This window comes from Aromatoleum tolulyticum, assembly GCF_900156155.1.
In the GTDB taxonomy this organism is placed as follows: domain Bacteria; phylum Pseudomonadota; class Gammaproteobacteria; order Burkholderiales; family Rhodocyclaceae; genus Aromatoleum; species Aromatoleum tolulyticum.
In genome coordinates this window covers 1-57,671 of the sequence record NZ_FTMD01000020.1, presented here as the reverse complement: position 1 = coordinate 57,671, position 57,671 = coordinate 1, and the positions used below count along the sequence as shown (strand labels likewise).

The 57,671-nt window shown below is 69.0% G+C and carries 43 protein-coding genes (1 of these 43 running past the window's edge); 35 read left to right on the top strand and 8 right to left on the bottom strand.

Annotation, left to right across the window (positions count from 1 at the left end; translation table 11 throughout):
• Positions 1-135: the start of a calcium-binding protein gene (locus BW991_RS21410; protein WP_076604144.1), read on the bottom strand. It extends 1,446 nt beyond the left edge of the window; the window shows 135 of its 1,581 coding nt (coding positions 1-135); its start codon is at positions 133-135; its stop codon lies beyond the left edge, outside the window.
• 139 nt (positions 136-274) lie between these two features.
• Positions 275-1,252, bottom strand: coding sequence for an SdiA-regulated domain-containing protein (locus BW991_RS21405; protein WP_244551780.1), 978 nt, complete (start codon positions 1,250-1,252; stop codon positions 275-277).
• Between the two features lie 184 nt (positions 1,253-1,436).
• Between BW991_RS21405 and recC the strand changes: the two genes are divergently transcribed.
• Genes recC through recD form a run of 3 tightly spaced genes read left to right on the top strand, consistent with a single transcriptional unit; the run spans position 1,437 to position 11,121 of the window.
• Positions 1,437-5,009: an exodeoxyribonuclease V subunit gamma gene (recC, locus tag BW991_RS21400; RefSeq protein ID WP_076604142.1), complete on the top strand. Its 3,573-nt coding sequence runs from the start codon at positions 1,437-1,439 to the stop codon at positions 5,007-5,009.
• Positions 5,006-8,767, top strand: coding sequence for an exodeoxyribonuclease V subunit beta (gene recB / locus BW991_RS21395; protein ID WP_076604141.1), 3,762 nt, complete (start codon positions 5,006-5,008; stop codon positions 8,765-8,767). The genes recC and recB overlap by 4 nt, the downstream gene beginning before the upstream one ends.
• Positions 8,764-11,121, top strand: a complete 2,358-nt coding sequence (gene recD / locus BW991_RS21390) for an exodeoxyribonuclease V subunit alpha (RefSeq protein WP_139335978.1) — start codon at positions 8,764-8,766, stop codon at positions 11,119-11,121. Before recB ends, recD begins: the two co-directional genes overlap by 4 nt.
• A 42-nt stretch (positions 11,122-11,163) precedes the next feature.
• Here the strand turns inward: recD and BW991_RS21385 are convergent, their stop codons facing one another.
• Positions 11,164-12,708: an Ig-like domain-containing protein gene (locus BW991_RS21385; RefSeq protein ID WP_076604140.1), complete on the bottom strand. Its 1,545-nt coding sequence runs from the start codon at positions 12,706-12,708 to the stop codon at positions 11,164-11,166.
• Between the two features lie 332 nt (positions 12,709-13,040).
• Between BW991_RS21385 and BW991_RS21380 the strand changes: the two genes are divergently transcribed.
• The gene (locus BW991_RS21380) at positions 13,041-14,456 is read left to right on the top strand and encodes a sensor histidine kinase (RefSeq protein WP_076604139.1); all 1,416 of its coding nucleotides are present in this window, start codon (positions 13,041-13,043) and stop codon (positions 14,454-14,456) included.
• Positions 14,457-14,460: 4 nt separating this feature from the next.
• A complete protein-coding gene (locus BW991_RS21375) occupies positions 14,461-15,870 on the top strand; it encodes a sigma-54-dependent transcriptional regulator (RefSeq protein ID WP_076604138.1) in 1,410 nt (469 codons plus the stop codon).
• A 342-nt stretch (positions 15,871-16,212) separates the two neighbouring features.
• Here BW991_RS21375 and BW991_RS21370 read toward each other — a convergent pair whose 3' ends face one another.
• Both BW991_RS21370 and gspG read right to left on the bottom strand, forming a co-directional pair.
• Complete coding sequence (locus tag BW991_RS21370; RefSeq protein ID WP_076604137.1) at positions 16,213-17,403, bottom strand: type II secretion system F family protein; 1,191 nt, start codon at positions 17,401-17,403, stop codon at positions 16,213-16,215.
• Positions 17,404-17,433: 30 nt separating this feature from the next.
• Complete coding sequence (gene gspG / locus BW991_RS21365) at positions 17,434-17,880, bottom strand: type II secretion system major pseudopilin GspG (RefSeq protein ID WP_170879150.1); 447 nt, start codon at positions 17,878-17,880, stop codon at positions 17,434-17,436.
• A 196-nt stretch (positions 17,881-18,076) separates the two neighbouring features.
• Between gspG and BW991_RS21360 the strand changes: the two genes are divergently transcribed.
• From BW991_RS21360 to BW991_RS21230, 27 genes are all read left to right on the top strand, one after another.
• Positions 18,077-18,703, top strand: a complete 627-nt coding sequence (locus tag BW991_RS21360; RefSeq protein ID WP_076604135.1) for a lytic transglycosylase domain-containing protein — start codon at positions 18,077-18,079, stop codon at positions 18,701-18,703.
• Positions 18,704-19,084: 381 nt separating this feature from the next.
• Positions 19,085-19,450 carry a hypothetical protein gene (locus BW991_RS21355; RefSeq protein WP_076604134.1) on the top strand — a complete coding sequence of 122 codons (366 nt, stop codon included), beginning with the start codon at positions 19,085-19,087 and terminating at the stop codon, positions 19,448-19,450.
• A 385-nt stretch (positions 19,451-19,835) separates the two neighbouring features.
• Positions 19,836-20,324: a hypothetical protein gene (locus tag BW991_RS21350; RefSeq protein ID WP_076604133.1), complete on the top strand. Its 489-nt coding sequence runs from the start codon at positions 19,836-19,838 to the stop codon at positions 20,322-20,324.
• A gap of 172 nt (positions 20,325-20,496) precedes the next feature.
• Positions 20,497-20,898, top strand: coding sequence for a DUF2946 family protein (locus tag BW991_RS21345; protein ID WP_076604132.1), 402 nt, complete (start codon positions 20,497-20,499; stop codon positions 20,896-20,898).
• Between the two features lie 77 nt (positions 20,899-20,975).
• Entirely contained in the window at positions 20,976-21,941 is a 966-nt protein-coding gene (locus BW991_RS21340) for a transporter (protein WP_084205184.1), read from the top strand.
• Between the two features lie 795 nt (positions 21,942-22,736).
• Entirely contained in the window at positions 22,737-28,574 is a 5,838-nt protein-coding gene (mnxG, locus tag BW991_RS21335; protein WP_076604131.1) for a manganese-oxidizing multicopper oxidase MnxG, read from the top strand.
• A 239-nt stretch (positions 28,575-28,813) separates the two neighbouring features.
• Complete coding sequence (locus BW991_RS21330) at positions 28,814-30,766, top strand: cytochrome D1 domain-containing protein (RefSeq protein ID WP_244551779.1); 1,953 nt, start codon at positions 28,814-28,816, stop codon at positions 30,764-30,766.
• A gap of 191 nt (positions 30,767-30,957) precedes the next feature.
• Positions 30,958-31,659 (top strand): SCO family protein, encoded by a 702-nt coding sequence (locus tag BW991_RS21325; RefSeq protein WP_244551778.1) that lies wholly within the window; start codon positions 30,958-30,960, stop codon positions 31,657-31,659.
• Positions 31,660-31,663: 4 nt separating this feature from the next.
• Positions 31,664-32,350 carry an SCO family protein gene (locus tag BW991_RS21320; RefSeq protein ID WP_076604129.1) on the top strand — a complete coding sequence of 229 codons (687 nt, stop codon included), beginning with the start codon at positions 31,664-31,666 and terminating at the stop codon, positions 32,348-32,350.
• Positions 32,351-32,355: 5 nt separating this feature from the next.
• On the top strand, positions 32,356-33,942 hold the full coding sequence (locus tag BW991_RS21315; protein ID WP_244551777.1) for an ABC transporter substrate-binding protein: 1,587 nt from the start codon (positions 32,356-32,358) through the stop codon (positions 33,940-33,942).
• 31 nt (positions 33,943-33,973) lie between these two features.
• Positions 33,974-34,693, top strand: coding sequence for a SurA N-terminal domain-containing protein (locus tag BW991_RS21310; RefSeq protein ID WP_170879149.1), 720 nt, complete (start codon positions 33,974-33,976; stop codon positions 34,691-34,693).
• A gap of 216 nt (positions 34,694-34,909) precedes the next feature.
• Entirely contained in the window at positions 34,910-35,464 is a 555-nt protein-coding gene (locus BW991_RS21305) for a response regulator (RefSeq protein ID WP_076604127.1), read from the top strand.
• Positions 35,465-35,576: 112 nt separating this feature from the next.
• Positions 35,577-37,301: a GspE/PulE family protein gene (locus BW991_RS21300; protein ID WP_076604126.1), complete on the top strand. Its 1,725-nt coding sequence runs from the start codon at positions 35,577-35,579 to the stop codon at positions 37,299-37,301.
• Positions 37,282-38,076 carry a hypothetical protein gene (locus BW991_RS21295; protein ID WP_076604125.1) on the top strand — a complete coding sequence of 265 codons (795 nt, stop codon included), beginning with the start codon at positions 37,282-37,284 and terminating at the stop codon, positions 38,074-38,076. The genes BW991_RS21300 and BW991_RS21295 overlap by 20 nt, the downstream gene beginning before the upstream one ends.
• A complete protein-coding gene (locus BW991_RS21290; RefSeq protein ID WP_076604124.1) occupies positions 38,076-38,630 on the top strand; it encodes a PilN domain-containing protein in 555 nt (184 codons plus the stop codon). Before BW991_RS21295 ends, BW991_RS21290 begins: the two co-directional genes overlap by 1 nt.
• The gene (locus BW991_RS21285; RefSeq protein ID WP_076604123.1) at positions 38,617-39,165 is read left to right on the top strand and encodes a GspMb/PilO family protein; all 549 of its coding nucleotides are present in this window, start codon (positions 38,617-38,619) and stop codon (positions 39,163-39,165) included. Before BW991_RS21290 ends, BW991_RS21285 begins: the two co-directional genes overlap by 14 nt.
• Positions 39,165-39,791: a secretion system X translation initiation factor gene (locus BW991_RS21280; protein WP_076604122.1), complete on the top strand. Its 627-nt coding sequence runs from the start codon at positions 39,165-39,167 to the stop codon at positions 39,789-39,791. The genes BW991_RS21285 and BW991_RS21280 overlap by 1 nt, the downstream gene beginning before the upstream one ends.
• A complete protein-coding gene (locus tag BW991_RS23540; protein WP_139335977.1) occupies positions 39,788-42,154 on the top strand; it encodes a secretin and TonB N-terminal domain-containing protein in 2,367 nt (788 codons plus the stop codon). Before BW991_RS21280 ends, BW991_RS23540 begins: the two co-directional genes overlap by 4 nt.
• Positions 42,155-42,163: 9 nt before the next feature.
• Positions 42,164-42,634, top strand: coding sequence for a type IV pilin protein (locus tag BW991_RS21270; RefSeq protein WP_076604121.1), 471 nt, complete (start codon positions 42,164-42,166; stop codon positions 42,632-42,634).
• A gap of 8 nt (positions 42,635-42,642) precedes the next feature.
• Positions 42,643-43,029 carry a type II secretion system protein gene (locus BW991_RS21265; RefSeq protein ID WP_076604120.1) on the top strand — a complete coding sequence of 129 codons (387 nt, stop codon included), beginning with the start codon at positions 42,643-42,645 and terminating at the stop codon, positions 43,027-43,029.
• Between the two features lie 2 nt (positions 43,030-43,031).
• Positions 43,032-43,649 carry a type II secretory pathway, pseudopilin PulG gene (locus tag BW991_RS21260; RefSeq protein ID WP_076604119.1) on the top strand — a complete coding sequence of 206 codons (618 nt, stop codon included), beginning with the start codon at positions 43,032-43,034 and terminating at the stop codon, positions 43,647-43,649.
• 242 nt (positions 43,650-43,891) lie between these two features.
• The gene (locus BW991_RS21255) at positions 43,892-45,097 is read left to right on the top strand and encodes an ATP-grasp domain-containing protein (protein WP_076604118.1); all 1,206 of its coding nucleotides are present in this window, start codon (positions 43,892-43,894) and stop codon (positions 45,095-45,097) included.
• The gene (locus BW991_RS21250; protein ID WP_076604117.1) at positions 45,094-46,908 is read left to right on the top strand and encodes an IucA/IucC family protein; all 1,815 of its coding nucleotides are present in this window, start codon (positions 45,094-45,096) and stop codon (positions 46,906-46,908) included. Before BW991_RS21255 ends, BW991_RS21250 begins: the two co-directional genes overlap by 4 nt.
• On the top strand, positions 46,905-48,080 hold the full coding sequence (locus BW991_RS21245; protein ID WP_076604116.1) for an MFS transporter: 1,176 nt from the start codon (positions 46,905-46,907) through the stop codon (positions 48,078-48,080). The genes BW991_RS21250 and BW991_RS21245 overlap by 4 nt, the downstream gene beginning before the upstream one ends.
• Positions 48,081-48,094: 14 nt before the next feature.
• Positions 48,095-49,924, top strand: coding sequence for an IucA/IucC family protein (locus BW991_RS21240; protein ID WP_076604115.1), 1,830 nt, complete (start codon positions 48,095-48,097; stop codon positions 49,922-49,924).
• On the top strand, positions 49,921-51,156 hold the full coding sequence (locus BW991_RS21235; RefSeq protein ID WP_076604114.1) for a type III PLP-dependent enzyme: 1,236 nt from the start codon (positions 49,921-49,923) through the stop codon (positions 51,154-51,156). Before BW991_RS21240 ends, BW991_RS21235 begins: the two co-directional genes overlap by 4 nt.
• Positions 51,140-51,931, top strand: a complete 792-nt coding sequence (locus BW991_RS21230; RefSeq protein WP_076604113.1) for an HpcH/HpaI aldolase family protein — start codon at positions 51,140-51,142, stop codon at positions 51,929-51,931. Before BW991_RS21235 ends, BW991_RS21230 begins: the two co-directional genes overlap by 17 nt.
• A gap of 82 nt (positions 51,932-52,013) precedes the next feature.
• Here the strand turns inward: BW991_RS21230 and BW991_RS21225 are convergent, their stop codons facing one another.
• The gene (locus BW991_RS21225; RefSeq protein ID WP_018989403.1) at positions 52,014-52,217 is read right to left on the bottom strand and encodes a cold-shock protein; all 204 of its coding nucleotides are present in this window, start codon (positions 52,215-52,217) and stop codon (positions 52,014-52,016) included.
• Between the two features lie 287 nt (positions 52,218-52,504).
• On the opposite strand from BW991_RS21225, the gene BW991_RS21220 reads away from it, so the two are divergent.
• The 3 genes from BW991_RS21220 (at position 52,505) to BW991_RS21210 (ending at position 54,821) form a co-directional block, all read left to right on the top strand.
• The gene (locus tag BW991_RS21220) at positions 52,505-52,948 is read left to right on the top strand and encodes an NfeD family protein (protein ID WP_076604112.1); all 444 of its coding nucleotides are present in this window, start codon (positions 52,505-52,507) and stop codon (positions 52,946-52,948) included.
• 9 nt (positions 52,949-52,957) lie between these two features.
• A complete protein-coding gene (locus BW991_RS21215) occupies positions 52,958-53,821 on the top strand; it encodes an SPFH domain-containing protein (protein ID WP_076604111.1) in 864 nt (287 codons plus the stop codon).
• Between the two features lie 418 nt (positions 53,822-54,239).
• On the top strand, positions 54,240-54,821 hold the full coding sequence (locus BW991_RS21210; protein WP_076604110.1) for a PRC-barrel domain-containing protein: 582 nt from the start codon (positions 54,240-54,242) through the stop codon (positions 54,819-54,821).
• 84 nt (positions 54,822-54,905) lie between these two features.
• On the opposite strand, the gene BW991_RS21205 is transcribed toward BW991_RS21210, so the two are convergent.
• Both BW991_RS21205 and BW991_RS21200 read right to left on the bottom strand, forming a co-directional pair.
• Entirely contained in the window at positions 54,906-55,424 is a 519-nt protein-coding gene (locus BW991_RS21205) for a retropepsin-like aspartic protease (RefSeq protein ID WP_076604109.1), read from the bottom strand.
• 551 nt (positions 55,425-55,975) lie between these two features.
• On the bottom strand, positions 55,976-57,671 hold a 1,696-nt coding region (locus BW991_RS21200), incomplete at its 5' end, for a calcium-binding protein (RefSeq protein ID WP_139335976.1).

Here is a 57,671-nt window from a genome sequence, read left to right as displayed (position 1 = left end):
GTCGCTGAACGCGATCGTGTTCGCCGCATTGTCGATCGAGTTCGCCGCCGTGCTCATTTCCGCTGAATATGCGGAAAACGTGAAGCCCGGATCGAGCACCGCCGCGGTGCTGTGTACATCAACGAATTTCGTCATTTTCCTTCCCCTTGCGTCTTGGATTGCCGGAAGTTTTCGAAGCCATTCAAGTATAGGCTGTGTAAGACAATCCTAATTTGCAGAGCGGGCAAGTTTGATCTGACGCAAATCCGCGGCGGGGATGAGGAAGATGCCCCGCTTACTCGGGGCGGAAGGCGTAGAAGAGGTCGGGTTCGCTGACGACATACAGGTTGCCGCGCTCGTCGAGCGTGAGCCCTTCGGCCTGCGGGATGCTGGCGGCGAGGCCGGCGAATCCGGCGGCGAAGCCCTGGTAGCCGACGTAGCGGCCGTCGGCGTCGAGTTCGAGCGCGAGCTTGGAGCCGTCGCTGAGCAGGATCAGGTGGCCGGTGCGCGGGTCGAACTCGACCGACGAGAAGTCGCGCGCGACGAGCTTGTGGCGGATCCAGTCCTCGCGGTCGATCACCTCGACGTCGAGGCGGCCGGCGAGGCTCGCGCGCAGGCCGCGGATCTCGTAGAGCTTGCGCGGCGAGTGTTCCTTGACGACGAACAGGCGGTCGCCGGCTTCGTCGTAGGCAAGGCCCTCGAAGCCGGCGTTGTCGCCCGCCCCCAGCGCCAGCGTGAGCGCGGGCAGCCCGGCGCGCGCGAGGACGGCATCCGGCGCGGCCGGGATGGGCGCGACGACGAGGGACTGGCGGCGCTCCTCGGCGAGCAGCAGCCGGCCGTCGCCCAGCACCGCGATGCCTTCGACGTCGTTGAAGCCGTCGAGCCGATGGCGCGCGAGCACGTCGCCGTCGGTGTCTAGCGCGAGCAGTTGCGGCGGTTCATTGACGACGGCCCACAGGTGGCCGCGGCGGGCGTCCCATGCGAGGCCCGACAGGTTGCGTCCGACTCCCGCGACGGCGTGGCCCTCGACGCTCACCTGGTAGCCGGACAGCGTGGCGGGCGAGCCTTCGGCGCGGGCGGGCTGCAGCGCGGAGACGGCCGCGGCGAAGGCGCGGTCGAGCCGTCCGCCGTCCGCCTGCAGGGCGAGCCCCAGCGCCGTTGCGGCGAGAATGCCGCCCCACCACGCGGTCGTCCGCGTCAGCGGGAAGGGGGTGGGGAGGGGGCGGGTGAGAAGTCTTGAAGCGGAGATCATCGTGCTGCCTTGTGTGGTCACGCGTAGCACGGAGTCTCGCAGGGCAATGTTTCAGGCGCTTGTCGACGGGCGCGGGGTGCATGCTACTGTAGCCGGCTGCGCGCGGCCGCGGCGAAGGGATGCGACGCGTTCTGTCGCATGCGCGCGGTACTGTGCGCAGCGCGGGCATCCGGCGCGGCAAGGGTAAGGGGAGACGGGAACAGGCATGGAGCATGAGGTCCGGGGGGCGAGCGATCTGGCGGGCGGGCTGATGGTGATCCACGGCAACCACCCGGAGGCGCTGCGCGACGTGCTGGTCGCGTGGATGAAGCGCCATCCGCTGGCGCCGCTGGAAAACGAGCTGATCCTCGTGCAGAGCAACGGCATCGCGCAGTGGCTGAAGATGGCGCTCGCGGCGGACGAGGCGGCAGGCGGCTGCGGCATCGCCGCGGCGCTGGACGCCTTCCTGCCCTCGCGCTTCGTGTGGCAGGCCTACCGCGCCGTGCTGGGCGGCGAGGCAGTGCCGGAGGTGTCGCCCTTCGACAAACCCCTGCTGGTCTGGCGGCTGATGCGCCTATTGCCGCAACTCCTCGAACGCGAAGAGTTCGTGCCGCTCGCGCGCTTCCTCGCCGACGACGAGGATCTGCGCAAGCGCCACCAGCTCGCCGAGCGCCTCGCCGACCTCTTCGACCAGTACCAGATGTACCGCGCCGACTGGCTCGCGGCGTGGGCGGGGGGCGAGGACGTGCTGCTCACCGCGCGCGGCGCGCGCGAGCCCTTGCCGGCCGCACAAGCCTGGCAGCCGGCGCTGTGGCGCGCGCTGCTGGATGACGTCGGCGCGGCGCTCGCCGGTAGCGGCCGCGCGGCCGTGCATACGCGCTTCCTCGCGGCGGTTGGCGCGCTGCGGGACGCGCCGCGCCCGCCCGCGCTGCCGCGGCGCGTGATGGTGTTCGGCATCTCCTCGCTGCCGGCGCAGACGCTGGAAGTGCTGGCGGCGATCGCGCAGTGGAGCCAGGTGCTGCTGTGCGTGCATAACCCGTGCGAGCACTACTGGGCCGACATCGTCGCGGACAAGGACCTGCTGCGCGCGACCGCCTCGCGCCACGCGCGCCGCGCCGGCATGCCGGACGTGCTGGTGGAAGAGGAGCTGCATCTGCACGCCCATCCGCTGCTCGCCGCATGGGGCAAGCAGGGGCGCGACTTCATCGGGCTGCTCGACGAGCACGACGCGGGCGACGCGCGCGACCGCTACGCGCGCCGCTTCGCCGAGGTCGGCACGCGCATCGACCTCTTCGAGTCGCACGGCGACGACTGCCTGCTGCACCAGCTGCAGGACGACATCCGCGACCTGCGCCCGCTCGCCGAGACGCGCGCGCGCTGGCCGGCGGTCGATCCCGCGACGGACGCCTCGATCCGTTTCCACGTCGCGCACGGCCCGCAGCGCGAGGTCGAGATCCTGCACGACCAGCTGCTCGCGGCCTTCAACGCCGACGCGAGCCTGCGCCCGCGCGACGTGATCGTGATGGTGCCGGACATCGACGCCTACGCGCCGCACATCCAGGCGGTGTTCGGCCTGCTCGACGCCGACGACCCGCGCTTCATCCCCTTCACGGTCGCCGACCAGGGCCTTCGCCACCACGATCCGCTATTGAACGCGGTCGAGAAGCTGCTGGGCCTCCCGCAGTCGCGCGTGGCGGTGTCCGACGTGCTCGACCTGCTGGAGGTGCCGGCGCTGCGCACGCGCTTCGGCATCGCTGAGGATGATCTGCCGCTGCTGCACCGTTGGGTGCGCGGCGCGAACATCCGCTGGGGCCTGCACGCCGAGCAGCGCGCGAGCCTCGGCCTGCCCGAGGGGGCGGAGCAGAACTCGTGGCTGTTCGGCCTGCGCCGCATGCTGCTGGGCTATGCGGTGGGCGGCGCGGGGGACGCCAATGAGGCCTGGCAGGGCATCGAGCCCTACGACGAGATCGGCGGGCTGGATGCGGGGCTGGTCGGCCCGCTCGCGACGCTGCTGGAGCGCCTCGACGCGGCCTGGCGCGGCCTGCGCGAGACGGCGACGGTGGCGGACTGGTGCCAGCGCCTGCGCGGCCTGCTCGCGGACTTCTTCGATCCCGCGGATGCCAGCGGCGCCTACACGCTGCAGCGCCTCGACGCGGCGCTGCAAAGATGGCAGGACGCCTGCGCGGCGGCGGGGCTCGCCGAGGCGCTGCCGCTGTCGGTGGTGCGCGAGCACTGGCTCGCGCAGATGGACGACTCGGGCCTGTCGCAGCGTTTCTTCGCCGGCGCGGTGACTTTCGCGACGCTGATGCCGATGCGCGCGATCCCCTTCCGCCACGTGTGCCTGCTGGGCATGAACGACGGCGACTACCCGCGCACGCGCGTGCCGATGGACTTCGACCTGATGGGGCGCGACTACCGTCCCGGCGACCGTTCGCGCCGCGAGGACGACCGCTACCTGTTCCTCGAGGCGCTGCTGTCGGCGCGCGAGCGCCTGCACGTGAGCTGGGTCGGGCGCAGCATCCACGACAACACCGCGCGTCCGCCCTCGGTGCTGGTCGGCCAGCTGCGCGACCACCTCGCGGCCGGCTGGCGGATCGTGGGGCAGGATGGCGCGGATGACGGAGAGAGGCTTCTCGCCGCGCTCACCGTCGAGCACCGTCTGCAGCCCTTCAGCCCGGACTATTTTCCTGCCGCCGGAACGGTCACGCCGCTGTTCACGTATGCGCGCGAGTGGCACGACGGGCACGACGGTCTCGCGGCCGATGCCGCCGTGCCCGCGCCGCTGGCGCCGCTCGACGAGAGCGAGCCGCTGACGCTGCGCGAGCTCGCCGATTTCCTCAAGGAGCCCGCGAAAGTCTTCCTGCGCCGGCGCCTGGGCGTGTATTTCGAACTGCCCGACCCGGCGAGCGAGGACCACGAACCCTTCGCGCTCGACGCGCTGCAGAACTGGCAGTTGCAGGACGAGCTGATCGCGGCCCAGCTCGACGCACTCGGCCGCGGCGAGGAGCGCGAGGCGGCGCTGGAGCGGGCGCTCGCGCGCATCGAACGGCGCGGCGAACTCGCGCCCGGCCGCTTTGCCGGACTCATGCAGGCGGCGCTCGCCGAGCCGATGGAAAGCCTCTTCGAACGCTACGCGAAGGCGCTCGCGGATTGGCCCGAGGCGGTCGAGCCGGACGAGGACGTCGCCTTCGAGCACGCGTTCGGCACCGCGCGGCTCGTCGTCGCCGATCGCCTCGGCGGCCTGCGCCGCAATGCAGATGGCGCACGCGGCCGGCTCGTGCTGGAACGCGGCAGCGTCATCGAGGACGGCAAGTACCGCCGCGACAAGCTCCTGGGCCACTGGATTGCGCACGCGGCCGGCCATCTCGGCGGCGCGCCGCTGACGAGCCGCATCGTCAGCAAGGCGGGGGACGCGCCGATCAACCCGCTCGCGCCCGAGGCGGCGCAGGAATACTTCCGCCGCCTGCTGGAAGCCTGGCACGACGGGCTCACGCGCCCGCTGCCGTTCGCGGTGAAGACGGCCTTCGCGTGGATCGGCAAGGGCGGACGCCCGGACACGCCGCGCGACAGCGACGCCGGGCGCGAGGCGCGCATCGCCTTCGACGGCGACGGCTCCAAGCGCCAGGGCGAGCGCGCGTACAGCGCCTATCTCGCGCGCACCTGGCCGGATTTCGACGCGCTGTGGGCCGGCGGCGAGTTCGCGCGCCTCGCCGATCGGCTGCTGCGCCCGCTGTACGACGCGGTCGGTTCGGCCAAGGGCGGCAAGGCCGACGCCGCCGCGCAGGGAAACGACGCATGAATCCGACGATGTCCGAACCGCAGAAACTCGACCCGCTCGCCTTCCCGCTGCACGGCAGCCGCCTCATCGAGGCGAGCGCCGGCACCGGCAAGACCTTCACGATCGCCGCGCTGTACGTGCGCCTGGTGCTCGGCCACGGCGGCGAGGCCGCCTTCGCGCGTGCGCTCACGCCGCCCGAGATCCTCGTCGTGACCTTCACCGACGCCGCGACCAAGGAGCTGCGCGACCGCATCCGCGCGCGCCTCGCGGAGGCTGCGGGCTGTTTCCGCGCCGACCCGGCGGAGGTCGAGGCAAGCGAGCGCGGCAAGGATTTCCTGCATGACCTGCGCGCGGACTATCCGCCCGAGGCCTGGCCCGGCTGCGCGCGCAAGCTGCAGCTCGCCGCCGAGTGGATGGACGAGGCCGCGGTGTCGACGATCCACGGCTGGTGCAAGCGCATGCTCAACGAGCACGCCTTCGACAGCGACAGCCTGTTCACGCAGCAGCTCGAAACCGACCAGCGCGAGCTGCTCGCCGAGGTTGTGCGCGACTTCTGGCGCAGCTTCTTCGTGCCGCTCGACGCGGACGCGGTCGCGGCGATCGCCGGCTGGTGGGCGACGCCGGACGCGCTGCAGGGTGAGCTGCGCAAGCTCGTCGAGCACGCCGAGGCGCTGGACGAAGCGCCGCCGCCGGCCGCGGCGGTCGCTGCCGCGCGCGACGCGAAGGCGCAGGCACTCGCGACGCTGAAGGCGCCGTGGCCGCAGTGGGCCGACGAGCTGGAGGAACTGCTCGACGCCGGCGTCGCGACGAAGCAGGTCGTTGGCAGCAAGATCCAGCGGCGCTATTACGAACCGTGGCTGACTGCGCTGCGCAGCTGGGCCGCCGATCCCGCGGCCGAGGCGCCCGCTCTGAAGAAGGGCTGGGGGCGCTTCACGCCCGAGGGCATGGCCGAGGCGTGGAAGGACGGCAGTCCGCCCGACCACCCCGCCTTCGTGGAGATCCCCCGCCTGAAGGCCGCGCTCGCCGACCTGCCGCAGGCGCGTGCCGAGCTGCTGCGCTTCGCCGCGCGCTGGGTCGCCCGGCGTTTTGCGGCCGAGCAGCAGCGGCGCGCGCAGATGGGCTTCAACGATCTCCTCACGCGCCTCGACGCGGCGCTGCGCCAGCCCAACGGTGAACGCCTCGCCGACGTGATCCGCCGCCAGTTCCCGGTCGCGCTGATCGACGAGTTCCAGGATACCGACCCGGTCCAGTACGACATCTTCGACCGTGTCTATCGCATCGCCGCGAACGCTGCCGACGCCGGCGTGGTGCTGATCGGCGACCCCAAGCAGGCGATCTACGCCTTCCGCGGCGCGGACATCTTCACCTACCTGCGCGCGCGCCGCGACGCGGGCGGGCGGCTGTTCACGCTGGGCACGAACTACCGCTCGACCAACGCGATGGTCGCGGCGGTGAACCGCTGCTTCGCGCAGGCCGAGGCGCGCGAAGAGGGCGAGGGCGCCTTCCTGTTCCGCAAGCAGGACGACAACCCCGTGCCCTTCCAGTCCGTCGAAGCCAAGGGACGGCGCGAGCGCCTCGTCGTCGACGGCGCGCCGGTCACGGCGCTCACCTGCTGGGCGCTCGATCCGCGCGAGGCGGGCAAGGCGGTCGGCGTCATGGACTACCGCGCGCGCATGGCCGCGAGCTGCGCCGCGGAGATTGTGCACCTGCTGAACCTCGGCCAGCGCGGGCGGGCGGGGTTCGCACGGGAAGGGGAAGCGCTCGCGGCGCTGCGTCCGGCCGACATCGCGATCCTCGTGAACAGCCGCAAGGAGGCCGACGCCGTGCGCGCCGCTCTCGCCGGGGGCGGGGTGCGCAGCGTCTATCTCTCCGACCAGGAATCGGTGTTCGCCAGCCCGCAGGCGCAGGAGCTGCAGCGCTGGCTCGCCGCCTGTGCCGAACCGGACGACGACGGCCTGCTGCGCGCCGCGCTCGCAACGCCCAGCCTCGGCCTCGACTGGGCGGCGCTCGACCGCCTGCGCCGCGACGAGCTGGAATGGGAAGGTCGCGTGCTGCAGTTCCGCGCCTACCGCCAGGTGTGGCGCCGCCAGGGCGTGCTGCCGATGCTGCGCCGCCTGCTGGGCGACTTCGGCGTGCCGCGGCGGCTCCTCGGCGGCAGCAAGGGGGCAGGCGGGGGCGCCGTGCAGGACGGCGAGCGTGCGCTCACCGACCTGCTGCATCTGGCCGAACTGCTGCAGCACGCGAGCGTCGCCCTCGAGGGCGAACACGCGCTGATCCGCCACCTCGCCGAGCAGCGTGCCGACGCCGAGAACGGAGACGACGCGAGGAAGCTGCGCCTCGAGAGCGACGCCGACCTCGTGCAGGTTGTCACCGTGCACAAGTCCAAGGGCCTCGAATACCCGCTCGTGTTCCTGCCCTTCGCGTGCACCTTTTTCGAGACCACGGCCAAGAGCCTGCCGCTGAAGCTGCACGACGACACGGGCCGGCTGCGGCTCGTTCTGGAGCCCGAAGACGGCGACGTCGCGGACGCCGACCAGGAGCGCCTCGGCGAGGATCTGCGCAAGCTCTACGTCGCGCTGACGCGTGCGCGCCACGCGACCTGGATCGGCGTCGCGCCGGTGGACAAGCTGGAGCGCAGCGCGCTGGGCTATCTCCTCGCCGGCGGCGCGTCGGTCGCGAACGACGCCTTGCCCGATGCGCTGCGTGCCCTGCGCGGCGACTGCGAACACATCGCCGTCGAATCCGCCCCGGCGCCCTCCGGCGCGCGCTTCGTGCCGCGCGTCGCCCGCAGCGAGCTCGGCGCCGCGCGCGAACCGCGCCGGCCGGTGCGCGAGTTCTGGTGGATCGCGAGCTATTCGGCGCTGCGCACCGCGGAGGCGGACGGCGCGGAAGTCGGTGCGGGGGAGTTCGCCGTAGCCGGAGCCGCGCCCGCGCTTGTTCCACCGCTCCCTGCCGCGGAAACCCCGGCCGAAGAGACCTTCGCCGAGACGCTGGCCGAACCTCCCGGCGCGCCGGCCGCGCCCGGCGGCGACCAGCGCCTGCACCGCTTCGCGCGCGGCGCCGGCCCCGGCACCTTCCTGCACGAGATCCTCGAATGGGCCGCGCGCGAAGGCTTCGGCCGCGTGCTCGCGGTGCCCGAGCGCGCCCGCGACATGATCGCGCGCCGCTGCGCCGTGCGCGGCTGGAGCCACTGGACGGAGACGCTGACGCGCTGGCTGCTCGACTTCATCGCCACGCCGCTGCCGCTGCCCGACGGCGATGCGCCGCGGCTGGCCGACCTCGCGGGCGCCCGCCCGGAAATGGAGTTCTGGTTCGAGACCCATCGCGCCGACCTCGTGCGCCTCGACGTCCTCGTGCGCACGCACACGCTCGCCGGCGCGGCACGGCCGGAACTCGCGCCGGGGCAGCTCAACGGCATGTTGAAGGGCTTCATCGACCTCGTCTTCGAACACGGCGGGCGCTACTACGTGGCCGACTACAAATCCAACTGGCTGGGGCCCGACGACGCGGCCTACACGCCCGGCGCGATGCGCGACGCGGTGCTGGCGAAGCGCTACGAGCTGCAATACGTGCTCTACCTCTTCGCGCTGCACCGTCTGTTGAAGTCGCGCCTGCCCGACTACGATTACGATCGCCACGTCGGCGGCGCGGTGTACCTCTTCCTGCGCGGCAGCCACGCGCCGACCCGCGGCGTGCATGCCGAGCGTCCGCCGCGCGTGCTGATCGACGCGCTGGATGCGGAATTCGGCATGGCCGTGGCCGGGGAGGGCGCGCGATGAAACGTACGACCCGAGGCGGCCGTCCCGGCACGGACCGCATGGATGACCTGTTCGCGACCGACGGCGCCTCGATGGCGATGCCGGACCTTCGCACCGCCGCGGGCGGGCGGGGGGCTGCGGCGCGCGGCGATGTTGCCGCGCTGCTGCGCCGCTGGGTCGAGCGCGGCTGGCTGCGCCCGCTCGACCGCGTGTTCGCGGAATTCCTGCGCGACGAGGCGCCCGACGCCGACCCTCTGTTGCTGCTCGCCGCGGCGCTCGCGAGCCACCAGCTCGGCCGCGGCCACGTGTGCCTGGATCTCGCTGCGACGCTCGACGATCCGCGCTTCGCGCTGTCGCTGCCGCCCGAAGGCGACGACGAGACGGATCTGCCGCCGCTGCCGGACGAGGTGCTTGCCGGCGTGACGCTGGCCGGTTGGCTGGCCGCAATGGAGCACCCGCTGCTCGTTGCGCACCCCGACCGTAGGGCGGATGAGGCGAAGCCGTTATCCGCCGTCATGGTCGAGAGTAACGAAGCAGCGGTGCCACAGGATGCGACATCCGGCGGAAGGCGCTGCGCTTTTGGCTCCGCCGAAACTTCGTCCTGGCCGTCGCCAGGAGTTCGTTTTCCGCCCTACGGATCGGCATCCAACAACCCGCTCGTGCTCGTCGGCACGCGCCTCTACCTGCGTCGCTACTGGCAATACGAATGCGACGTGCGCGCAGGCATCGACGCGCGCCTCGCCGCACCGCCCGCGGCGCTCGACCCCGCGGCCTTCCGCCAGGCGCTCGATGCGCTTTTCCCGCCGCGCGCTGACGGTGGCGTCGACTGGCAGAAGCTCGCCTGCGCGCTGGTCGCGCGCAGCGCCTTCGGCATCGTCACCGGCGGCCCCGGCACCGGCAAGACCACCACCGTCGTGCGCCTGCTCGCGCTGCTGCAGAGCCTCGCGCTCACCGGGCCGCAGCGGCGCCCGCTGCGCATCCGCCTCGCGGCGCCCACCGGCAAGGCCGCGGCGCGGCTCAACGAGTCGATCGCCGGCGCGGTCGCGAAGCTCGAACTCGACCGCCTGCCCGGCGGCGAAGGCGTGCGCGCAGCGATCCCGGTCGCGGTCGGCACGCTGCATCGCCTGCTCGGCAGCCGCCCGGACACGCGCCACTTCCGCCACGATGCGCGCAACCCGCTGGCGCTCGACGTGCTGGTCGTCGACGAGGCCTCGATGGTGGATCTCGAGATGATGGCCGCGGTGCTCGCGGCGCTGCCGGCGCACGCGCGCCTGGTGCTGCTCGGCGACAAGGACCAGCTCGCCTCGGTAGAGGCCGGCGCGGTGCTGGGCGAGCTGTGTGCCCGCGCGCACGCAGGCAGCTACACCCCGGCGACGCGCGACTGGCTCGCCGGCGTGACCGGCGCGCGCATCGACGACGCCCTCGTCGATCCGCAGGGCGCGCCGCTCGATCAGGCCGTGGCGATGCTGCGCGTGAGTCACCGCTTCACCGCCGACAGCGGCATCGGCCGCCTCGCCGAAGCCGTCAATGCCGGCGAGCCCACGGCGATGCACGCGGTGCTGAACGGAGCCGGCTCGCCGCGCTGCGCCGATCTCGCGCGCGTGCGTCTCACCGGCGACGCGGATCTGCGCGCGCTCGTGATCGCCGGCGGCGCGGACAATTTCCCCGGCGGCGGGAAACTCGCCGGCAGCGACACACCGCCACCCGCGGGCTTCGGCCATTACCTGCAGGTGATGCGCGACGGGCGCCCGCCGCTCGATGCAGCGCAGGCCGATTTCGACCGCTGGGCGCGCGCGGTGCTCGCTGCGCAGGGGCGCTTCCAGCTGCTGTGCGCGCTGCGCCGCGGCCCGTGGGGCGTCGCGGGGCTCAACGAGCGCGTCGCGCGCATGCTGCACGCGGCCGGCCTGATCCAGGCCGATCACGGCTGGTATCCCGGCCGGCCGGTGCTCGTCACGCGCAACGACTACGGCCTGGGCCTCATGAACGGCGACGTCGGCGTGACGCTGGAGCTGCCGCGCCCCGCGCCGGAGGGCGGACTGGAGCGGGGACTGCAATGGGGTCTGCGGGTTGCCTTCCCCGCCGGCGACGGCAGCGATGGCGTGCGCTGGGTGCTGCCGAGCCGCCTGCAGGCGGTCGACACGGTGTATGCGATGACGGTGCACAAGTCGCAGGGCTCGGAGTTCACGCACGCCGCACTGGTGCTGCCCGACACGCTGAACCCGGTGCTCACGCGCGAGCTCGTGTATACGGGCATCACCCGCGCGCGCCAGTGGCTGACGCTGGCGACCGCGGGTTCCGACCGGGTGCTGGACGAGGCGGTCGGCCGGCGCGTGCTGCGCGCGAGCGGCCTGATGGCCGCCCGCCACGCCCCCTGAGCCGGCCGGCGGTCCGGCTTGCTGGACGACTCGTTGGACGACTCATTGGACGATATTCACGACCCCTTCGTCGCGCCCGCCGCCGCTCGAGATCACGCGCACGATGTCGCCCGCGACCGCACGCACCGGCGAATTGCGCACGTCGATCTGCCACGCCCCGGTCGCGTCCGAGGTCACCGTCGCGATCGTCTCGTTCGTGCGCACCAGCGTCGCGGTGATCTGCGCGCCGGCCTGGTTCGTCGCGCCGCGCACCTCCCAGCGGCCCGAGTCCGCGCGGAAGTTGCTGCGCGTCAGATCGACCGTATCCATCGCCACCGGTTGGGCGGTGATCGTCACCGGCGTGGGCGCCGACACCAGGCCGCCGATGTCCGCGACCGTGTAGCTGAAGGTATAGGTCCCCGCCGCGGCCGCGGTGACGATCACGTCGCCGGTCTGCGGATTCTGCACGTCCAGCCCCGGCGGCAGCGGGAACTGCAGCTGCACCGTGGTGCTGTCCATATTGCCGTTGGCGTCGGTGTCGTTGGCCAGTAGATGCACCTCGGTCGCCAGGCCGACGAACACGTTCGCGGCGTCCGCGACCGCCACGGGGGCGACGTTCGTCGGCACGGTGCCGGCCGGCGGCGGGGGCGGCGGTGCGGTCACCCCGTCGACGGTCGCGACGGCCTGGCTCAGGTTGGTCAGGTTCACCGCCTTGACCTGCGACGGGCAGGCGCCGTCGGAGTCGACCTCGCCCTCGTTGACGATCACGCTGTAGCGATAGGTGCCGAACTCGGGCGCCTCGATGTCCACCGTCGTGCTCATCGAGCCGTACAGGTAGTTGGTCTTCGGGTTGCGGAATTCGATCGTCGAGGCTGCGGGCAGGTACGCCGAGCCCTGCACCTGCAGGCGCGAACCGGGGACGCAGCCGGTTTTCGTGATGCTGGTCTTGGGCACGGCCGGATCGATCAGGGCGCCGCCCGCCGCTTCCAGCGAGAAGTGGTAGAAGTTGCCGTCGTCACCGTAATAGCCTTCCAGCGCCGCGAAGGTGCCGACCGGGATCGACGCGGGATCCACGGCGAAGCCGAATTCGTTCTTGTAGCCCTTCGACAGCAGGCGCGGATCGGTGCTTTCGCGCATCGGGATGTCGAGCAGGCTCATCGCGCCCGCATCGTTCTTCGTCAGCGAGCCGAGCAGCACCGTCTCGGCGGGTTCGATCGCCACGCTGGTGATCAGCGGCGTCGCGCTGCCGTCGGCCGCGATCTTCACCTCGCCCAGCAGGATCGCCGTGGAGCCGACGAAGCCGTCGCGCAACAGGCCGGGGAAGCGTGCCGGGTCGGTCAGCTCGGCGGCGCTCAGGGTCTTGGTGGGCGTGTGGATCGTCGCGCCCGGCGGCACGAGGAAAGTGCGGCCGAACACGCCGAGTTCGACACCCGTGCCGTCGGGGCGGCTGTAGATGCTCCTGACGATGCCCTCGGTCTCGAACGGGATGGGCACGACCTGGGCCGAGGCCGCGGCGGGGGCGCCCAGCGCACACAGGAGCGCGAGCGTGCGGACCAGCGGTTTGAGCGAAACGGAGGGTGTCGGACTGCGTCTGGACGGGAGGCTCATGACGGTATTCCTCGAAAACTCGGTTGGGGATCTGGACTACGCGCACCGGTCTTCCGCAAATCACATGCCATACATCCAAGGTGATAAATTTGTATCCGGATATATGTATCCGGAGGGCAAATCCGGGGAAAATGCGGGGAAAATTGGGTGGGGGTAATCACCCAATCTGGGGAACTCAGGGCGCGGAAAAATGGCGACTGAATGCCACTGCGCGGCCTACATCCAGTAACGTTAAGCCGGTCACGGTGGCGTCCGCGGTTTGGCGTCACACTGGTGCAACGTGTGTTCGGGGTATTTCACCCGGCGCCCATTCCCTCCGGAGTCTCACGGACATGGACGGCAACCGGAAACCTTTCAACCTGCGCCGATGGTTTTCCATCGTCAGCCTGCTGGTGACGGGCGGCGCGGCCATTGTCTCGGGCGCGATCCTGTCCAACTTCTTCGTGTCGGAAGCGATCAAGCGCGACGCGATGCTCACCACCCAGTTCATCCAGTCGATCGCCGAGATCGAGCTGCGCCACGGCCGCTTCGGCCTCGTCCAGGTTTCCCTCGGTGGCATCCTCGACTCGCGCATCACGGCCGCGGAACTCCATATCGAGGAAGAGAACCTCGCGCGTGCGCGCCAGGAGTTCTTCGACCACCTGCGCCTGATGCCCGAGGCCCTGCTCGCGACCGTGTTCGCGCCGGACGGCTTCGTCATCTGGTCGGCCAATGCGACCCTGATCGGCAAGAGCTTTCCGGACAACCGCGACCTGAAGGAAGTCATCAAGCGCAAGGAAGGGATCGCGGGCGGCCACCTGAAGAGTTCCGTCGGGGGCAAGGTCGAGCAGCAGTTCGTGCGCTACCCCGAGGACATCTACATCGAAAACTACGTGCCGCTGCTCGACCGCGAAGGCAAGGTCGTCTCCATCGTCGAGATCTACAAGGAACCGCGCGATCTCATCTACTCGCTCAAGCGCGGCTACCTGCTGATCTGGCTCGCCGCGTTGCTGTCGGGTGCAGCGATCTACCTGTGCCTGCACTGGATCATCATCCGTGCCGCGCGCCAGATCGACGCCCAGCAGCGCGAGATCGTCGACAACAAGACGCTCGTCGCGCTCGGCGAAATGTCCTCCGCCGTCGCGCACGGCCTGCGCAACCCGCTCGCGTCGATCCGTTCCAGCGCCGAAGTTGCGCTCGAAGTCGGCGATCCGGCGACCGCGAAGAACCTCAACGACATCGTCACCCAGGTCGATCGGCTGTCGACTTGGGTACGGGAATTGCTTCAATTTTCGAAGCCGATCAGTGAGGAACGCGAGGCGGTGAAGATCGACATGGCCCTGGACAACGCGCTATCCACCTACGAGGTGCAGATCCGCCGCGCCGGCATCGAAGTCGACTGGACGCCCGAAGCGGCGCCGGCCGTCGAGGTGCATGCGAACGGACCGCTGCTGGAGCAGGTGCTCAACAGCGTGCTGTCCAACGCCCTCGAAGCCATGCCGCGCGGCGGGCGCCTCGGCGTGTTGGTGGAGGCAACGGAGCGCGACCGCGTCACCGTGAAGATCTCCGACACGGGCTGCGGGATGTCCGCGAAGCAGCTCGAAATGGCCTTCAAGCCCTTCCACACGACGAAACGTGGCGGCCTGGGTGTCGGTCTGGTGCTGGTAAAGCGGATAATGGAGCGATTTGGCGGGGCCGTCGTGCTGGACAGCAGGGAGCAGGCGGGAACCACCGTGAGTCTGACATTCAAGGTAGCCGAGCAGGAGTAAGGAAATGCCAAACACGATCCTGGTCGTCGAAGACGACGAGATCCTGGGCGATAACATCTGTACCAGCCTCAAGCGCAACGGCTGGGACGTCCAACTGGCGGGCTCTTCCGAAGAGGCCCTCAAGTTGCTGACCGTGCTGCACCCCGACGTCATCCTCACCGACCTCAACCTGCCGGGCATCACCGGCATCGAGCTGATCGGCAAGGTGCGCGAAGCGGAGCCGGAAACCAAGGTCATTCTCATGACTGGGGATGGCAACGTGCAGCGCGCGGTGGAGGCGATGAAGGCCGGTGCCTACGACTACCTCACCAAGCCGCTCGTGCTGGCCGAGCTCAAGCTCCTCATCGAGCGTGCCCTCGAAGCGCGGCGCATGGAAAAGACCCTGTCCTTCTACCAGGAGCGCGAGACGCGCGACGCCGGCGTGAATGCGCTGATCGGCGCTTCGGCCCCGCTGCAGGCGATGAAGAACATGATCCGCCAGCTGCTCGAGGCCGAGCAGCACATGCCCGCGAACGAGCTGCCGGTGGTCCTGATCAACGGCGAGACCGGTACCGGCAAGGAACTCGTCGCGCGCGCCCTGCACGTCGACGGCACGCGCAGCAGCGGCCCCTTCGTCGAAGTGAATTGCGCGTCGATTCCGTCCCATCTTCTGGAAGCCGAGCTGTTCGGCCACGAGAAGGGCGCCTTCACCGACGCGCGCGACCGCCGCGCCGGCCTCGTCGAAGCGGCCGACGGCGGCACGCTGTTCCTCGACGAGATCGGCGAGATCGACCTCGCGCTGCAGGCCAAGCTGCTCAAGCTGCTCGAAGAGCGCACCATCCGGCGCCTCGGCTCGGTCAAGGAGATCAAGGTCAATCTGCGCATCATCAGCGCCACCAACCGCGACCTCGAACAGATGGTGCGCGAAGGCAAGTTCCGCAGCGACCTCTACTTCCGCCTACGCATCATCACCGTCAAGGTGCCGCCGCTGCGCGAGCGCGGCGAAGACATCGTCACGCTGGCGAAGCACTACCTCGAACAGCACGCCCGCCGCTACGGCAAGCCGGGTCTGTACTTCAACGACGACGCGCTCGCGGTGCTGAAGAGCTACGCGTGGCCGGGCAACGTGCGCGAGTTGCGCAACATGCTGGAGCAGACCGTGCTGCTCGCCGCTGGCAAGGCCATCACGCCCAACCAGCTGGCGATCTGCCCCGGCCTGTACGGCACCTGCGACCGCGACTTCCACTCGCTCGACAGCTATTGCATGTCGGTGCCGCCCACGGGCGTCAGCGTCCCCGAAGTCGAGCGCGACCTCGTCATCAAGATGCTCGACAAGACCGACTGGAACGTCACCAAGTCCGCGCGCCTGCTGGGTCTCACGCGCGACATGCTGCGCTATCGCATCGAGAAGCTGGGCCTCGAGCGTCCGCGCTGACGCGGCAAGAATGCAGGGGAGGGAGAGGGGGGCGCGGCGCAAGCCGCGCCCTTTTTTCATCGGAATCGGGTTACATCAGAACCGGTTTAGCAGGTTCCTTCCCCTTCAAGGGGAAGGGACCTGCTAATAAGCCCGCGCGCGCAGTTTCCTTCACCAGGTTGAGTGCTGCACGGTGGCTACCTCCCCTTCAAGGGGGCGGAGGCGGGGCTTTGAATCGGAACGGGCGCCCAACCCTCGACGCGACACCATGAAATTGACCGCCGCGTCGTTAGAAGGTCCCTTCCCCTTCAAGGGGAAGGACAGGATGGGGATGGGTCAAGCAGACGTGGCATACGCTGCCGATCACTGAATGCTGCTCGCCAGCTCGAAGATCGGGATGTACATCAGGATCACGATGACGCCGATCACCAGGCCGATGAAGGTCATCAGCAGGGGTTCGAACAGGCGTACGAACCACTCGATGAAGCGGCTCATCTCCTCGTCGTAGAAGTCCGCGGTGCGCTCCATCATCTCGCCGAGGTTGCCGGCGTGCTCGCCCGCGCGCAGCATGCGCAGCGACACCGGCGTGGCCATGCGGTTTTCCTCCAGCGCCCACGACAGCGCGTGGCCCTCGCGGATGCGGGCGGCGACTTCGTCGAGACGGGTGCGCGTCGCCACGCCCAGCAGGCCGCGCACCATGCCGATCGCCGTCAGGATGGGGATGCCCCCCTGCAGCAGGATGCCCAGCGAACGGTAGAAGCGCGCCATCTCGTAAATGAACAGCCGCTTGCGGATCGCCGGCACCGACTCCAGCACCTTCGACAGCGCGCGCCGCACCGGCGGCTGGCGCAGCAGCAGCGTCGCGCCGGCGAGCGCCGCGAGCGCGCCGGCGCCCAGCTCCAGCTGGTGCGCGTGCAGGAACTGGCCGGACGCCAGCAGCACGCGCGACAGCCACGGCAGGTTGGTGCCGACGTCCTCGAACACCGCCGCGAAGCGCGGCACCACGTAGCCGATCAGGAACAGCAGCACACCGCAGCCAACCACGAATAGCAGCGCGGGATACACCGCCGCGCTGACGATCTTCTGGCGCACCTCGTCGACGCGGCTGCGGTAGGCGACGTAGCGGCCCAGCGCGGCGCCGACGTCGCCGGTCTTCTCGCTCGACTGGATCAGCGCCACGTACAGTTCGGGAAACACCTCCGGCGCGCGCGCCAGCGCCTGCGACAGCGACTTGCCCTCGTACAGCGCGCGCACCAGGTCGTCCAGCACCTTGCGCGCGTGGCCGTCGCTCTCCTTCTCGGCGAGGCTCTCGAGCGCGTCGATCAGCGCCAGGCCGGCCTTCAGCAGCGTCGCCAGCTCCTGGCTGAACAGCACCAGCGGGAAGACCTCCTTGCGCTGCCAGCGCAGCGCCGGCAGGCGTTGCGCCGTGCGCAGCGACATCACGCGCAGGCCCTGCTCCTCGGCCTGGCGACGGGCGTCGGCGAGGCTGGTCGCGTCAAGCGTCAGCGCGACGACGCCCGCATCCCGACCGACCCCCTTGATGTTGTAGCGCATGGCGGGTCCCGGCGCGACGCGGCAGGCGCGTCACTCCCAGCTCGTGATGTCGGCGTTCTCGCCGTCGCCGCCGGGCTGGCCGTCCTTGCCCAGCGAGTACACGTCGTACTCGCCGTGCTCGCCCGGCGCCGCGTAGGCGTAGCTGCGGCCCCACGGGTCCTGCGGAACGCTCTTCTGCAGGTAGGGGCCGCCCCACTTCGGCTCGTTGCCGGGGCGCGTCACCAGCGCCGCGAGGCCCTGCTCGGTCGACGGGTAGTGGCCGGTGTCGAGGCGGTACAGGTCCAGCGCCTTCACCAGGCCCTCGACCTGCGCGCGCGCCGCCTTCACTTCCGACTTGCCGAGCTGGCTGAAGTATTTCGGTGCCACAAGGCCCGCGAGCAGGCCCAGCACCACCAGCACGACCAGCAGTTCCAGCAGCGTGAAGCCGCGAGAGGTGGCAAGTGAGTGGCCGCGGCGGAACATTCGACGATCATCCATGGGCTTTGTCGCTCAGTTGAAGTGGGTGTCCGCCAGTGTAGGAACAGGCTTCGGGCGGCGTCAATTTGTGCGAGCAGGAAACATGCCCGTGGCGTGACGCGTGACGCGGCGCGGGAATACAAGGCATGGCGCTTGCGTAATCCCCGAGGTGGTGGGGAATTTTCCCCAGTCAGGACGCAAGAATGGGAGACGCCGAATGCCTTCGCCCGCCCCGCTGCTGCTCGCAGCCTGGCTCGCGCTGCCCTTGGCCGCGCACGCCGACGTCTATATGAAGGTCGAGCCCGACGGCTCGGTCACCCTCACCGACGAACCGCGCCGCGGCTTCGAGCGCATCGTCGCCACGCCCGGCCCCGCAAGCGGGGGCAAGTCCCCCATTGGCGGGACCGGCATGGCGGTTCCCGCCGCCGATACCGGCAGCCTGCCGTATGCGCCGCTGGTCGCCGCGGCCGCGGTCGAGCACGATCTGCCCGAGGCGCTCATCCATGCCGTGATCCGCGCCGAATCGAACTACGACCCGGGGGCCGTGTCGCCGAAGGGGGCGGTCGGGCTGATGCAGCTGATGCCCGACACGGCGCGCGAGATGGGCGTCGCCGACGCGCGCGACCCCGCCGACAACATCCGCGGCGGCGCACGCTATCTCAAGCGCCTGCTCGGCATGTTCGGCAACGACGTGGGGCTCGCGGTGGCGGCCTACAACGCCGGCCCGGGGGCCGTGGCGCGCAGCGGCGGAACCCCGCCCTTCGCCGAGACGCGCCGCTACGTGCCGCGCGTGATCGAGCACTTCGAGCGACTTGGCGGCCGCCGCGCCGGGCGCATGTCCTGAGAAGTGGGGAATCTTGCCCGTTTTTGGGGGGGTGTACCCATGCACCGTCGAGGTGCGTGACAAATCCTTTGATTCCGCGGGATACGTCCACTCTTGCGAGCTGTATAAGCCCTTCGATATATGTCGAAACTGTAAATGGAGGCCCCCGGATGTGGGGGTCCGGATTGGGGGAAAGGCCCCGCGTCAACCGTGAAAGCCTTGAAATACCTGAGTTGCGGCACGACCGGAATACCTGGCACAGCGGTTGCTGTATGTCCCGCGGGACCTTCCCGTAACGCATCCGCCGGTTCGAACTGCCAGCGTTTCATCGGCCGACGTGGTGTCAGGCGAGGGGTCTGCGGACCCCGAGCCAAATAAATCTTACCCTTCGGAGATTCTGAAATGGCCAAGAACATTCGTACTCTCGTCGCGATCGCTGCTCTTCCCTTCGCTTTCGGTGCAGGGATGGCCCAAGCCAGTAATGCAGAGACCTGCTCACTCGAAGTCGGTTACGTCAAAGATGCGATCGTCGCTGGCAAGTTCCTCGGCGGTACGGCCGACGCGAACAGGACGAACATGCTCGCGAAGGTCGATGCGGCCAGCGCCAAGCTCGCACTCAATAAGCCCTCGGATGCAATCGATATCCTCGTTGCGGTAGCTGCGAAGGCGACCGAACTTGCCGACGCGCCGAAACCCAAGCTGGAATCTGCGACGGACATCAACAACGCCGCGACGGTCGCTATCGCGTGCGTGGGCGCTTCGCAGTAAGGGGGGGAGGGCGAGGTGACTGTTCCGAGTTCGAGGCCGGCACCCGAGTTCCGGCTGCTGTAATTCCCCTGCCCCATGACGGGAGATGAGCCATGAATGCGGCCATCCCGGTTGGCAGGAGGCGGGCGTCATGCGCGCCGGTGAGGCGCAGCGCTCGCACAGGCATGCAAGGGAGTTTGTCCAGGGTGTGCGCGGGGCTGGCGAAACAGCCGCCAGCGGCGTCAACCCGATAGATGCGAATCAATGCATTCGCAGGGCGGTACCGGCACGGTATGTCCCTTGCCTGTCGTAAAGGAAGCACGCGAAGAAGTGAGTGAATAACCGAATTCCTGGGCATGCGCCCGCGGATTTGTGCCGAGATCCCTGATCCTGATGGAGGCTTGAAATGGCCAGGAAGATTCGTACCCTCATCGCCGCCGTGGCGGTTCCTATGGTGCTCTTCGCGGGTATCGCAAGCGCCGGAAAGCCCGGAACTGTCGTACCGAATATTCCCTACGATATCGGCTTCACGATCGGAGGCTGCGAAGAGTCCCTTTCCGGATTGGAGTCGGCGGTGAAGGCCATGTATGGGGCCGAACCAAAGGGCAAGCAGGTGTCGATCATCGACAATCTGGTCTCCAAGGTCTATGGCGCGGACCAGAAGATCGACCAGGGCAAGCCGCTGGAGGCCGTTGGGCTTGTTGCCCAGGTCGAGGACAAGGCGTTCTATCTCATGTCCCTGCCGACGAGCAAGGAGCTGGCGATTTCCGCCGAAGCCTATGACGGAATCATTGCTTACGCCAGTTCGGAGCCTACGGGCGACGGGACCTTGAAGGGGCTGGCCGCGCAATGCGTTTATCAGAAGTGCCTCGATAGCGGCCAGTGCACCCTGTGACGCCTGGTCCCTGACGAGAATCTTGGATCATTATCGATCCGGCGACGCCATGCCGTTCGGCAGCGCCCTTGGGCGCGCTCGGGCGGAGCGTTGGCCGGACGTTCGGAACGACGACGATGAGCACGGACGATATCCGCTGCCGGTCCGGATCGCGTAGCACGGCGAGGCGGCCGTGACGGCGTTCGGCACCTTGCCGCGCCAGCGGGGCGAACGCGTCGTCGTCGCCGTGCTGGCCTTCGTATTGTGGCTGGCGCCCATCCTCGCGCTGGGCAACACTGCGCCGCGCGCTGCGGTGCCCGGTTCGGACATCTGCCGGGCGGCGGCCAAGAACGACAAGGCGCAGGAGCAGCACCCCGCCGGCCATCGCTGCCAGGACTGCTGCTGCTCGGCCGTGCGCCTCGCCTCCGGTCCGCCGCCCGCGGCGGAGTGGTTCTTCCTCCCCGCTGCTGCGCCCGTCCTCGCGGGCGCCGACCGTGCCCTGCCACGCGCGCTGGCGTGGCGCGACCTTGCGCCGCCGCCGCGTGCGCCCCCTGCTGCTGACGGAATCCCCGCGACCGCACCCGGCATCGGCTGAACGGCCGCTGCCTGCCGATTCCGTTTTCAGCCCTCCGGCCGCCCGCTGCCCGCGGCGCCCGGGGCGAGGGAGCCATCATGTCCTGCATCCTCCGTCCGCTTGCAGCGAGCGTTCTTGCGCTGTCGCTGTCCGCACCGCTCGCCGCCGTCGCGTCCTGCGGCGCCACCTTCTGCTCCGTGAATACCAGCTCGGCGTTCATGAACGCCGGTCTTGCGGGCAATACCCGCCTCGACCTGCGCTTCGAGTTCATCGACCAGCGCCACGCGATGCATGGCGACGACAATGTCTCGGTGGGCGAGATCCGGCGCCACCACGACGAGAAACGCACCGTCAATCGCAACCTGCTGCTCACGCTGGAACGCGATCTCGCGCCGGACTGGACGCTGGGCATGACGCTGCCGCTGATCGACCGCGACCACAAGCACATCCACCACCACCGCCACGACGGCGAGGTGCACCACATCCCGGAGAGCTGGGATTTCCGCGAACTCGGCGACCTGCGCATCAAGGCGCGGCACGAGCTCCTGGGCGGCCGCGAGCAGGGCGTCGGTGTGAGCTTCGGCGTGAAGCTGCCCACCGGCCGCAGCGACGTCAAGAACGGCGACGGCGAGGAGGCGGAGCGCAGCCTGCAGCCGGGCAGCGGCACCACCGACGTGCTGCTGGGGGCGCACTGGCGCATGGAACTGGTGGGCGGTTCGACCGCCTTTGCGAGCCTGGCGGCGGAGTTCGCCACCGCCGAGCGTGACGACTATCGCCCGGGGCATCGCACGCACCTGGACTTCGGCTGGGTGAAGCCGATCAGCGAGCGCCTGAGCATTCCGGTGCAGCTCAACGTCGCCTTCAAGGCGCGCGACCGCGGCGCGGAGGCCGAGCCGGAGGATACGGGCTCGACGACCGTCGCACTGAGTCCGGGCATCAACTGGCAGATGTCGCCGCACTGGCAGCTCTACGCGTATTACCAGCGCCCGATCTACCAGCATGTGAACGGCGTGCAGCTCACGCCGCGCTGGAGCGCGGTGCTGGGGACGACGGTCGCGTTTTGATCGGCGGCTGCCCACAGGAAACCCACCCCCATCCTGTCCTGGGAGCCTCCGCTTCACTCCGTCGCTCAGACGGCGCGGAGCAGTGCTCCGCGAAACCCCGTCTTCGCCCCCTTGAAGGGGAAGGTACCTGCTAATAGCACTGCGACACACGAAGGAAGGGGACGGTTGGGGCGGGGGTGGGTTAAACAGACCTGCGAAACACGTCCCCCTCCTGGCCGGTAGTTTCGGCTTCGCCTCGCCGCTCCGCAGGCAGCGAGCAGTGCTCGCCGAAACCCCTGCTCCGCCCCCGTTGAAGGGGGAGGGACTGGATCCCGGGGGCAACAGGAGCCCGTTAACGCCCCCACGCCCCTCCGCGCCCGTCCACCGGGACCATTCCCCAATTCCGGGGCGCTGTCCCCGATTTAACGCGATCTCGTCGAATCCGCACGCCCAACATGGGCAATCGTTCGCCAAAGCCAAATTTGTCACAAGTTGTCGCGTACCCGCAGCAATGACTTTGGCGTATCCGGTAAGACTTTCGATGCAACCCGATCAGGGTAAGCCGCGTCACTGCAGGGTTTGCGTGGGGAAACCCCACCCGCACTACGGGGAAAAACTGGGGAATCTTCCCCGCTTTTCGCCCACGAAAAAATCAAGTCATTGAAAAAACGTGATTTTTTGTAATGGCACGACCATTGCGAGATAGCCCACGGGATTTTCCCATTTTGGCTCGCGCCCGGTGCAGTCCGCCGGACACGGGTCCGGGGTCTGCAGCACACCGCGGGCCAAAGCGTTGTAACCGTGGGGGGAACGACGATGAAGTACCTTTATCCGAAAGGGCGGGCGCCAGCCGCAGCCGGCTATCAGGGCCGGCTGAAGCAGCTGGCCGGCCTGCTGATGCTGACCGGGGCGACACTGTTCGTCGCCGGCCAGGCTCAGGCAGCTCCGCCGAGTGGTGGTGGCGGTGGTGGCGGAACGACGACGACCGCCGCCATCGCGTGCACGAAAACGCTGGTGGCCAATGTCGTGGCACTCGACCAGCCCTTGATGTACAACCGGCTCGGCGCGCAGAACATCAACGGCATGATGTTCGCGCTCGAGGAAGACGTGGTGGATTCGAGCGGCAAGACGCTCGCCGCGGGCGGCACGAAGTCCGCCGGCAACGTCAAGCTGCGCGCCGACAAGCGGCCGCGTCCGCTGGTGCTGCGCATCGGCGCGGGCGAATGCCTGACCGTCAACCTGACCAACCTGCTGAGCCCGACGGCCAACCCGCGCGACGCGGTGCCGCCGGAGATGCACATCGACGACCAGGTCGCCGACCGCAACGTGGGCTTCTTCGCGCAGGGCATGCAGGCGGTCAACAGCATCGCCGACATGGGCGACAACGTCGGCAAGAACCTGAGTTCGCTGGCGGCTCCGGGCCAGACGAAGACCTACACGCTGTACGGCGAGCGTGAAGGCACCTTCGCGGTGACGAGCTACGGCGCGACCTTCGGTGCCGACGGCACCGCCGGCAACATCTCCAGCGGCCTGTTCGGCCAGCTGACGGTGCTGCCCAAGGGCGGCCGCGCGTACCGCAACGTCCTGTCCGAAGAGGAAATGCGCATTGCCGCCGACAAGAACGGCGACGGCATTCTGACCGCCGCGGCGGGCGAACTGACCGCGGCCGGCCAGCCGATCGTGAACTACGAGGCGCGGTATCCGAACGCAGAGCCGTGGATCAGCGAAGGCAAGGCCGGCAAGCCGGTGGTGAACACGGTCGACGGCACGCGCATCGTGCATACCGAGATCGACTCCGTGGTGCTGGGCCCGAACCCGGACGGCACCTTCCCGGCGACGACCTACCCGCTGGAGAGCATGGGCAAGCGCAACCCGGCCTACCCGAACCGCCTCGAGCCGTTCCGCGACTTCAGCACCATCTTCCATGACGAAGTGGCCACCGCGCAGGCCTTCCCGGGTTTCTACAACGACCCGGTGTTCGGCTACGTGCTGCAGGCGACGCGCGACGCGTTCATGATCAACTACGGTTCCGGCGGCATCGGTTCCGAGATCATCGCGAACCGCCTCGGCGTCGGCCCGATGCACGACTGCACCTCGTGTGCGTACGAGGAGTTCTTCCTCACCGCCTACGTGGTCGGCGATCCGGCGCAGCTGGTCGACATTCCCGCGAACGTCGGCCTGGAGGCGCTCAAGCCGGGCCAGGTGCCGCCCGCCGGCACCACCGGCATCAAGGCAACGAAGGCGCTGTATCCGCAGGATCCGGCCAACGTGCATCACAGCTACATCGGCGACTTCGTGAAGTACCGCAACATCCACGTGGGGCAGGAGCAGCATGTGTATCACCTGCACAACCACCAGTGGCTGTTCAACCCCAACGACGACAATTCCAACTACCTGGACGCGCAGGGCGTCGGGCCGGGCTCCGGCTACACCTATGAAATGGTGAACGGCGGCTCGGGCAACCGCAACCGCTCGCCGGGCGACGCGATCTACCATTGCCACTTCTACCCGCACTTCGCGCAGGGCATGTGGTACATGTGGCGCGTGCACGACACCTTCGAGGCCGGCACGAAGCTCGCGGTGTCGAACGGCACCAAGGGCTACCACAGCTCGCCGTATGCGCTGAAGGACGGCACGCCGGCCCAGGGCGCCCGCGCCTATCCCGACGGCGAACTGGTGGTCGGCGCGCCGATCCCCGCGGTGGTGCCGCTGCCGGGCAAGGCGATGCCGCCGATGCCGGGCAAGGTGAGCGTCGTCACCAAGTACGTCACCAACCCTGCCACGGGTGTCGACGTCGTCGCCGGTTCCAAGGCGCAGATCGACCGCAGCGCTGCCAACAAGAACACCGACGGCACGCTGAAGAACCCGGGCTATCCGTTCTGGGTCGCGGGCATCGAGAGCACGATGGGTCAGCGTCCGCCGACCCCGCCGCTCGACATGCTCACCCAGGCCAAGGCCCAGGAACTGGTCAACGGCTCCGACCCGCTGTGGGACGGCCTCGTGCCGGCGCAGGCGGGCGGCTGGGACGGCGGTCTGCCGCGGCACACGCTGGAAGGTACGCTGTCCGGCACCACGGCGATCGTGACGACCAGCCCGGTCGACTTCCTGAAGAAGCTCACGGCGGCGAAGGCGGTGTTCTTCCCCGAAGAAGGGACGGATGCCGAGCAGGCGGCGATGAACTTCCACTCGAAGCCGGGGCACGCGAGCTACAAGGCCGACCCGAGCGGCACCACGGTGGCAGCGGCGAACTTCAAGACCAACGGCGCCAAGCCTTCGGTCGCGGCACCGTTCGCCGAACCGTGCATCGACGACACGCAGAAGCAGCTGACCAGCACCGCGGGAGCGGGCACCTGGTATAGCGGTGCGACGATGACGTCGTGGTACACGGGGCAGGCGTCGCAGTTCAACGCGACCACGCCACGGGTGTACAAGGGCGCCAACATCCAGTTCGACGCGGTGATCAACAAGGCCGGTTACCACTTCCCGCAACAGCGCATCATCGCGCTGTGGGAGGACGTGATGCCGGTGATCAGCAAGCAGCAGCCGCCCGAGCCCCTGGTGATGCGCCTGAACACGTACGACTGCGCGATGTATCACCACACCAACCTGGTGCCGGAGTTCTACGAGCTGGACGACTACCAGGTGCGCACGCCGACCGACATCATCGGCCAGCACATTCACCTGCCCAAGTGGGACCTTTCCACCACGGACGGCGCGGCGAACGGCTGGAACTATGAGGACGGCACGATCTCTCCGGGAGCGATCGTCGAGCGCATCCACGCGGTCCGCCACTTCAACCATTGCACCGAACCGACCGACCCGCGCGACGGCACCAACGTCTGCCCCGTGCCGAAGGCTCACCCCTACTTCGGACAGTTCAATCGTCCGGACTGGATGGGCGCACGCACGACGCAGCAGCGCTGGTATTCGGATCCGCTGTTGAACCAGTACAACATCGACCGCGGCCTCGGCAACATCTTCACGCATGACCACTATGGTCCCTCGACCCACCAGCAGATCGGCCTGTACGCAACCGTGCTGACCGAACCGGCGGGCTCGAAGTGGTACCAGGCCGAGACCGGCGCTCCGCTGTACACCCGTGCAGACGGCGGCCCGACCTCGTGGCAGGCGGTGATCAGCAGTGGCGACATCGACGGCGACAAGATCGATGACAGCTACCGCGAGTTCTACCTGGAGTTCACCGACTTCCAGCATGCGTATGAAGCCGGCGTGTATGTCGGTGCAGGTCCGGACGGCATCCCCGACCCGGTCAAGTACCCGACCGGCCCGGACAGCTTCCGTTTCGCGATCAACCCGCCGGCGAAGAAGACCACGCTGCCCATCTTCCCCGACATGCAGCGCATCGTCGCTGGTGGCGAGAAGGTCGGTTGCCCGGTCCGTCCGTGCCCGCAGGCGATCTCGGCGGATGACCCCGGAATGTTCGTGGTGAACTACCGCAACGAACCGGTGGCGCTGCGCATCTACGACCCGACCAAGATCGGCCCCGACGGCAAGCCGGGGATGCAGGCGGACGGGCTCGCAGGTGACCTGGCGTATGCACTGCAGAGCCGTACCGACCGCAAGATCGCAGCCTTCAACGAAGCACCGGGCGCGATCAGGCAGGCGACCGGCCCGACCGGAGGCATCACGACCTTCCCGCCGCACATCAACAAGGCGGGCGACAAGCCGGGCGACCCCTTCACGCCGATGCTGCGTACCTACGCGGGTGACACCGTCCGCGTCCGTGTGCAGGCCGGCGGCCAGGAAGAGGCGCACAGCGTCAGCATCCACGGCGTGAAGTGGCTGCAGGCGGGTTCGGCCTTCGGCGCGGCAGGCAACTCCGGCTGGCGCAACGGCCAGATGGTCGGCATCTCCGAGCAGTTCAGCCTCGGCATGCCGGTGGCGATGTATGCGGATGCGACCCGTACCGAGGCGGACTACCTGTACTCGATCAATGCATCGATCGAAGGCTACTGGAACGGCTCGTGGGGCGTGATGCGCAACTACGCGGAGCTGCAGCCCGACCTGTTCGCGGTGCCGAACAACCCGCTTCCGGTTGGTGTCACCAACTCGGCGGACTTCACCGGCATCTGCCCGAACAACTACGTCGATCCGAAGCTCGGTGTGCTGCCGGTCAAGCAGCGCAACTTCAACGTGGTGGTGGCGCTCGCCAACGACGTCCTGTCCAACCCGCTCGGCCTGAACATCGGCATGGCAGGCAGTGACGGGAAGCATGTCGGCGGCGCGCTCGACGCCAATGGCGGCACGCTGGTGTACAACTCGCGTCCGACCAGCATCCCGGCGGCGACCATCATCGACGAAGTGACGGGCCAGTCGATCACCATCGGCGGCAAGTCCGGACCGCTGCACGACCCGACCGCGATCATGTACGTGCGCAAGGATGATCTCGATGCGACCACCGGCAAGCTCAAAGCCGGCGTCCCGGTCGAACCCCTGGTGCTGCGTGCGGCCTCCGGCGAGTGCGTGAATGTGGTGCTGGAGAACCGCCTGCCGGCGGTGATGCCTGACCTGCCGTCGCCCAACCTGATGTCGCCGGTCGTCGTGCGTGACCGTTACGGCGCAGTGGGCACCACCAGCTTCAACAACAACCTGATGCGTCCGTCCGCGCACGCTGGCCTCCACACCCAGCTGCTGATGTACGACGTGACCAAGTCCGACGGGACCAACGTGGGTATCAACCCGGTGCAGACGGTCGCACCGCGGGCGAATGCCACCGATGCCTACCCGACGACGTCCTATCAATACTACGTAGGAGACCTGGGCCGCGCTTATTCCGCGCAGACATCCACCATCAAGAAGGCAACCGACACCGTTACCGCGGTGGGCATCGAGTTCGGCGGGGTCAACATCATCCCGGCGGACAAGGTCAAGCAGACGCAGAAGGGGCTTAACGGTGCGTTCGTCGCCATGCCGCCGGAATCGACCTGGGTCGAGGACAGCAACATGCGCGCCGCCGCAACGGTGACCAAGACCTCGAAGCCGGAGCTTGCGACCTACCGTGACTTCGCACTGCAGTGGGCGAAGGGTCTGAACATGCGTTGGGCCAATGGCGAACCGGTGGAGAACGTCGCCGCCGAAGGTCCGATGATTCATGAGGATCCGGAAGACAACTCGGCGATGGCGGTGAACTACAAGGTCGAGCCGCTGTGGTACCGCTTCCAGAAGGCTCCGGACGCGCCCTTCGGTCACGCCAACGGTGCAGGCTTCGCTGCAGTGCCCAATGCCAACATGGCCTACAGCAACAGCCTGGTCGGCGGCGATCCGGAGACCCCGGTGCTGACGGTGGGCCGCGGCATGCCCTTCCGCATCCACGTGGTGCAGGCGTCGGGCGGCAGCCGGATGGGTACCTTCGGCCTCCACGGCCACGTGTGGCAGCGCGATCCGTACCGCGCGAACAACACGGATATCAGCGGTTATCCGTCGCGCAAGTTCGGTGTGGGTTCGACGCGGATCCTGTTCAACCCGCTGGGGATGTTCCTGGGCGGTCAGGAGAGCATCCTGCCGGCCGCGCACTTCACCTTCAACCTGGCCAGCGCAGGCGGCGCCAATGCAGTCCCGGGCGACTACCTGTACCGCGACTTCGAGTCGCTGGGCAACCTGGGCGGCCGCTGGGGGATCGTGCGGGTGCAGTAAGCAACACCGCAATACGCATCACGCAGCAAACACGGGGCGCGGTTCTGCCAGCCGCGCCCCGGCCGGAGCAGACGGTCCGGAACGCGCCTTCGGGTGCGTTTTTTAGGGGAGTCTTCATGGCAGTGGGACTCCCCGGCTTTTTATCGGATGAGCGGGCGCCGCGAGGGCGGCGCCCCCATCCCACGGATTTCGCAGCAAGGGACGGCCTGGGGCCGCCTCTGAAAATGAGGGAGACCACCGTGAGCAAACTTCGCTTCGCAACACTATCGCTGCTGGTGTCGTGCGCCTTGTCGGGAACGACCGTCGCTGCCCCGGCCCCCGTGTCCGCATCGGCGTCGGCGATAGCGGATGCCAAGCCCGCGGCCAGCGGACGCCTGGTGCGCGACGGCGTGGCGATCGACTTCGAAGCGCGCCCGGCCGGCGATGCCGCCGAGCTGGTCGAGGGCGGGCTCGCCGACATCCGCTTCCGCATCACCGACGCCAACACCGGCAAAGGGCTGCCGGGACTCGCACCGGGCGCGTGGCTGGACCTCGCGCAGGTGATCTCGAACCCGAAGCTCAACGAGCAGAAGGAATGCAAGGACAAGATCGCGCTCTACCTGAAGGGCGTGGTCGGCGTGCGGCCGATGGTGGACCTCAACAGCTATTACCTGCTGGTGCTCAACAAGGATCCGAGCATCAGCGTGATCGACCCGCTGACCTCGGTGGGCGGCGTGACCAGCACGCTGACGCGCATCATGCTCAAGCGGCCGCCGGTGGACTGGGCGAAGAGTCCCGACGGCAAGCATCTGTTCGTGTCGATGCCGGTCGCCGACCAGGTGGCGGTGGTCGATGCGGCGAGCTTCCGCGTCGTCAAGGATGTGGAGGCGGGTGACGAACCGGTGCGCGTCGCGGTGCAGCCCGACGGGCGCTACGTGTGGGTCGGCAACAACTCGCGCGACCCCAACAGGAGCGGCGTCACGGTGATCGACGCCCACAGCTTCAAGCCGGTGAAGACGTTCGCGACCGGCAAGGGGCACCACGAGATCGCCTTCAGCGACGACTCGCGCCACGCCTTCGTGAGCAACCGCGATGCGGGCACGGTGAGCGTGTTCGACGTCGCGTCGATGCAGAAGGTGAAGGAGCTGCAGACCGGACCGCGGCCGATCTCGGTGGCGCAGTCCTCGCTGTCGAAGGCGCTGTACGTCGCCGACGGGCAGGCGGGCACGATCACCGTGATCGACGCCAAGACGCTGGCGACGCGCAAGGTGATCCAGGCCAAGCCCGGGCTCGGGCCGGTGCGCTTCACCGCCGACGGCCGCTTCGCCTTCGCACTGAACACGCTGGAGAGCGTCGCGACGGTGGTCGATGCGGGCAGCGACGAGGCCGTGCATGACATCACGGTCGCCTCCGAGCCCTACCAGGTGACCTTCACGGCAGGCTACGCCTACGTGCGCGGCCTGGCGAGCGAGCGCGTGACGATGGTGAAGCTGGACTCGCTGGGCAAGGGCCGCGAGCCGGTGCTGCAGAGCTTCGCCGCGGGCGGCGAGGCGCCCAAGCTGGCGGGCGATCTGCCGCTGGCGGCGAGCCTCGCGGCGCGCAACGACGAGGGCTCGGTGTTCGTCGTGAATCCCGCCAACAACACCACCTACTTCTACATGGAAGGCATGAACGCGCCGATGACCGGCTACCTCAACCGCGGCCACACGGCGCGCGCGGTGACGGTGGTCGACCGCGCGATGAAGCAGGGCGAGCCGGGCGTGTTCTCGACGCAGGTGACGCTGCCGGCGTCGGGCAAGTTCGACGTCGCCTTCATGCTCGACCGCCCGCAGGTGCTGCACTGCTTCAGCGCCGAGGTGAAGCCGGGCGCGGTCAGCGAAGCCAGGCTCGCGGTGCCGCGCCTCGAGTTCCTGCCCGTGCCGGTGACGGTGCAGGCGCCGGGCAAGACGACGGTGCGCTTCCGCCTCGTCGCCGGCAAGAAGGACACGCCGCGTACCGGCATCAAGGATCTGAAGGTGAGCTACTTCGTCGCCCCGGCCGGCACGCGCCAGCGCGCCGCGGCACGCGAGGTGGGCGACGGGGTGTACGAGGCGCAGGTGCAGCTCGGCGAGACCGGCGCGTACTACGTGCATGTGGACTCGGACGCGCTGAAGGATGCGCAGAACAAGCCCTACCTGACGCTGCGCGCGGTGTCGGCGGTGGCGGGCAAGTGAGGAAGGTCGGTAAGTCACCGGGCGATCGATCACATACCTCCGTTCGCCCTGAGCCTGTCGAAGGGCAGTCGCAGGGCTTCGACAGGCTCAGCCCGAACGGTACTTGGTTGCCCGGGCAATCAGGATCAAGTGTGGAGGGGGCGATGAAGAAGGGAGCAAGGAACACGAAGCGCGATCGCAGGACCCGGATCATGCGCGCCAGCCTGATCGCGCTGGCGGTGACGGTGGCCGCGAGCATGATAGCTCCGGGGCTGGCGCGGGCGCATTCCGAACACGCGATGAAGCCGCAGCCCACGCAGCTCGCCGCGGCCGATGCCCACGCCGGTCATGCGGGCGGCCATGCGAATCATGCGAATCACGCCAGCCACGCCAACGACGACGTGAAGCTGCCCGAGGACGTCGTGGTGCGCTTCGCCGACGTGAAGCTGCTCGACCAGAACAGCCGCGAACGCAGCCTCAAGGCCGACGTGATCGGCGATCGCATCGTGGTGATGGATTTCGTCTATACCAGCTGTACGACGGTGTGCCCGGTGGTCTCCGCGATCATGGGCGAGGTGCAGCAGAAGCTCGGCGGGCGCGTGGGGCGCGAGGTCGCGCTGGTCTCGCTCACCGTCGATCCGGTCCGCGACACCCCCGCCCGCCTGCGCGACTACGCGCGTTCCCGCGGGGCGGGCGCGGGGTGGTCGTGGCTCACCGGCAGCACCACCGCGGTCAACGACACGCTCAAGGGCCTGGGCACGTGGACGCCGAACTTCGAGGATCACCCCGTCGTGATGATGGTCGGCGACGGCCGCAGCGGCAAATGGACGCGCTTCTACGGCTTCGCGGACCCCGCGATGCTGGTCGCACAGGTCGAATCGCTCATCGCGGCGCGTGCCGCAACCCGGGAGTAAGAGCATGAACGCAGCACGCCGCACCCTTCTTCTCGCATCCCTCGCGGCCCTCGGGCTGGCCGCCGCGCCCGGTGCCTTCGCGCACGGCGACAAGCATGCCGAGCACGGCGCCGCCCCGGCGGCGGCCTCCGCGCAACCGGCCGCGCAGGTCGTCACGCCGCCGGCCACCGGCGGCGGCACGCACGACGCGCGCGCCTACTTCACCGACACCGAGCTGGTCGACCAGAACGGGCGCAAGGTGCAGTTCTACAGCGACGTGCTGAAGGACCGCGTCGTGATGCTCAACGTCGTCTATACGAACTGCAAGGACGCCTGCCCGCTGATCACGCGCAAGCTCAAGGAGGTGCGCGACGCGCTGGGCGAGGAGGCCGCGCGCAAGGTGCATTTCATCTCGATCAGCAGCGATCCGCTGAACGACACGCCGGCTTCGCTGAAGGCCTTCGCGGCGAAGAACGAGGCCGACAACCCGAACTGGATCTTCCTCACCGGCGACAAGGCCAGGGTCGACTTCGTGCTGAGCCGCCTCGGCCAGCTCGGCAGCAGCGCCGAGGAACATTCCACGCTGCTGATCGCTGGCGACGTCGCGACCAAGCGCTGGAACAAGATCCGTCCCGACGCACCGCCGCCGGCGATCGCCGAACGGCTGAAGGTGCTCACCGAGCCCGTGGCCAAGGTGAGCATGGGACGGTGACGATCATGGCAAGCCGCCGCCTGTTACGGTGGTCGGGTGTGATGGCCGCGCTGGTATGCGTCGCGGGGCCTGTGGCCGCAATCGAGCTGACTGCTTCCGAAAAGGCCGGAAAGCAGATCTTCCTCGAGGGCCGCAGCGCCTCCGGCAGCAGCATAGCGGCCCGCGTCGGTGGCGCGGACACGGCAATACCGGCAACGGTGGTGCCGTGTGCCAACTGCCACGGCGCTGATGGCCGCGGGCGGCGCGAGGGGGGCGTGCGCCCGCCCGACATCACCTGGCGGCGGCTTGCCCTCTCTTACGGCCAGCGGCTCGAAAACGGGCGCGAACGGCCGGCCTACGACGCCGCGAGCTTCGCGCGGGCCATTTCCACCGGGGTCGACGCGGGCGGCAACCGGCTCGACCCGGCGATGCCGCGCTTCGTGATGTCGGCGCGCGACGTCGACGACCTGACGGCCTACCTGAAGCGCCTCGAGGACGATGGCGATCCGGGCCTGCTCGCGGACAGCGTGCGCGTCGGCACGCTGCAACCGGCTACCGGGCCGCTGGCCGAACTCGGCAAGACCGTCACGGCGATCCTGCGCGGCACCTTCGATGCCGTGAATGCCGGCGGCGGCGTGCATGGCCGGCGCATCGAGCTGGTGGTCGCCGACCCCGGCCCGGATGCGGCGGGCGCCGAAGTCGCGCTGCGCCGCCTCATGGAGGAGGAGCAGGTGTTTGCCGTCGTCGCGCCGCTGGTGCCGGCGCTGGAGGGGCGGTTGGGCGAAATCGCCGATTTCGCGCGCATGCCCGTGGTTGGTCCGCTCGCCCATCTCGCGGGCAGCGGCGGCCGTTTCGTGTTCGACCCCCTGCCCGGTCTTGGCGAGCAGCTCGGCGCGCTCGGCGAATACGCCGCCACGGCGCTCAAGCTGACGAATCCGCCCGCCGCGATCGTGCATCCGGACGAAGCCCGCAGTGGCGCCATCGCCAGCGCACTCGCCGAGCGCCTTGCGCGCCGCGGCTGGTCGCAGGTGCGCGCTTATGCCTACGTGCCCGGCGCGTTCGACGCGGCCGGCGTGGGTACGGCAGTGGCCGGGCAGGGGGCGCAGGCGGTGTTCTTCATCGGCCGCGACGCCGACTTCGGCGCGCTCGCCGCGCAGGCGCCGCTGCAGAAGGCACCGCCGTGGATGTTCGCGGCCGCCAACCAGGTCGGCCCGTCCGCGCTGCAGCTGCCCGCGGCGCAGGCCGAGCGCGTGTTCATCGCCTATCCGACGCTGCCGCAGGACTGGAGCCCGCAGGGGGCGGGCGCGCTACGCGCGGTGCGCGAACGCAGCGGCGCGGGCGATCGCCACCCCGCCTTCCAGGTCGGTGCCTATGCCGCGGCGCTGGTGATGGTGGAAGGCTTCAAGCGCGCCGGGCGCGACGCCAGCCGCGACAAGTTCGTCACCGCGCTGGAGAACATGCACGGCTTCCAGACGGGCGTGACGCCCGCCATCGGTTTCGGCCCGGGGCAGCGCATCGGCGCGCCCGGCGCCCACATTGTCGGCGTGGATGCGCAGAAGCGCGTGTTCCGCCCCACCGGCCGCTACGTGCGCCTCGACACCGTGCAGGAGTGAGGGCATGGGCTATCGTTAGGAGGAACAAGGTGTGAGGACAGACCAGGTACAGGGCAAGCGCGCCGCCACGGCGCAGGAGAGGAGAGGAGGGACCGCGCGCCACGCGCTGCGCGGTCTGCGGCTCGGGGCGGCGGCCCTGTGCCTGGTCTGCACCCTCGCGTTGCCGACGTCGGCCGCCGCGCAGGAGGTCGGCGTCGCCGCGCGCGTGAACGGCGCGGAGATCTCCGTATTCCGCCTCGAACGCCATTTCGAGGACTACCTCAAGCTCCAGGCGCGCAACGTCGCGGCGATCCGCAATCCCGAAGTGTTCAAGCGCCTCAAGCGCGAAGCGCTCGATCAGCTGATCGACAAGGAGCTGCTGTGGCAGGAGTCGCAGCGGCGCGGCGTGAAGGTCGATGACGCTGCCGTGGAGCAGGCGCGCAAGGGCATCGAGGCGGGTTTTGCGACCCCCGATGCCTACGAGCGCCGCGTGCGCGACGCCGGGTTCAGCGACGCCACCTACGCCGAATACCTGCGCCACGAGCTGGCGGCGAGCCGCGCCCTGCAGGACCTCGCCGGCATGCCCGAGGTCAGCGACGAGGACGTCAGGCGCACGCTGGAACAGGAGCCGGCGCCGGCGGGCATGCCCGAGGCCGAGGCGAAGCGGCAGGTGCGCGAGTACCTCGTCGTGAGCCGGCGTGCCGAGGCTGGGCACAGCGCGCTGCAGAAGCTGCGCAGCGCGGCGAAAGTGGATGTGCTGCAGAAATTCTGAACGGGGCCGGGTCACTTGCCCCACGCTGGGGGGAGTGGCCCGGGCGGCGGGTGGCTTTTCCCCACTTTCGGGGGGCGGAACAGGAAGGCCGGCGCGCCGGATTCACGCAAAACCGGCCTGTTGCGCGGGATGGGGAAGGTGGCACGAAGCATGCTGAAGTACCGTCAACGCCACACCCGGCATCGTGGACTGGGCGGTGCGAAAGCGGAGACGGCCATGTCAGCCAGCCGGAAAGTATTGATCGTCGAAGACGAGGACATCCTCGCGGAGAACCTGCAGGCCTACCTGCAACGGGCCAGCTGCGATGCCCGCGTGGCGTCCGACGGCGCGAGCGCGATCAGGGCGCTGGACGGCTTCGTGCCCGACGTGCTGGTGCTCGACTACCGCCTTCCCGACATGTCCGGCTTCCAGGTGCTGGACGCGATCCGCATGCGCGGGGCGACCGCCAACGCCGTGCTGATGACGGGGCAGCCGCGCAACGAGGTGTATGACGAGGCGGTGCGGCGGGGTATCGAGCACATCCTGTTCAAGCCCTTTCCGCTCGCCGAGCTGTCGAAAGTGGTGTGCAGCCTCGGCCCGTGGGTGCCGACGCGGGTTGCGGGCGGGGGGGAGCAGTACGGGGCGCACGGGTTGACGCATGCGGACCGGCGCCAGCATCCGAGCAACCGCTTTCCGATGCGGCTGTACGACGGGACCTGGCTGTTCGCCGACCGGCGGCACGCCGACAGTTGTCGGCCGCTCGGCGAAGGTGAAGGCGAAGGCGAACAATGACAACAGAGAGGCGCGGCAGGGCGCGAAAGAGACAGGCAGGACGCGCCGTGCAGCGATAAGAACTGAAGAAATTGCGGGCCGGGTCGGACGCAATCCGCAGGAGATCGATGCGATGGACATGCATGTCATCCCCGAGATGGTCGTGCCGGACGACGGCAGCGGCGTGGTCGGGCGGCTCGATGCCGCACTGTTGCGGACGGCGCGCGAGCGTGCCGCGACGCACGGCCGCCGCGCCATCGACGAACTGGAGGAGCTGGCCGGACTCGAGCCGCGCGAATTCGTGCGCCGCCTGGCGGTCACCCTGCATTTCCCGGTGCTGGGCAGCGAGCAGCTGTTCGCCAGCACCCCGGACTTCGCCAAAGTGCCGCTCGCGGAGGCGATCAAGCACGAGTTCGTGCTCGTGAAGCGTCCGCCGGAAGCGGGCGGCGGCCTCGTCGGCGTGCTCTCCGACCCCTTCGACGGCGCGCGCCTCGCCTGGATCGACGAGCGCCTCGCCGGCGCCGAGCTGTATCTCGCGCACCCGGCGGATCTTTCCGCCTACCTCGCGCGCCACGAAGAGGACTTCCACGCCATCGACTCGCTCGCCGAGGCGCACGAGGAGGCGGAGATCGTCGAGGACGTCGAGACGCTCTCGCTCACGCGCATCAGCGAGGATTCCAGCGTCGTCGTCAAGCTGGTCAATTCCACGCTCTACGACGCCCTCAAGGCCAAGGCCAGCGACATCCACCTGAGCGTCACCGGCAGCGGCATGGTGATCAAGTACCGCGTCGACGGCGTGCTCAACACCGCCAGCCGCGTGCAGGGCGCCGAGGTCGCGGAGCAGATGATCTCGCGCGTGAAGGTGATGGCCGAGCTCGACATCGCCGAGAAGCGCGTGCCGCAGGACGGCCGCTTCAAGGTGTCGATCAAGGGGCGCCAGATCGACTTCCGCGTCTCCATCATCCCCAGCATCTTCGGCGAGGACGCCGTGCTGCGCGTGCTCGACAAGCAGGATCTCGCCGACCAGGTGCACGGCGTGCGCCTCGACTCGCTCGGCTTCGAGGCCGACGTCATGAAGACGCTGCGCCGCCTCGCGGGCGAGCCCTACGGCATGGTGCTGGTCACCGGCCCCACCGGCAGCGGCAAGACCACCACGCTGTACGCGATGCTCACCGAGATCAACCGCGGCGTGGACAAGATCATCACCATCGAGGACCCGGTCGAATACCAGCTCCCCGGCGTGCTGCAGATCCCGGTGAACGAGAAGAAGGGGCTGACCTTCTCGCGCGGCCTGCGCTCCATCCTGCGCCACGACCCGGACAAGATCATGGTCGGCGAGATCCGCGACCCCGACACGGCGCAGATCGCGGTGCAGTCCGCGCTCACCGGCCACCTCGTGTTCACGACCATCCACGCCAACAACGTGTTCGACGTCATCGGCCGCTTCACGCAGATGGAGGTCGACCCGTACAGCTTCGTGTCGGCGCTCAACGGCGTGCTCGCGCAGCGCCTGATCCGGCTCGCCTGTCCGCACTGTGCGGTCGAGCTGCGTCCGCGCGACGACGAGCTCCTCGCCTCCGGCATCGACCCCGCGCAGACGCACGGCTGGCGCTTCGTGCACAGCCCCGGCTGCGGGCGCTGCCGCGGCAGCGGCTACCGCGGCCGCACCGCGATCGCCGAGGTGCTGCTGCTCGACGACGAGCTGCGCCAGACCATCATCGACCGCAAGCCGATCGCCGAACTCAAGGAACTCGCGAAGAAGCGCGGCCTGCGCCTGCTGCGCGAATCCGCACTCGATCTCGTGCGCACCGGCCAGACCACGCTCGAGGAGATCAACCGTGTCACTTTTGTCGCGTGACGATTTCGTCGCCGTTCTCGCCCCGGCGCGGGCGACGCTGCTGCGCGCGGGGCGGGGGGGCCCCGCGCCCTGCGGCGCCAGCGACTGCGAGGGCGGCTGGAACGGCGCCGCCGACGCGCTGCAGGGGCTGATGCGCGAGGGCGGCGCGCGCCGCGGCGGGCTGACGGTGGTGCTGTCCAGCCATTTCGCGCACTTCCTCCTGGTGCCGTGGAGCGACGCGATCGGCTCGCCCGCCGAACTGGAGACCTTCACCCGCATCGGCTTCGAGGACATCTACGGGCCGATCGCGGCCGGCTGGGCGCTGCGCATCTCGCCCGAGGCGGCGGGGCGTCCGCGCGTCGCCGTGGCGATCGAACAGGCGCTGCTGGACCGCCTGCAGACCGTCGCGCAGGGCGCCGGGATGCGCCTCGCGTCGGTACAGCCGCACCTGATGGCCGCCTACAACCGCCTGCAGCCGCGCCTCGCCCGCGACAACTTCGTGTTCGCCGTCGCCGAGCCGGGCCGCTGCAGCATCCTGCTCGCGCGCGCCGGGCAGTGGCTGTCGGTGCGCTCCAACGCCAGCGCCGACAGCGAGCGCGCCGTCGCGGCGCTGCTCGAACGCGAATGCGAGCTCAACGGCGTCGGCGATCCGGCAGCGGGGCCGGTGCCGGCGGTATATGTGCACGCCGCGGGCCGCACGGCGGTCGCCTGGCCCGCCGTCGAAGGCATCGCGCCGCAGGCGCTGGCGCTGGGCGGTGCCGATGCGTGGCAGGACATGGCGCTGGCGGCGGCCTGATGAAGCGCCTCGAACTCGACTTCCGCCGCGCGCCGCGGCCCCGCGCCGGCGGCTGGGTGCTGTTCGTCGCGGGCATCGCCCTCATCGCCACGACGATGTGGACCAGCGTCGAGATCGAGGCCGAGGCCGCCGCGCTGGAGACCACCGTGCGCGACATCGTCGCCGGCCTGCCCGAGGCCCTGCTCGACCAACACCCGCCGGGCGCCGGCACAAAGGGGCGCGATGGCCGCGACACCGCGCTGGCGGACATGCAGCGCGTGCAGGCGCGCATCGACAACCGGCCCTGGCAGGACCTGTTCTCGACGCTGGAGTCGCTCGCCAGCGACGACGTCGCGCTGCTGTCGCTGACCCCCGACGCGCGCAAGCGCCAGCTGCGCATCACCGCCGAGGCGCGCGACCTCGGCGCGATGCTCGCCTACCACCGCAAGCTGGAGGACACCGCCGTGCTGCGCGACGTGTCGCTCGTCAATCACGAGTTCGTCGAGCAGGTGCAGGGCCGGCCGGTGCGCTTCAGCCTCGTCGCGAGCTGGGTGACGGACCATGCGCATCCATAAGCTGACGTTCCACGAAGCGGTGCGCCGCCTCGGCCTGCCCGGCCTCGGCGGCGCCGTGCTGCTTGCCGCCGCGGCGGGCTGGGCGGTGCTGGTGGTGATGCCCGGCATCGAGTCGCGCGAACGCGCCGAACAGCACATGCTGCGCGCCCAGGCGCAGGCCGCGGCGGTGCTGCGCGGCGAAGTGCAGGTCACGCAACCGCCTGCGCGCCAGCTCGACGACTTCTATGCCGGCCTGCCCGCCCAGCCTGCCGCGACGAGCGCGATCGACGGCCTGTACGCGGCGGCCGACGCGGAGAAGATCTCGCTCGCGCGCGGCGAGTACGCGCTCGCGGTGGAGCAGGGCGCGAACATGGCGCGCTACCAGATCCTGCTGCCGGTGCGCGGCAGCTACGCGCAGCTGCGCCGCTTCATCGACACCGCGATCGCGAAGGTGCCGGGCCTGAGCGTGGAAGACCTGGACGTGGAGCGCAAGGCGGTGTCCGACACCGAGCTCGAAGGGCGCATCCGCATGACGCTGTACCTGTCGAGGCGCTGATGGCGAAGCGGCGCGGGCTCTTCTGGGTGGTGTTCCTCGGCGCGGCCGCTGTGCTGGCGATCGCGCCCGAATTCTTCGACAGTCCCGTGGCGGAGCCGGTGCAGCCGGCGGCCCGTCCGCGCCCGGCGGCGTCCGCTCCCGCTCCCGCGCCGGTCGCGTTGAGCGGCCAGCTCGCCGAGCTGCGCTCCGCGGCGGCACCGGCGGGCACGCCGTCCGCGCCCGTGCACGGCGAGGCGGCCGCGCCCTCCGCGCCCGATGCCGCACCGGCCGCCCAGGCTGCGCCGCCAGCGCCGGCCGATGCGGCCCCGCGCCCCGCGCCGGAACTCTTCACCGCGCACAGCTGGTACGTGCCGCCGCCGCCTCCGCCGCCGCCCCCGCCGGCACCCCCTCCGCCGCCGCCGCCCGCACCTACCGCGCCTCCCATCCCCTACGAATATCTCGGCAAGCTCGCCGACGGCCACAGCGTGCGCGTCTTCCTCGTGCGCGGCGAGCGCCCCTACACCGTTATCGAAGGCGACGTGCTGGACGGCAGCTACAAAGTGAAAAGCATCACCGACACCACCATGACGTTCGTCTACCTTCCATTGAACATCACCCAGACCCTGCCAGTGGGAAGCAAACCATGATGCTGGAGACGATGCTCCGCCGTGCCGCGCCCCGCGTTGCGATCCTGCTGCTGGCGTCCCTGCTTGCGGGCTGCGCCACCGATGCGCTGCAGCGCGAAGGCTCGCGGCTGATCGACGAGGGGCGCTACGAGGAAGGCCTCGCCAAGCTCGACCAGGCCGTGCGCGAACAGCCGCGCGATGCCGCGACGAACATGACGCAGACGACGCAGCGCGCGCGAGTGATCGCCGCGCTGCTGGCCACCGCCGAGCGCGCGCGCCTGATGCGCGACCACAACGCCGCCACGCGCGGCTTCGAGCGCGTGCTCGCGCTCGACCCCGCCAACGAACGCGCACGCGAGGCCCTGCGCCAGCTCGACCAGCTGCGCAACGCCGGCGAGACGGTGCGCCAGGCCCAGGCCGCGCTGCGCCGCGGCGACCCCGACGGCGCCGACCGTCTCGTGCGCCCGGTGCTCGCGCTCGACCCGCGCAACGACGCCGCGCTCGCGCTCAAGCGCGAGATCGAGGACATGCGCGCGAGCAACGTCACGCCCTACCCGCAGCTGCGCTCGAAGATGTCCGCGCCGGTGACGCTGGAATTCCGCGACGGCAACCTCAAGCAGATCTTCGAGGTGCTGTCGCGCAACGCCGGCATCAACTTCCTGTTCGACAAGGACGTCAAGCCCGACCTCAAGGCGACGCTGTTCGTGCGCCAGGTGCCGGTCGAGCAGGCGGTCGAGCTGCTGTTGCTGCAGAACCAGCTGCAGCAGAAGATCATCAGCGACAACACCGTGATGATCTACCCCGACACGCCGCAGAAGCAGCGCGACTACCTCGACCTGACGATCCGCACCTTCCACCTCGCCAACACCGACGCCAAGACCGCGATGAACATGGTCAAGACCCTGCTCAAGACCAAGGACGTGTTCATCGACGAGCGCCTCAACACGCTGACGATGCGCGACACGCCCGACGCCATCCGCCTCGCCGAGAAGCTGCTGACCGCGCAGGGCCTGCCCGAGCCCGAGGTGGTGCTCGAAGTCGAGGTCATGGAAGTGTCGCGCCAGCGCATCCTCGACCTCGGCCTGCAGTGGCCCAGCACCTTCGGCATCCTGCGCCCGGACCTCGGCGGCCCGCCGGGAACGCTCAGCCAGTACCGCGGCATCGACCGCGACCGCATCACCATCGGCCCCTCGCCGGAGCTGCGCATCAACGCCAACGACAGCGACGTGAACACCCTGGCGAATCCGGTGATCCGCGTCAGCAACAAGGAGAAGGCGCGCATCCACATCGGCCAGCGCGTGCCGGTGGTGAGCGCCACCTCCACGCCTTCGACGCAGGGCCCGGTGATCACCGAGAGCATCCAGTACCTCGAGGTCGGCCTCAAGCTCGAAGTCGAGCCGACCGTGCATCTCAACGACGAGGTGCTGATCAAGATCGGCCTCGAGGTCAGCAAGGCCACCGCGCAGACGCCGACCAAGAACGGCACCATCCCCGTGCAGGTCGACACCCGCAACGCCGCCACCTCGCTGCGCCTCAAGGACGGCGAGACGCAGATCCTCGCGGGCCTGATGCGCAACGACCACGACGTCTCCGGCAACCGCATCCCCGGCCTCGGCGACATCCCCGGTCTCGGCCGGCTGTTCGGCAGCAACAAGGACACCATCGGCAAGTCCGAGCTGGTACTGTCGATCACCCCGCGCATCGTGCGCAACATGCCCTACATGAACCCCTACGACATCGAGTACCCGTCGGGCACCGAGGCGGTGCTGAAGGCGCGCACCGAACCCCTGCTGCGCATGACCACGACTGCCCCGGCCGTTGGGGGCGCGCCGGCGCCCGCGAACGCCATGACGCGCGACGCGATCGCCCCCGTACCCGCGCCCGCGGCGGTGGCCGCGCTCGCGCCGCCCGCCAGCGCCGGCAGCGACGTGCCCGCCGTGGCCACTGCGGCCGCCTCGCCCGCCGCCGCGACGCTGTCGTGGACCGCGCCCGCCGGCCTGAAGCCCGGCGAGGAGACCGACGTGATCCTGCGCGCCAACGTCACCCAGCCGCTCAGCACCGCGACCGTGCAGTTTGCCTACGACCCGGCCGCGCTGCGCGTCGTCGCCGTGACCGAGGGCGACGTCATGAATGCCGACGGCGCGATCACCTCCTTCGCGCCGCGCATCGACGACAAGACCGGACGCATGTTCGTGGCGTTGTCGCGCTCGGCGCCGCAGGGCGCGCGCGGGGACGGCGCGCTGATGCGCCTGCGCGTGGTCGCGCTGCCCGGCAGCGCCGCCCCGGCCGAACTCAAGGTGACCAGCGTGTCGGCCTTCGGCGAGGGCAACCGCCCGGTGTCCATCCCGCTGCCCGCGGCGCTCGCGCTCGGCGCGAGGCCCTGAGGACGGACGATGCGGCGCGCACGCGGCTTCTCCCTCGTCGAGGTCGTCATCACGGTGGCGATCGTCGCGCTGCTCGCCAGCATCGCCGCGCCGCTCACCGAGACCGTCGTGCGCCGCGGCAAGGAGCAGGAGCTGAAGAGCGCGCTGTACCGCATCCGCGACGCCATCGACGCCTACAAGCTCGCGGCCGACTCCGGCCAGATCGACAAGCTCGCCGATGCCAGCGGCTATCCGCCGACGCTGCGCGTGTTGGCCGACGGCGTGCGCGACGTGCGTAACGCCGAAGGCAGGCGCATCTACTTCCTGCGCAGCATCCCGCGTGACCCCTTCGCCGCCCCCGAGCTGCCGCCCGAGGATACCTGGGGCCTGCGCGCCTACGACAGCCCGCCCGACAACCCGCGCGCCGGCGCCGACGTCTTCGACGTCTTCTCGCTCGCGAGCGGCGAGGGGATGAACGGCGTGCCCTACCGCCAGTGGTGAGGACCGCGATGGATACCCCGCACCAATCACGCGCCGGCTTCACGCTGATCGAACTGCTGGTCGTGCTGTCGATCATCGCGACCCTGCTCGCGATCGCCGCGCCGCGCTACTTCGGCAGCCTGGAGAAGTCCGAGGACACCGCGCTGCGCCAGACCCTCGCGGTGATGCGCGACGCCGTGGACCACCATTACGGCGACACCGGCGCCTATCCCGAGTCGCTGCAGGCGCTCGTGGACAAGCGCTACCTGCGCAGCGTCCCGACCGACCCGATCACGCAGCGCAACGACAGCTGGGTGATCGTGCCGCCGCAGGGCGGCGCGAGCGGCGCGGTGGGCGACGTGCGCAGCGGCGCCGAGGGCAACGCGCGCGACGGGACGCCTTACGCGGAGTGGTAACCATGCCGCCGGACGCACACGAGCGCGAGCGTGGCTTCACCTACATCGGCGTGCTGGTGCTGGTCGTGCTGATGACGCTGGCGCTGGTGGGTACCGCGCAGCTGTGGTCCACGTCCAGCCTGCGCGCCCGTGAACGCGAGCTGCTGTGGGTCGGCTCGCAGTACGCGCGCGCGCTGCGCCTGTACTACGAGAATTCGCCGGAGGTGAAGCGCTTTCCGCAGCGCCTGGAGGAGCTGGTCACCGACCAGCGCAGCCCGACACCGCGCCACTACCTGCGCCGCCTGTACGCCGACCCGATCACGCGCAGCACCGACTGGGGGCTGATCCGCGGCACGGACGGCGGCATCGTCGGCGTGTTCAGCCAGTCGCGCGACGCGCCGCTCAAGCGCGGCCGCTTCCCGCCCGAATGGGCCGAATTCGAAGGCATGGAAAGCTATGCGGACTGGCAGTTCGTCGCCGAACGCGCCTTCAGCGCCACCGCCGCGCAGGCCGGCGCGAACATCAAACCGGGGCCGACCGGCGCCCCGGCGGTCGCCATCGACCCGCGCCAGAGCGTGATCGACGCCGCCCGCGCACCGCGCCCGGCCCCGACCGTCTCGCCCTTCCAGCTCACGCGCTGAGCTGCCGGCGCGACTTGCCGGCGCGACTTGCCGGCCGCAAGCCGGCGGCCGCATGCCGACCCCCTACCGTTCCTATCGCCCGCCGGATCACGGCTCCCCGTCGGCACTCCGGGCAGGGGGTGACGCAACGATGCCGCTCCCGCCGCGGATGTTTCTCCGTTTGTAATGAGAATGAGAATGGAAATCATTTCCGTATTAAGATTGCGCCCGCTGAACGACTCAACCCCGACACGAGGAGCATCATGCAAGAACTCATTCTGTTGGCGCACGTGCCGACGGCCGCGGTCAACGACGGCTTCCTGCCGGCGGCAAAGGCCCTGGGCCTGTCCGTCGTAGTGCTGACCGACTGCGTCGACGCCCACCGCGCGCATTTCGCGGCGAGCGGCCTGGCCGCCTATCCGGACGAAATCGTCGCGTGCGATGTGTTCAACCCGATCGCCGTGATCGACGCGGTCACCCGGCGTGGCGGCACGCCCGCCGCCGTCTTCTCCAACAGTGACCACCTGCAGACCGCAACGGCGATCGCGGCCGCCTATTTCGGCCTGCCGGGAAAAGACTGGCGCACGGCCTACGCGGCCAAGAACAAGGCGGAAATGCGCCGGCGCCTGGCCGGGCAGGGCATCGAGACGATGTGGCACGCCGTCGTGTGCGATTCCGCCGCGCTGGCGGCGTTGCCCGAGGTGCCGCTGCCGTGCGTGGTCAAGCCGCGCGAGGGCGTGGCCAGCCAGCAGGTCAGTCTTGCACGCAGCCGCGCCGAGCTGACCGGGCAGTGCGAGGCCGTCTGGGGGGCGCACCCCGGCCAGCCGCTATTGCTGGAGGAATACCTGGACGGGCCGCTCTACACCCTGGAAACGCTGGGGGACGGCGAGCAGGTGGCGGCGCTGGGGGGCTTCCGGGTCAGCCTGTCGCCGCCGCCGTACTTCGTCGAACTCGAGGCGGTATGGGGCACCGGCCTGCCCGCGGCCGTGGAAGCGGAGGTCCTGGACGTCATCCGGCGCTTCGGCATCGGCTTCGGCGCCTGCCACACCGAGTACGTGCTGACGCCGCGCGGCCCGCGGCTGATCGAGATCAATTACCGCAGCATCGGCGATTTCCGCGAATTCCTGCTGGTCGAAGCCCTCCGCTTCCCCCTGTTCGAACAGGTCCTGCGCCTGCACCTCGGGCAGCCGCTACCGCTTCTCGACGTGCCCGAGCGGGCTGCCTGGATCCGCTATTTCACCGCGCGCGCGGAAGGCACGCTGCGCGACGCGCCCCCGGCCGGCGTGCATGAGGGCGACGGCATCCGCCTGACCTATACGCCCTTGCACAAGGTCGGTGACGCGATCCACGTCACGAACTCCAACAAGGACTATGTCGGCGTGTTGCACGGCAGCGGTCCGGATACCGCCGGCTTGGCCGCCGCGGTGGACCAGTTCAGCGGCAAGCTCGCGTGGGAGATCGCACAGTGACCGCCCGTCCGTCCTCCTTCCGTGCGGCCGCTCCCGCCATCGCCGGCGCGGATGCCGACTACATCTGCGTCCGCGTCATCGACGCCCTGCTGCGCGAAGACGTGCGCGAGTGCATCAGCCGCGGCGAACTGCTCGGCAGCGCTGCCCTGCCGCCCGAAGTGACCGCCGAAGCCGGCCAGCGCTGGTTGCGCGTCGGCCATCTCGGCGCGGCCGTGCTGTGGATCCCGGTCTCTGCGACGCGCTACATGCAGGAATGGCGGCTCACCGGCCTGCCCCTGTGGCGCGAGGACGCCGGCGGCTTCACCCCGCTGCGGGAGATCGACGCGGTGCTGGCCGCCTTCGCCGGGGACCTGCCCGGCGAGGCCGCGCAGCTGTTCGCCGCCTATGCCGAGGAGTGCCGCGCCGCACAGGAACACCGCGGCGCGGCCCTGGCCGAGCGTGCGCGCTGGTTCGCAGAGCCCGGCCATGCGCCCGGCCATGCCCGGCTGCGCTGGGACGTGCGCATGCAGCACTATGAACGGCTCGCCGCGTTTCTCGACCATCCCTACTATCCCAGCGCACGCGCCAAGCTCGGCTTCGCCGTCGACGATCTGGCGCGCTACGCGCCGGAGTTCCGGCCCGTGTTCGAACTGAACTGGCTGGCGGTGCCGCGCGAGCGCTACCATCCGAGCGGCGATGCGCTGCCTGCGTCGTGGCCGGCCTTCGCCGACCTCGGCCTGCCGCCCGCGCTCGCGGCGACGCACGTGCCGGTGCCGGTGCACCCGTTCGTCTGGCAGCATCACCTGGACGGTTTTCTGGCGGAAGCCGGCCTGAGCGCCGAAGTCATCCGGGCGCCGCGCACGCGCTTGCGCGTAAGCCCCACGCTGTCGGTACGCTCGCTGACCCTGATCGATGCGCCGGAGTGGCACGTCAAGCTGCCGCTGACCATCCGCACGCTGGGCGCCAAGAATATCCGCACCATCAAGCCCAGCACCATCGGCGACGGCCACCGCATCCAGACCCTGCTTGGCGAGATCGCGGCGCGCGAGGCGGACATGCGCGGCCGGGTTCTATTCACCGACGAGGCCAGCGGGGCCCATGTGGCGCAGCGCCCCTTCCTGGGCTTCATCCTGCGCCGCTATCCCGTGCAGGCGCTGGCGGACGCCACCGTGGTGCCGGTTGCCGGCCTGCTGGCGGAGGCGGCCGGCGGCACCACGGTGGTCGAAGAGCTTGCCGCGCGCTACTACGGCGGCGACCTCGAGGCCTGGTTCGACGCCTACCTGTCGCTCACGCTGCGGCTGCACCTCACGCTGTGGCTGCGCTATGGCATCGCGCTCGAATCCAACCAGCAGAACTCGATGCTGGTCTACGCCGACGACGGTCTGCGGCTGCTGCTCAAGGACAACGATGCCGCGCGCATCGACCTGGGGTTGCTTGCGCGGCGCTGGCCGGCGCTGGCGGGCCGGCTCGATGGCCTGGAGGACCCGCGCATCGTGGTTGACGACGCGCTTCCCCTCGCGCAGATGTTCATCACCATCACGCTGCAGCTGAATATCGCCGCGCTGGTGGAAGGCATCGCGCAGCGGCTCGGCACCGACCCCGCCGCGAGCTACGCGCGCGTGGGCGATCACACCCGGGCGGTACTGGCGGAGCTGGCCGGAGCGGGCGAGGACGTTTCGTTCGCGCATCAGGTGCTGCTGGCGGACGACAGGCTCTACCTCAAGTACCTGCTGACCGCCGCCTCGCTGATGGAAAAGACGCAGACCGGCGCCGCCGACGTCAATAAGTACTATGGCCTGCGCGCGCCGAACTTCCTGCAGGTGGCGCAATGAACGGTGGCACGCGCCGTGTGGTCGCGGTGGTGATGCTCTGCCATTTCATCGCCGCCTTCGCTGCGCTGGGCATGCCGCCGTTCTTCGCGCTGATCCTGGACCGCTCGCTGCACAACGACGTGCCGTGGCTCGCCGGCGCCTTCTACGTGGTGCCGACATTGCTGGCGGCGGTATCGGCGCCGTGGTGGGGCAGGCTGGCCGACCGCTTCGGCAAGAAACTCCTGCTGGTCCGCGCGCAACTGGGGCTGGCGGCGAGCTTCCTGCTGGCCGGCTTTGCCACCAGCACCGCCGGCTTTCTCGCCGCGCTGGTGCTGCAGGGCGTGCTGGGCGGGACCTTTGCGGCATCCAACGCCTATCTGGCGACGGTTGCCGGCGGCACCACGTTGACGCGCGGGCTGACCGCGATGCAATGGTCGGCGCGCGCCGCGCTGGTGGCGGCGCCTGCCTGCCTCGGCATCTGGATGGGGACGGATTCGCCGATCCTGATATACCGCTGGCTCGCCTTGCTTCCGCTGGTTGCCGCGGCGCTGATCGTCTGGCTGCCGGCGGGTCGATCCGGGCCGGGGGCGGCGGAGCGCCCGTTGCCGGCGCAGCCGGCGGCCGCCTCGCCGGCTGCCACGCCGCGCCGGATCTACGCGCTGCAGTTCGCCTTCGTGTTCGCGACCGTGGTGACCTTCCCCTATTTCATCCCCGACCTGCTGCAACGCCTGCCCGGCCTGACCGCGGCCACGGCCGGCCTGCTGTTCGGACTGCCGCACATGGTGTACCTGGTCGCCGCGCCGCTGCTTTCGCGACGGCTGGGGCTGGCGCCTGCGCTCGGCCTGCCGGCCGCCGCGTTCGGCGTGCTGGCGGTGAGCCTGCTCGCGCAGGCCGCGCCGCTGGGCCTGCCCGCGCTGATCGGTTGGCGGCTGGTGATGGGCCTGGCGATGACCGCGGGTTTCATCGGCCTGCACGCGCTGGTGGCCAGCGTGGTGCAGCCGGGCAACGCCGGGCACACCTTCGGCTGGTTCGAGAGCAGTTCCAAGTGGGGGGCCGTGGCTGCCGGGCTCGCCGCCGGCGCGGCAGCCGGAGCCGTCGGCCTGCATACCCCCTACCTGCTCGGCGCCGCGCTGCTGGCGACTGCGTCCGGCTACCTGCTCGTTGCCGTGCGGCTTCGCACGCGCGCACTTTGATCAAGAGGACAGACATGCAAACACTCCGCAACGACACCGCCGTGCCGGGGCTCCCGGCCGAGCTGGCCGCCGGCCGGCGCTGCCAGGAAACCCTGCTGAGCTGCTACTGCCGCGAGGTCGCGGCGCCCACCGGCCATTTGCGCGTGGGCCCGCCGGTGGGCCAGTGCGACTGGCCGGCCACGCTCGCGATGGCCGTGCAGCGCGAACAGGGCCAGGTGCTGCAGGTGCACCTGCAGCACGTCCGCGACCGCCTGCTGACCGTGGTCAGCGACGCCTCGATCACCGGCAACTACCGTTTCCGCTCGCCGGTATTCCACAAGGCCGAGAACAAGCCGTGGGCCTTGCTCGACTGGGAAGAGCTGGCCGCGCTGCTGTTGCGCGAGATGGCCTTGCAGAACGACTTGCCGCCCAACATCGAGCTGATGGAGCAGATCCGCAACAGCGTGGCCGTGAATACGCGGGTGCTGGGATTGCCGGTGCCGTCCCGGATCCCCGACGACCCGGTGGAGGCGTATATCGATTCCGAGCAATCCCTGACCTTCGGCCACCCGTTCCACCCCGCGCCGAAGAGCCGCCAGGGATTTTCCGACGAGGATCTGGCGCGCTACTCCCCGGAGCTGCGCACGCGCTTCCCGCTGGCCTGGTTCGCGGTGCCGCGCGAAGACGTCGCGCAGCAATCGCTGCTCGCCGCAAGCTGCGCCGCGCTGATCTGCGCCAACGCGCCGGCAGTGGCGGGCGAACGCGTCGCGGTGCCGGTCCATCCGTGGCAGGCCGGTTACCTGCGCCGGCATCCGCTGGTGCGCCAGGCGCTTGCCAGCGGGCGCGTGCAGGATCTGGGCACGCAGGGGCCGGACTTCTTTCCCACCTCGTCGATCCGTACGCTGTACCAGCCGGGCAACCCGTACTTCTACAAGCTGTCGCTGAACATCCGCATCACCAACTGCGTGCGCAAGAACGCCTGGTACGAGCTGGAGAGCGCACTGCAGGTGAACCGCGTGCTGCGCCCGCTGCTGCCGGAACTCGCGCGCGAGTTTCCCGGCCTCGCGCTGATGGAGGAGCCGGCCTTCCTGTCGGTGGACCTGGGGGATGCCGACATCGAGCACAACCGCGAGGTCATCGAGGGCTTCGGCCTGATCCTGCGCCAGAGCGTGGACACCCTGCGCGCGCCCGGCACCGTGCCTCTCCTGGCCGGTTCGCTGTTCGGCAACCATTACTACGGCGAGGCGCGCACGCGCGAGCTGCTGGGCGGGCTCGCGGCGCGCGAGCGCTGCCATCCGGATGCCGTCACCGAGCGCTGGTTCTCCGGCTATGTCGAGCAGCTGGTCCATCCGGTGCTTCACCTGTTCTTCGCGCACGGCGTGGTCTTCGAACCGCACCTGCAGAACGTGGTGCTGGGCTTGCGGCACGGCTGGCCGGCCCAGCTCTTCCTGCGCGACTTCGAGGGCGTCAAGCTCACGCCCGCGCGCCACCCCGCCGCGGCCATGCCCGACATCAGCGAGCGTGCGCGCGCCTCGCTGTGGTACGACGAGGAGCAGGGGTGGAACCGCATCGCCTACTGCCTGTTCGTCAACAACCTGTGCGAGGTCGTCGCCCAGCTCGGCGCAGGGCGGCCGGCGCTGGCGGCGCGGCTGTGGTCCATCGTGAGCCACCACCTGCACGTGTACCAGCACCGCTACGGCAATGCGGTTTCGGGCCGGCGCGTCAACGCGCTGCTGGCCGGCAGCCCGTTTCCGGCCAAGACGAATTTGAGCAACCGCTTCTTCAAGCGCGCCGACCGTGCCTCGACCTATGTGCCGGTCACCAACCCCCTTCCCTTTGCCGGCACGGGGGCGGCATGGCAATGAGTTCCCCCGGACTGCGATGGACGCGGCTGTCTGCGCACCTGCAGCAAGCGCTCGACGGGGCCGACGGGCCGCTGTGCACCTACGTCTACGATCTGGAGTCCTTGCGGCGCCATGCGCGCGCCATCGTCGGCAGCCTGCCGTCGGGGTTCGAGCTCTTCTACGCGATCAAGGCCAATTCCGACCTGCCGATCCTGCAGACGCTGGCTCCGCTTGTGCACGGGTTCGAGATCTCGTCCGGCGGCGAGCTCGCCTGGGTGCGCGGGCACTTCGCCGACATCCCGCTGATCTTCAGCGGTCCGGGCAAGACCGACACGGAGCTCGCCCGCGCGCTGGAGGGCGGCGTCGAGGCGCTGCACGTGGAGAGCCGCCACGAGCTGGAGCGCCTGGCCTGGCTGGCGCGCGCGCGCAACTGCACGGTGCCGGTGCTGCTGCGCGTGAACCCGGCAATCGACGGCCTGCAGCCCACCACGCTGATGATGGGCGGCAGGCCCACGCCGTTCGGCATCGCCGGCGACCAACTGCCGGCTTGCCTGGACTGGTTGCGGGCGCACCCGGAGATCCGCCTCAGGGGCTTCCATTTCCACCTGATGTCGCACCAGCTCGACGCCGCCGCTCACCTGCGCCTGCTCGACGCCTACCTGGAGCAGACCAGGCGCTGGCGCGCGCAGTACGGGCTGGATACGCTGGACCACATCAACGTGGGCGGCGGCATCGGCGTGAACTACCGCGAGCCGGAAGCCCAGTTCGACTGGCCTGCGTTCGCCGGCGGGCTGGCGGCGCTGTCGGCGCGGCGGGACGGGCTCACCGTGCGCTTCGAGTGCGGACGCTATGTGACCGCCTTCTGCGGCTACTACGCGACGGAGGTCATCGACGTGAAGCATGCGTTCGACCGCTGGTTCGTGGTCGCCAGCGGTGGCACGCACCACTTCCGCACGCCGCATGCGCAGGGACACAGCCATCCGTTCCGGGTGCTGCCGGCCGATGCGTGGCGCTATCCGTTCGCGCGCCCGCAGGTCAGCGACGCGCGCGTGAACGTGGTCGGCCAGCTGTGCACGCCGAAGGACGTCCTCGCGCAGGACGCGCCGATCGAACGCGTGCGTGCCGGCGATCTGCTGGTGTTTCCCTATGCCGGCGCCTATGCCTGGCACATCTCGCACCACGACTTCCTGCGTCACCCGCACCCGCAGCACCGCTACCTGCCGACGGAGGACGCGCATGCTGCAGTCGAATGAGCTGAAAGCGGCGCTGGCCGCCGGGCGCGAGGTATTCGGCCTGATCAACTCGCTGCCCCTGCCGCTGATGACGGAGATGATCGGGCATGCCGGCTTCGATTTCGTGATCCTCGATCTGGAACACGTCGGCGTGAATCCGCAGACGCTGGAAAACATGATCCGCGCGGCCGAGTGCGCGGGCACCACGGCACTGGTGCGCGTGCCGTGCGTGGCACCGGACGTCATCCTGCGCGTGCTCGACGCCGGTGCGCAGGGGATCGTGGTGCCGCGCGTGCGCAGCCGGGCCGAGGCCGAGCTGGCAGTCGCCAGCGCCCGTTACCATCCCCTCGGGATGCGAGGCATTGCCGGCGGACGCACCACGGGGTTCGGCACGTTGACGCTGCCGGCGTACTTCGAGCGCGCCAACCGCGAGCTGATGGTGGTGGCGATGATCGAGGATCGCGACGGGGTGGAGGCGATCGCAGAGATCGTCGCGGTGCCCGGCATCGATCTGGTTCTGGAAGGGGCGATCGACCTGTCGCAGAGCCTTGGCGTGCCGGGCGATGCGCAGCACCCGCACGTGCAGGCTGCGGTCCGGCGCGTCGCCGAGGCCTGCCTGGCGCGCGGGGTGCCGTTTTGTGCTGTCCCGCGCGCGCCCGGCCAATACGAAGGCTGGCGCGGGCAGGGGGTGCGCGCCTTCCTGCTGGGCGACGACCGCGCCTGCGCGTTCCGCGCGATGAAGCAGCTGCTCGCGGGCTTTCGCGCTTCCGTCGCGCCTGCGTGCCCGCCGGGATGAACCGCGCCCGCGCCGGGCTGCACCACAAAAACAAAAAGCCCGGCAATGCCGGGCTTCGTCGTTCAGATCCTGCCGAGGCGGATCAGAGCGGGCGGATGTTGCCAGCCTGCTTGCCCTTCGGGCCGGAGGTCTCGTCGAACTGCACCTTCTGACCTTCGGTCAGGCTGCGGAAGCCGTTGCCCTGGATCGCGGAGAAGTGCGCGAAGAGGTCCTCGCCGCCGTTGTCCGGGGTGATGAAGCCGAAGCCTTTGGCGTCGTTGAACCACTTGACGGTACCAGTTGCCATTTTTGAAGTTCCCAAATCAAAGTTTAAATAAGGGGCGTTTGCCCAGAGTTGCGACAATCGCGATCGGGGAATGACGGACTGAGTACCTAAGGACTTCAAGCTCGAAACGCCACGCGATGACTGATGCGCGCTGAGCAGTCTGGTGAAAAACTGCGGCGCGGTCAACTACCTTGCGCCCCGCTTTGCGCGTAGATGCGTGTCATCGTGCACATCCGCCGCCTCGCTCTGGTCCCGTCCCGCGGACAGGCCCATGACATCCCGCTACAATCGCTGGCGAGGAGGATGCTATGAATATCGAATGGTGGCACTGGACCGTAGTCGGCATCGCCCTGATCCTGGCCGAGCTGGCCCTGCCGTCCTTCTTCGTGATCTGGTTCGGCATCGCGGGGCTGGCGATGGCGCTCGTGCTGTTCGTCGCGCCCGGACTGTCGCTCACCGCCCAGCTCGCCAGCTGGACCGCGCTGTCGCTCGTCATGGTCGTGCTGTGGTTCCGCGTCTTCAAGGCCAGCTTCCACAAGACCCGCATCGGCACCTCCGGCGGCGAGGTCATCGGTGAAGTCGGCCTGCTGGTCGGCGCGGTCGCTCCCTTCCAGCGCGGCAAGGTGCGCTTTCAGCGGCCGTTGCTGGGCGCCGAGGAATGGGTGTGCCTCGCCGAGAACCCGATTGCCGCCGGCGAACGCGTGCGCGTCGTGGCCGTCGAAGGCAGTTTCCTGAAAGTCGTAAAAGCCTGAGGAGGTTTCATGAGCGGTAGTTTCGTCTTCGTCGTCGCGGTACTCATCTTCGTCGTCGTCACCCTCGCCAAGGGCGTGCGCATCCTGCCGCAGGGCGAGGAATGGATCGTCGAGCGTCTCGGCAAATACAACGGCACGCTCAAGCCCGGCCTCAACATCATCATTCCCTACCTCGACCGCATCGCCTACAAGCTCGTCACCAAAGACATCATCCTCGACGTGCAGGAACAGGAAGTCATCACGCGCGACAACGCCGTGATCGTCACCAACGCCATCGCCTTCATCAAGGTCACCGACCCGGTGAAGGCCGTGTATGGCGTCACCGACTTCGCCGAGGCGATCCGCAACCTGATCATGACGACGCTGCGCTCCATCGTCGGCGAGATGGAACTCGACGAGGCCCTGTCCTCGCGCGACAAGATCAAGGCGCGCCTGCGCGAGAGCATCGCCGACGAGGCGGTCGACTGGGGCCTCACGGTGAAATCGGTCGAGATCCAGGACATCAAGCCGTCCGAGTCGATGCAGCGCGCGATGGAAATGCAGGCCGCCGCCGAGCGCGAGCGCAAGGCCGCGGTGACCAAGGCCGAAGGCGCCAAGCAGGCCGCGATCCTCGAGGCCGAAGCGCGCCTCGAATCCGCCAAGCGCGATGCCAACGCCCAGGTCATGCTCGCCGAAGCCTCCGCCGAAGCGATCCGCCGCGTCGCCGCCGCCGTCGGCGACCAAGCCGGCCCGATGATGTACATGCTGGGCGAGAAGTACATCGCGTCGCTGGAACGCATGGGCTCGTCCGAGAGCGCCAAGGTCGTGGTGCTGCCGGCGGACCTGCAGGAGACCGTCCGCGGCCTGCTTGCCCGCGGCAAGGCGGCGATGTAAGCGGCGGCCGCTGCGGCAGGGGGGGAATGCCGCTAGGATGCCGAAGCGGTGCATGAAACATATTGTTACCGCTGTCCGTTGCCGGCGGGGATCGGGCGCAAGCGGGACACCGGCCCGCGCCCTCCGGTTTGCATGAAGTGTAATCCGATCAACGATTTACGTGTCAGTTGCTCCGGTCCGGCCGCGGGCGCCGGACGGCGACCGGGTCCGGCGCAATCGCCGCGGTCGCGACGGGTGCCTTCCCCTGCGGAACTCTGAAACCATGGGGGGTCGAATACTTCTGTCGATCGGCCCGCTGCAACCGAATCCTTCCCCAAGAGGGCATGCATGCGGCTGCCGGGGGTGCGGAATCGATCAAAGCGCTCGTTCCCCACGCGGACGAGACGCGCAGACAGACCCCAACAGGCAGGAGGATGCTATGAGTTCCATGAAACGGAAGTCGTTGCTGGCCATCGCCGTCACGACGCTCGCTGCGGTCCCGCTAGGGGCAGCGGCGGCGGATCAATACTTGGAGGGCCAGAGCCCGCAGCAGCAATCGCGGATGAGTACTTCGGGGCAGCTGAAGACGATGACGCCGAGCCAGTTGCGAGGAACCCAGGTCGTCGGGACCAACGGCGAGCATATCGGTTCGGTGAAGACGGTCGTCCAGAGTCGTCAGGACAGGAACATCCAGGCGGTGATCGCCACCAGCAGCGCGATGGGCGGCGACGGCAGGGATGTCACCGTGCCGCTCGACCGCATGCGCTACGAGGACGGCAAGCTGCGCTTGAGCGCGAGCGCCGACGAGCTGAGAGCATGGCCCACTTACCGCGGCGAGCAATACGTCGAACTGCGGCCGACGGACCAGCCGCTGAGCGAATTCTCGGCGTTCGAGACCGTACCGGACAGGGCCGCGCCGCGCCGCGAGATGAGGAGCGGCGAACGGGGATGGGATCGCGGCAGTACCGGCGCCACGGGGGCCAACGCGTTCTATCCCGAAACGCAGCAGTTCACGCCGTAGACGCACCAAAGCGGAGCGACGTCGCACGACGCGCGTCCGCTGCAGGAAGGCCGGCCGCCCGCGGGGGGCGCCGGCTTTCTTTCGTTACTTGTTGAAGGCCGCGAGGTCCGCGACGTCGCCCGACGACGGGCTGCCCGCGGTCGTGAGACAGTTGCTCAGGACGAGGCGCGGCGGCTCGAACGAGAAGATGAACGGCGCCGCGCGCTGCAGCGCGCTGAGCCCCAGGATGGGGCGCGTTGCCCCAGGAAAGACCGCGGCCTCGACGTCCTTGAGCCAGCATCCGCCGCCGATGCTGACGGCCTCGATCATGTACACCGGCACGGTCAGCTCGTTGCCGTTCGCGAGCCTGCCGCGCAAGTCCTTCACATAGCGCGCCCGGCCTGCCGCCTCGAGCTGCGCCAGCATCTCCTCGTTGATCGTCATGTAACCGGAGCCGGTATCCACCATCAGGTCGACCGTCCCGAGTCCCTCGATGCGGCCCTCGACAGAGAAAGTCGTCGCGCTGGTCGCGCGCATATCGACGGTCGTGTCGAACTCCCCGGCAGATGCGAAGCTGAAGGTGCCTGCGAGCACTGCGGTCAAGAGGCACGGAATTTTCTTCATGCAACGATCCCCGGAAAAGCGGTTTGACGGTGAGTCCGGCACTCCGGACATCGTGATGGTAAACTAAGCAACAGCCGTGCCGTCTACAAGCGATCACACTTGAGCTAACGGCCTGATTTGCAATTTCTTTAGGGTGGCGCGAAGACCCGCGCGGGGCGCGCCTCTCCGCTTCAGGCCGCCGTCCGTCGCGGTCCCTTGCATCGCGGCGCGAACGGCTTTCCCGAGCGTCAGTCCCGAAACCGGGAATGCGGCGGGGCTGCCCACCCCGCCTCGGCGGACTCCTGCCCGTTCCAGTGCCATCAGGTAGCGCGAGGCGATATCGGGTACGGGCGATGTGCGCCGAAGTTATCGCAATGCGATACTTGATGACATATGCGCGCACTGCTCACGCCGTGCGGATAATCTGGACGCCAGTTCCCGGATGCTTCCGGGGGGAGGTTCGTCCCGATTCGGCCAAATCGGGACGATTCGCCCTACACACAGGTTGCTCGCAGGCCATTACTCATGCACTACACGATGGCAACGAGCGGGCTGACGATGAAAAAACCGGGCTAGAGGACAAAATCCGTTGCGGTTAATGTACTCGCCCCCATCAGCGTGATCGCGAACTCGGCCTCGCCGTCGGTGTTGGTGCTGCCGTAGAGCGTGCCGGTGGCGCTCACCGAGTCGTAGACGTAACGCACCTGTCCGGTGGCGTCCGTCGCGCTGAAGGCGGAAGTGCCAATAAACGTGAAAGCCTCATTAGTCGCGGTCGTTGCGGCATTGGCGTCAAGAGTCGAGAGGTCGATTTTGTCTTGGCCGCGCACGAAATCGGTAATGATGTCCCAACTACTGCTGGTAACACCGGTTTCGGCAAGAGCATTAAAGTCGAAGTTATCGCTGCCCCCTCCGCCCGTGAGCGTGTCCTGACCAACACCACCAGTGAGCACGTTGTTGGCGGAACTGCCGGTCAATCGGTCATTAAAACTCGAACCGGTCAGGTTCTCGATCGACGACAGGGTATCCACGGCAGAACCCCCGGTAGTCTGTGCAGTATTGATCGCTAGGCTAACCGTAACCGCACCAGCCGCGAGGCCATAATCCACGGTATCCGTTCCAGCCCCGCCCTTGATTACGTTATCGCCGGCCCCGGCGTAGAGCACGTTATTGAGACCGTTTCCGGTTAGGTTGGCGGCGCTGGTTGCCAGAATCTGGCCATTCTCGACATTGCTGCCCAGCGTGTAAGCCACCAGGTTGCTCATGACCGTATCGATACCGCCTGTGCTTGCCGTGGCATTGCTCTCGCTGACGATGTCCCCGGCGTTGTCCACGTAGTAGATATCGGACCCGTTGCCGCCTTTCATCGTGTCGGCGCCAATCCCGCCATTGAGTACGTTGGCGCTCGCATTGCCGGTCAGTGTGTCGTTGAAACGGGAACCGACGATGTTTTCAATCGCGATCAGGGTATCCACGCCTGAACCACCGGTGGCTTGCGAGGTCGTCACGGCCAAGCTCACGGTGACAGCGCTGGCCGCATCGCTGAAATCAGCCGTGTCGATGCCTGCCCCGCCATCGAGGACGTTGTTGCCTGCGCCCGCGTAGAGCACGTTGTCCAAGGCGTTTCCGGTCAGATTGGCCGCTCCAGTGACAGCGATCCGGCCATTCTCAACGTTGCTGCCCAGCGTATAGGTATTCAGGCTGCTATGGACTACGTCAATGCCTCCCACGGCGGCAATAGCATTGGTCTCGGTAACAACATCCCCGACACTGTCAACGTAATAGCTGTCTGAACCAGTGCCGCCGTTCATGAAGTCATTGCCGCCATTGCCGTTCAGCGTGTCGTTGCCCTCATACCCCATCAGCACGCTGTCAGTATTGGTCCCGTTCAGCGTGTCGTTGCCGGCAGTGCCAAATTGCAGATCGTCGAGTTTCAGGAGATAACCGTCTTCGAATTGCACCTGCTCGACGCGGTAGCGCAGCGGGTTGGCATAGCTGTTCGGGCCGGCATCGACAAACCAGTAGTTGATCGTCAGCTGATCGGTGCTGTCGTTGAGCTTCAGGATCAGGTTGTCGCCTTCGCGTACGAGCGTCACTTGATCGGGGCGAATGCCGGCGCCCAGCCGGATCGTGTCGAGCGCGCCCGCCGTCGCGTAGTCGTCGTCGGTGATCACGTCCTGACCGGAGCCGTATCCGAACAGGTAAACGTCGCCATTAAAGCCGCCGTCCAGCGCGTCGTTGCCTGCTCCGCCGTCCAGAACGTCGCTGCCG

Bases quoted from the DNA above. Each gene is read 5' to 3' on its own strand.
- recC (WP_076604142.1), top strand. From the start codon at position 1,437: ATGGAGCATGAGGTCCGGGGGGCGAGCGATCTGGCGGGCGGGCTGATG.
- recB (WP_076604141.1), top strand. From the start codon at position 5,006: ATGAATCCGACGATGTCCGAACCGCAGAAACTCGACCCGCTCGCCTTC.
- recD (WP_139335978.1), top strand. From the start codon at position 8,764: ATGAAACGTACGACCCGAGGCGGCCGTCCCGGCACGGACCGCATGGAT.
- BW991_RS21385 (WP_076604140.1), bottom strand. From the start codon at position 12,708: ATGAGCCTCCCGTCCAGACGCAGTCCGACACCCTCCGTTTCGCTCAAA.
- BW991_RS21380 (WP_076604139.1), top strand. From the start codon at position 13,041: ATGGACGGCAACCGGAAACCTTTCAACCTGCGCCGATGGTTTTCCATC.
- BW991_RS21375 (WP_076604138.1), top strand. From the start codon at position 14,461: ATGCCAAACACGATCCTGGTCGTCGAAGACGACGAGATCCTGGGCGAT.
- BW991_RS21370 (WP_076604137.1), bottom strand. From the start codon at position 17,403: ATGCGCTACAACATCAAGGGGGTCGGTCGGGATGCGGGCGTCGTCGCG.
- gspG (WP_170879150.1), bottom strand. From the start codon at position 17,880: ATGGATGATCGTCGAATGTTCCGCCGCGGCCACTCACTTGCCACCTCT.
- BW991_RS21360 (WP_076604135.1), top strand. From the start codon at position 18,077: ATGCCTTCGCCCGCCCCGCTGCTGCTCGCAGCCTGGCTCGCGCTGCCC.
- BW991_RS21355 (WP_076604134.1), top strand. From the start codon at position 19,085: ATGGCCAAGAACATTCGTACTCTCGTCGCGATCGCTGCTCTTCCCTTC.
- BW991_RS21350 (WP_076604133.1), top strand. From the start codon at position 19,836: ATGGCCAGGAAGATTCGTACCCTCATCGCCGCCGTGGCGGTTCCTATG.
- BW991_RS21340 (WP_084205184.1), top strand. From the start codon at position 20,976: ATGTCCTGCATCCTCCGTCCGCTTGCAGCGAGCGTTCTTGCGCTGTCG.
- mnxG (WP_076604131.1), top strand. From the start codon at position 22,737: ATGAAGTACCTTTATCCGAAAGGGCGGGCGCCAGCCGCAGCCGGCTAT.
- BW991_RS21325 (WP_244551778.1), top strand. From the start codon at position 30,958: ATGCGCGCCAGCCTGATCGCGCTGGCGGTGACGGTGGCCGCGAGCATG.
- BW991_RS21320 (WP_076604129.1), top strand. From the start codon at position 31,664: ATGAACGCAGCACGCCGCACCCTTCTTCTCGCATCCCTCGCGGCCCTC.
- BW991_RS21315 (WP_244551777.1), top strand. From the start codon at position 32,356: ATGGCAAGCCGCCGCCTGTTACGGTGGTCGGGTGTGATGGCCGCGCTG.
- BW991_RS21305 (WP_076604127.1), top strand. From the start codon at position 34,910: ATGTCAGCCAGCCGGAAAGTATTGATCGTCGAAGACGAGGACATCCTC.
- BW991_RS21300 (WP_076604126.1), top strand. From the start codon at position 35,577: ATGGACATGCATGTCATCCCCGAGATGGTCGTGCCGGACGACGGCAGC.
- BW991_RS21290 (WP_076604124.1), top strand. From the start codon at position 38,076: ATGAAGCGCCTCGAACTCGACTTCCGCCGCGCGCCGCGGCCCCGCGCC.
- BW991_RS21285 (WP_076604123.1), top strand. From the start codon at position 38,617: ATGCGCATCCATAAGCTGACGTTCCACGAAGCGGTGCGCCGCCTCGGC.
- BW991_RS21280 (WP_076604122.1), top strand. From the start codon at position 39,165: ATGGCGAAGCGGCGCGGGCTCTTCTGGGTGGTGTTCCTCGGCGCGGCC.
- BW991_RS23540 (WP_139335977.1), top strand. From the start codon at position 39,788: ATGATGCTGGAGACGATGCTCCGCCGTGCCGCGCCCCGCGTTGCGATC.
- BW991_RS21270 (WP_076604121.1), top strand. From the start codon at position 42,164: ATGCGGCGCGCACGCGGCTTCTCCCTCGTCGAGGTCGTCATCACGGTG.
- BW991_RS21265 (WP_076604120.1), top strand. From the start codon at position 42,643: ATGGATACCCCGCACCAATCACGCGCCGGCTTCACGCTGATCGAACTG.
- BW991_RS21260 (WP_076604119.1), top strand. From the start codon at position 43,032: ATGCCGCCGGACGCACACGAGCGCGAGCGTGGCTTCACCTACATCGGC.
- BW991_RS21255 (WP_076604118.1), top strand. From the start codon at position 43,892: ATGCAAGAACTCATTCTGTTGGCGCACGTGCCGACGGCCGCGGTCAAC.
- BW991_RS21245 (WP_076604116.1), top strand. From the start codon at position 46,905: ATGAACGGTGGCACGCGCCGTGTGGTCGCGGTGGTGATGCTCTGCCAT.
- BW991_RS21240 (WP_076604115.1), top strand. From the start codon at position 48,095: ATGCAAACACTCCGCAACGACACCGCCGTGCCGGGGCTCCCGGCCGAG.
- BW991_RS21235 (WP_076604114.1), top strand. From the start codon at position 49,921: ATGAGTTCCCCCGGACTGCGATGGACGCGGCTGTCTGCGCACCTGCAG.
- BW991_RS21230 (WP_076604113.1), top strand. From the start codon at position 51,140: ATGCTGCAGTCGAATGAGCTGAAAGCGGCGCTGGCCGCCGGGCGCGAG.
- BW991_RS21225 (WP_018989403.1), bottom strand. From the start codon at position 52,217: ATGGCAACTGGTACCGTCAAGTGGTTCAACGACGCCAAAGGCTTCGGC.
- BW991_RS21220 (WP_076604112.1), top strand. From the start codon at position 52,505: ATGAATATCGAATGGTGGCACTGGACCGTAGTCGGCATCGCCCTGATC.
- BW991_RS21215 (WP_076604111.1), top strand. From the start codon at position 52,958: ATGAGCGGTAGTTTCGTCTTCGTCGTCGCGGTACTCATCTTCGTCGTC.
- BW991_RS21210 (WP_076604110.1), top strand. From the start codon at position 54,240: ATGAGTTCCATGAAACGGAAGTCGTTGCTGGCCATCGCCGTCACGACG.
- BW991_RS21205 (WP_076604109.1), bottom strand. From the start codon at position 55,424: ATGAAGAAAATTCCGTGCCTCTTGACCGCAGTGCTCGCAGGCACCTTC.